The 57222-nt window shown below is 55.3% G+C and carries 54 protein-coding genes (1 of these 54 only partly in view); 19 read left to right on the forward strand and 35 right to left on the reverse strand.

The window, feature by feature from the left end; all coding sequences use genetic code 11:
* Positions 1–409 precede the first annotated feature (409 nt).
* Positions 410–727 carry a DUF4148 domain-containing protein gene (locus AB7E06_RS12390; RefSeq protein WP_094196710.1) on the reverse strand — a complete coding sequence of 106 codons (318 nt, stop codon included), beginning with the start codon at positions 725–727 and terminating at the stop codon, positions 410–412.
* A gap of 141 nt (positions 728–868) precedes the next feature.
* Here AB7E06_RS12390 and AB7E06_RS12395 point away from each other — a divergent pair, with 141 nt between their 5' ends.
* The 3 genes from AB7E06_RS12395 (at position 869) to AB7E06_RS12405 (ending at position 3873) form a co-directional block, all read left to right on the forward strand.
* Positions 869–1822: a LysR family transcriptional regulator gene (locus AB7E06_RS12395; RefSeq protein WP_094196709.1), complete on the forward strand. Its 954-nt coding sequence runs from the start codon at positions 869–871 to the stop codon at positions 1820–1822.
* Between the two features lie 102 nt (positions 1823–1924).
* Positions 1925–2599, forward strand: a complete 675-nt coding sequence (locus AB7E06_RS12400; protein ID WP_094196708.1) for an ankyrin repeat domain-containing protein — start codon at positions 1925–1927, stop codon at positions 2597–2599.
* A 56-nt stretch (positions 2600–2655) separates the two neighbouring features.
* Positions 2656–3873 carry a cyanate transporter gene (locus AB7E06_RS12405; protein WP_094196707.1) on the forward strand — a complete coding sequence of 406 codons (1218 nt, stop codon included), beginning with the start codon at positions 2656–2658 and terminating at the stop codon, positions 3871–3873.
* A 216-nt stretch (positions 3874–4089) separates the two neighbouring features.
* On the opposite strand, the gene AB7E06_RS12410 is transcribed toward AB7E06_RS12405, so the two are convergent.
* Entirely contained in the window at positions 4090–4428 is a 339-nt protein-coding gene (locus AB7E06_RS12410) for a c-type cytochrome (protein WP_094196706.1), read from the reverse strand.
* A gap of 255 nt (positions 4429–4683) precedes the next feature.
* Between AB7E06_RS12410 and AB7E06_RS12415 the strand changes: the two genes are divergently transcribed.
* The gene (locus AB7E06_RS12415) at positions 4684–5109 is read left to right on the forward strand and encodes a universal stress protein (protein WP_094196705.1); all 426 of its coding nucleotides are present in this window, start codon (positions 4684–4686) and stop codon (positions 5107–5109) included.
* A gap of 95 nt (positions 5110–5204) precedes the next feature.
* Positions 5205–5993, forward strand: a complete 789-nt coding sequence (locus AB7E06_RS12420; RefSeq protein WP_094198347.1) for a class I SAM-dependent methyltransferase — start codon at positions 5205–5207, stop codon at positions 5991–5993.
* A gap of 4 nt (positions 5994–5997) precedes the next feature.
* Here the strand turns inward: AB7E06_RS12420 and AB7E06_RS12425 are convergent, their stop codons facing one another.
* The 5 genes from AB7E06_RS12425 to AB7E06_RS12445 all read right to left on the reverse strand — a co-directional run bounded on the left by AB7E06_RS12425 (position 5998) and on the right by AB7E06_RS12445 (position 11575).
* A complete protein-coding gene (locus AB7E06_RS12425; protein WP_199827893.1) occupies positions 5998–7179 on the reverse strand; it encodes a PQQ-dependent sugar dehydrogenase in 1182 nt (393 codons plus the stop codon).
* A gap of 128 nt (positions 7180–7307) precedes the next feature.
* Entirely contained in the window at positions 7308–8705 is a 1398-nt protein-coding gene (gene fumC, locus AB7E06_RS12430) for a class II fumarate hydratase (protein WP_125276831.1), read from the reverse strand.
* 50 nt (positions 8706–8755) lie between these two features.
* Positions 8756–9799, reverse strand: coding sequence for a type I glyceraldehyde-3-phosphate dehydrogenase (locus AB7E06_RS12435; protein ID WP_427957162.1), 1044 nt, complete (start codon positions 9797–9799; stop codon positions 8756–8758).
* Positions 9800–9811: 12 nt separating this feature from the next.
* Positions 9812–10600 carry an SDR family oxidoreductase gene (locus tag AB7E06_RS12440; protein ID WP_427957164.1) on the reverse strand — a complete coding sequence of 263 codons (789 nt, stop codon included), beginning with the start codon at positions 10598–10600 and terminating at the stop codon, positions 9812–9814.
* Positions 10601–10603: 3 nt separating this feature from the next.
* Complete coding sequence (locus tag AB7E06_RS12445; RefSeq protein WP_094196703.1) at positions 10604–11575, reverse strand: D-2-hydroxyacid dehydrogenase; 972 nt, start codon at positions 11573–11575, stop codon at positions 10604–10606.
* 153 nt (positions 11576–11728) lie between these two features.
* Here AB7E06_RS12445 and AB7E06_RS12450 point away from each other — a divergent pair, with 153 nt between their 5' ends.
* The 3 genes from AB7E06_RS12450 to AB7E06_RS12460 all read left to right on the forward strand — a co-directional run bounded on the left by AB7E06_RS12450 (position 11729) and on the right by AB7E06_RS12460 (position 15041).
* Complete coding sequence (locus AB7E06_RS12450) at positions 11729–13636, forward strand: S9 family peptidase (RefSeq protein WP_395029569.1); 1908 nt, start codon at positions 11729–11731, stop codon at positions 13634–13636.
* A 64-nt stretch (positions 13637–13700) separates the two neighbouring features.
* Positions 13701–14315, forward strand: coding sequence for a glutathione S-transferase family protein (locus tag AB7E06_RS12455; RefSeq protein ID WP_094198345.1), 615 nt, complete (start codon positions 13701–13703; stop codon positions 14313–14315).
* Positions 14316–14339: 24 nt separating this feature from the next.
* Complete coding sequence (locus AB7E06_RS12460; RefSeq protein ID WP_395029567.1) at positions 14340–15041, forward strand: hypothetical protein; 702 nt, start codon at positions 14340–14342, stop codon at positions 15039–15041.
* 160 nt (positions 15042–15201) lie between these two features.
* Here AB7E06_RS12460 and AB7E06_RS12465 read toward each other — a convergent pair whose 3' ends face one another.
* The 6 genes from AB7E06_RS12465 to proC all read right to left on the reverse strand — a co-directional run bounded on the left by AB7E06_RS12465 (position 15202) and on the right by proC (position 21212).
* On the reverse strand, positions 15202–15903 hold the full coding sequence (locus AB7E06_RS12465; RefSeq protein WP_094196701.1) for an ABC transporter ATP-binding protein: 702 nt from the start codon (positions 15901–15903) through the stop codon (positions 15202–15204).
* The gene (gene livG / locus AB7E06_RS12470) at positions 15904–16668 is read right to left on the reverse strand and encodes a high-affinity branched-chain amino acid ABC transporter ATP-binding protein LivG (protein ID WP_094196700.1); all 765 of its coding nucleotides are present in this window, start codon (positions 16666–16668) and stop codon (positions 15904–15906) included.
* Entirely contained in the window at positions 16665–17888 is a 1224-nt protein-coding gene (livM, locus tag AB7E06_RS12475) for a high-affinity branched-chain amino acid ABC transporter permease LivM (protein WP_094196699.1), read from the reverse strand. The genes livG and livM overlap by 4 nt, the downstream gene beginning before the upstream one ends.
* Positions 17888–18817: a high-affinity branched-chain amino acid ABC transporter permease LivH gene (livH, locus tag AB7E06_RS12480; RefSeq protein WP_094196698.1), complete on the reverse strand. Its 930-nt coding sequence runs from the start codon at positions 18815–18817 to the stop codon at positions 17888–17890. Before livH ends, livM begins: the two co-directional genes overlap by 1 nt.
* Positions 18818–18921: 104 nt before the next feature.
* The gene (locus AB7E06_RS12485) at positions 18922–20043 is read right to left on the reverse strand and encodes a high-affinity branched-chain amino acid ABC transporter substrate-binding protein (protein WP_094196697.1); all 1122 of its coding nucleotides are present in this window, start codon (positions 20041–20043) and stop codon (positions 18922–18924) included.
* Positions 20044–20372: 329 nt separating this feature from the next.
* Entirely contained in the window at positions 20373–21212 is an 840-nt protein-coding gene (proC, locus tag AB7E06_RS12490) for a pyrroline-5-carboxylate reductase (protein ID WP_230018182.1), read from the reverse strand.
* A gap of 177 nt (positions 21213–21389) precedes the next feature.
* On the opposite strand from proC, the gene ugpB reads away from it, so the two are divergent.
* The 4 genes from ugpB (at position 21390) to AB7E06_RS12510 (ending at position 25736) form a co-directional block, all read left to right on the forward strand.
* Positions 21390–22697: a sn-glycerol-3-phosphate ABC transporter substrate-binding protein UgpB gene (ugpB, locus tag AB7E06_RS12495; protein WP_094196695.1), complete on the forward strand. Its 1308-nt coding sequence runs from the start codon at positions 21390–21392 to the stop codon at positions 22695–22697.
* A 184-nt stretch (positions 22698–22881) separates the two neighbouring features.
* Positions 22882–23766: a sn-glycerol-3-phosphate ABC transporter permease UgpA gene (gene ugpA / locus AB7E06_RS12500; protein WP_108727487.1), complete on the forward strand. Its 885-nt coding sequence runs from the start codon at positions 22882–22884 to the stop codon at positions 23764–23766.
* 21 nt (positions 23767–23787) lie between these two features.
* Positions 23788–24630, forward strand: coding sequence for a sn-glycerol-3-phosphate ABC transporter permease UgpE (ugpE, locus tag AB7E06_RS12505; protein ID WP_094196693.1), 843 nt, complete (start codon positions 23788–23790; stop codon positions 24628–24630).
* A gap of 20 nt (positions 24631–24650) precedes the next feature.
* Positions 24651–25736, forward strand: coding sequence for a sn-glycerol-3-phosphate import ATP-binding protein UgpC (locus tag AB7E06_RS12510; protein WP_094196692.1), 1086 nt, complete (start codon positions 24651–24653; stop codon positions 25734–25736).
* Positions 25737–25807: 71 nt separating this feature from the next.
* Here the strand turns inward: AB7E06_RS12510 and AB7E06_RS12515 are convergent, their stop codons facing one another.
* The 7 genes from AB7E06_RS12515 to AB7E06_RS12545 all read right to left on the reverse strand — a co-directional run bounded on the left by AB7E06_RS12515 (position 25808) and on the right by AB7E06_RS12545 (position 32671).
* Positions 25808–26932 carry a branched-chain amino acid ABC transporter substrate-binding protein gene (locus AB7E06_RS12515; RefSeq protein ID WP_094196691.1) on the reverse strand — a complete coding sequence of 375 codons (1125 nt, stop codon included), beginning with the start codon at positions 26930–26932 and terminating at the stop codon, positions 25808–25810.
* Positions 26933–27088: 156 nt separating this feature from the next.
* The gene (locus tag AB7E06_RS12520) at positions 27089–27556 is read right to left on the reverse strand and encodes a Dps family protein (protein ID WP_094198343.1); all 468 of its coding nucleotides are present in this window, start codon (positions 27554–27556) and stop codon (positions 27089–27091) included.
* A 347-nt stretch (positions 27557–27903) separates the two neighbouring features.
* Positions 27904–28869 carry a LysR substrate-binding domain-containing protein gene (locus tag AB7E06_RS12525; protein ID WP_094196690.1) on the reverse strand — a complete coding sequence of 322 codons (966 nt, stop codon included), beginning with the start codon at positions 28867–28869 and terminating at the stop codon, positions 27904–27906.
* 160 nt (positions 28870–29029) lie between these two features.
* Positions 29030–31111: an ATP-dependent DNA helicase RecG gene (recG, locus tag AB7E06_RS12530; RefSeq protein WP_125276836.1), complete on the reverse strand. Its 2082-nt coding sequence runs from the start codon at positions 31109–31111 to the stop codon at positions 29030–29032.
* Between the two features lie 12 nt (positions 31112–31123).
* On the reverse strand, positions 31124–31510 hold the full coding sequence (locus AB7E06_RS12535; RefSeq protein ID WP_042480596.1) for a Rid family detoxifying hydrolase: 387 nt from the start codon (positions 31508–31510) through the stop codon (positions 31124–31126).
* A 73-nt stretch (positions 31511–31583) separates the two neighbouring features.
* Entirely contained in the window at positions 31584–32360 is a 777-nt protein-coding gene (locus AB7E06_RS12540; protein WP_094196688.1) for a ferredoxin--NADP reductase, read from the reverse strand.
* Positions 32361–32395: 35 nt separating this feature from the next.
* Entirely contained in the window at positions 32396–32671 is a 276-nt protein-coding gene (locus AB7E06_RS12545) for a hypothetical protein (protein ID WP_159086121.1), read from the reverse strand.
* Here AB7E06_RS12545 and AB7E06_RS12550 point away from each other — a divergent pair.
* From AB7E06_RS12550 to AB7E06_RS12560, 3 genes are all read left to right on the forward strand, one after another.
* Complete coding sequence (locus AB7E06_RS12550; protein WP_108727485.1) at positions 32670–33713, forward strand: Fe(3+) ABC transporter substrate-binding protein; 1044 nt, start codon at positions 32670–32672, stop codon at positions 33711–33713. The genes AB7E06_RS12545 and AB7E06_RS12550 overlap by 2 nt on opposite strands.
* Before the next feature lie 94 nt (positions 33714–33807).
* Positions 33808–35472, forward strand: a complete 1665-nt coding sequence (locus AB7E06_RS12555) for an ABC transporter permease (RefSeq protein ID WP_108727484.1) — start codon at positions 33808–33810, stop codon at positions 35470–35472.
* Complete coding sequence (locus AB7E06_RS12560; protein WP_094196685.1) at positions 35469–36257, forward strand: ABC transporter ATP-binding protein; 789 nt, start codon at positions 35469–35471, stop codon at positions 36255–36257. Before AB7E06_RS12555 ends, AB7E06_RS12560 begins: the two co-directional genes overlap by 4 nt.
* 67 nt (positions 36258–36324) lie before the next feature.
* Here AB7E06_RS12560 and AB7E06_RS12565 read toward each other — a convergent pair whose 3' ends face one another.
* Both AB7E06_RS12565 and AB7E06_RS12570 read right to left on the reverse strand, forming a co-directional pair.
* Positions 36325–37086, reverse strand: coding sequence for a MauE/DoxX family redox-associated membrane protein (locus tag AB7E06_RS12565; RefSeq protein ID WP_199827891.1), 762 nt, complete (start codon positions 37084–37086; stop codon positions 36325–36327).
* A gap of 129 nt (positions 37087–37215) precedes the next feature.
* Positions 37216–38412, reverse strand: coding sequence for an MFS transporter (locus AB7E06_RS12570; protein WP_094196684.1), 1197 nt, complete (start codon positions 38410–38412; stop codon positions 37216–37218).
* 101 nt (positions 38413–38513) lie between these two features.
* Between AB7E06_RS12570 and AB7E06_RS12575 the strand changes: the two genes are divergently transcribed.
* Complete coding sequence (locus AB7E06_RS12575; protein ID WP_094196683.1) at positions 38514–39443, forward strand: LysR family transcriptional regulator; 930 nt, start codon at positions 38514–38516, stop codon at positions 39441–39443.
* Between the two features lie 228 nt (positions 39444–39671).
* Here the strand turns inward: AB7E06_RS12575 and AB7E06_RS12580 are convergent, their stop codons facing one another.
* The 7 genes from AB7E06_RS12580 to AB7E06_RS12610 form a co-directional block, all read right to left on the reverse strand.
* Entirely contained in the window at positions 39672–40133 is a 462-nt protein-coding gene (locus tag AB7E06_RS12580) for a GNAT family N-acetyltransferase (protein ID WP_094196682.1), read from the reverse strand.
* Positions 40134–40364: 231 nt separating this feature from the next.
* Positions 40365–41777, reverse strand: coding sequence for a type I glutamate--ammonia ligase (glnA, locus tag AB7E06_RS12585; protein ID WP_094196681.1), 1413 nt, complete (start codon positions 41775–41777; stop codon positions 40365–40367).
* Between the two features lie 226 nt (positions 41778–42003).
* A complete protein-coding gene (gene hemW, locus AB7E06_RS12590; protein ID WP_094196680.1) occupies positions 42004–43218 on the reverse strand; it encodes a radical SAM family heme chaperone HemW in 1215 nt (404 codons plus the stop codon).
* A 4-nt stretch (positions 43219–43222) separates the two neighbouring features.
* A complete protein-coding gene (gene rdgB, locus AB7E06_RS12595) occupies positions 43223–43834 on the reverse strand; it encodes an RdgB/HAM1 family non-canonical purine NTP pyrophosphatase (protein ID WP_094196679.1) in 612 nt (203 codons plus the stop codon).
* 159 nt (positions 43835–43993) lie between these two features.
* The gene (gene rph, locus AB7E06_RS12600; RefSeq protein WP_094196678.1) at positions 43994–44731 is read right to left on the reverse strand and encodes a ribonuclease PH; all 738 of its coding nucleotides are present in this window, start codon (positions 44729–44731) and stop codon (positions 43994–43996) included.
* A 29-nt stretch (positions 44732–44760) separates the two neighbouring features.
* A complete protein-coding gene (locus AB7E06_RS12605; RefSeq protein ID WP_427957174.1) occupies positions 44761–47382 on the reverse strand; it encodes an AAA family ATPase in 2622 nt (873 codons plus the stop codon).
* A complete protein-coding gene (locus tag AB7E06_RS12610) occupies positions 47372–48490 on the reverse strand; it encodes a metallophosphoesterase family protein (protein ID WP_427957175.1) in 1119 nt (372 codons plus the stop codon). The genes AB7E06_RS12605 and AB7E06_RS12610 overlap by 11 nt, the downstream gene beginning before the upstream one ends.
* Before the next feature lie 147 nt (positions 48491–48637).
* Here AB7E06_RS12610 and AB7E06_RS12615 point away from each other — a divergent pair, with 147 nt between their 5' ends.
* Together AB7E06_RS12615 and nudC are read left to right on the forward strand one after the other, a co-directional pair.
* The gene (locus AB7E06_RS12615) at positions 48638–49570 is read left to right on the forward strand and encodes a YicC/YloC family endoribonuclease (RefSeq protein ID WP_427957177.1); all 933 of its coding nucleotides are present in this window, start codon (positions 48638–48640) and stop codon (positions 49568–49570) included.
* A gap of 607 nt (positions 49571–50177) precedes the next feature.
* Positions 50178–50939: an NAD(+) diphosphatase gene (gene nudC / locus AB7E06_RS12620; protein WP_427957179.1), complete on the forward strand. Its 762-nt coding sequence runs from the start codon at positions 50178–50180 to the stop codon at positions 50937–50939.
* Between the two features lie 8 nt (positions 50940–50947).
* Here nudC and AB7E06_RS12625 read toward each other — a convergent pair whose 3' ends face one another.
* The 6 genes from AB7E06_RS12625 to AB7E06_RS12650 form a co-directional block, all read right to left on the reverse strand.
* Positions 50948–51403, reverse strand: a complete 456-nt coding sequence (locus AB7E06_RS12625) for a MarR family winged helix-turn-helix transcriptional regulator (RefSeq protein WP_094196673.1) — start codon at positions 51401–51403, stop codon at positions 50948–50950.
* A gap of 71 nt (positions 51404–51474) precedes the next feature.
* Positions 51475–52632, reverse strand: a complete 1158-nt coding sequence (locus AB7E06_RS12630; RefSeq protein WP_406611958.1) for an FAD-dependent oxidoreductase — start codon at positions 52630–52632, stop codon at positions 51475–51477.
* A gap of 10 nt (positions 52633–52642) precedes the next feature.
* Complete coding sequence (locus AB7E06_RS12635; protein WP_406611957.1) at positions 52643–53635, reverse strand: VOC family protein; 993 nt, start codon at positions 53633–53635, stop codon at positions 52643–52645.
* A complete protein-coding gene (locus AB7E06_RS12640; protein WP_395029561.1) occupies positions 53632–54495 on the reverse strand; it encodes an alpha/beta hydrolase in 864 nt (287 codons plus the stop codon). The genes AB7E06_RS12635 and AB7E06_RS12640 overlap by 4 nt, the downstream gene beginning before the upstream one ends.
* Before the next feature lie 4 nt (positions 54496–54499).
* On the reverse strand, positions 54500–55738 hold the full coding sequence (locus AB7E06_RS12645; RefSeq protein WP_395029560.1) for an MFS transporter: 1239 nt from the start codon (positions 55736–55738) through the stop codon (positions 54500–54502).
* 170 nt (positions 55739–55908) lie between these two features.
* Positions 55909–57033, reverse strand: a complete 1125-nt coding sequence (locus AB7E06_RS12650; protein WP_395029559.1) for an MFS transporter — start codon at positions 57031–57033, stop codon at positions 55909–55911.
* Positions 57034–57130: 97 nt separating this feature from the next.
* Between AB7E06_RS12650 and AB7E06_RS12655 the strand changes: the two genes are divergently transcribed.
* Positions 57131–57222 carry the 5' portion of an AraC family transcriptional regulator gene (locus tag AB7E06_RS12655; protein WP_094196667.1) on the forward strand. It continues 682 nt past the right edge of the window, so 92 of the gene's 774 nt are visible here — the first part of the coding sequence; it begins with the start codon at positions 57131–57133; its stop codon lies off the right edge, out of view.

Consider the following 57222-nt stretch of genomic DNA (forward strand, 5'->3'; position numbering starts at 1 on the left):
GCCCTCGATAACCATTGCTTCCCGACAGATACTGCTCGACCAAGTTGACTTTGAACCGTACATCGTATTTCGTCATGAAAAACACCCCAAAGGTTGGATGAGTGTCCAACTTTTGGGGTGCAGTTCAGCTTGCTGCCCCCCCGAGGGGGCGTTTTTACCTTGGGGCGGCCCGGCGGTAAAAAATGCCCCCACGCTGCGCCTTCGGCTTACGTCCCACCTCGCGGCCTGCATGCTGCTCGGATTCGTCTGGCGCACAGCAGTCCGCAATGGACTACTGTGTGTCCCGGCTCATCCCCAAGGGAGCGTTTTTATCGGGGGCACCGCGCTTTAGGGCGGCCCGGCGGTAAAAAAAACGCCTCCGAAGAGGCGTTTTAAGGGGGAAGCGACGACTAACTAGCGATTATTCAACTTAGTAAGCAACGAAGGAGCCGTTGTTGTTGTTCCAGTCGTTGGCTTGAGCTGCAACTTGATCACGGCTCAGTTCGGAGCGGGTATCAATACGTGGGTAATCGCTCATGGAACCCGCGCTAACGTAGCCTTGCTCTTGAGCGGTAGCCAGTTCCTGAACCACTTGCTGACGGCTCAAAGGAGCGTCGGTCGATTGAATCGTTGGGTAGTTCAGGTTTTCACCGGTGGCGACGTTGTTGGTGGCTGCCATGGCGGTGCCGCTCAAAGCGGTAGCACCCAGAATCAGGCTGGCGATAGTTGCGCGTGTGATGTTTTTCATTATTTACTCCAAATATCTATGGTGTGTTTTTCGGTTGTTCGCTGTGTTGTTTAGCGAATCGTTAGATGGAGTATGAGCCTTTCTAAACCTAGTAAAAACCCTTAATATTGCAAATGTATTTCCATTCATGGAACAATCCAAATGAGTACCATTATCGCCGGCCCTTTGCTCAACGACATCGCGATCTTCGTGGAAGTGGCCCGCGCTCGCCACTTTAGTCGCGCTGCCCAGGCCTTGGGAATGCCCGTCTCCACGGTGTCACGCCGTATCCGTGAACTGGAAAAAGAAGTGGGGGTGGCTTTGCTAAAACGCAGCACCCGCAATGTGGATGTGACCGATGCCGGGCAAGTGTATTTCGAGCGTTGCCTGGCCGTAGTTGAACAGGCCCGGCTGGCCCACGAGCAGTTGCTGGATGTGGCCCAAACCCCAAAAGGCCGCTTGCGCGTTTCCATGCCGGCTAGCTTCAGCATTGTGCTGATGCCGTCCATTATCCGAGGCTTCAATCAGCAGTACCCCGATATCGAGCTGGAGTTTGATTTGACGATTCGGCCTATTGATTTGCAGTCGGACAATTACGATTGCGTCATTCGCGTGGGTGCTCAGCCCGACTCCAGCGCGGTCGCCACCATGTTGGGACAGATTCGATTGGGGCTGTATGCAACCCGCAATTATCTGGATCGCAAAGGGCGGCCCAAACACCCTTCGGAGTTGGAAGGACACACGTGTATCTGCGCCCGCCCTGCTCGTGCGGATCGTATCTGGTCCCTGCGCGGCCCGAATCAAGAGCGTTATGACGCTGTTGTGGAAGGGGCTATCACTGTGAATAACGCCATCATGATGCGCAAGCTGGCTGTGCATGATTTGGGAATTACCGCCGCATCCTTGCTGGAGCGCCGTCTGGATCCGGATTGTGCGCAACTGGAGCGTGTTTTGCCTGATTGGGAGTTTGCGCCTTTCCCCATTCTGGCGCTATTGCCATCCCGCCTGATGCCACAAAAAACTCGTGTGTTTTTGAACTACTTACGCAGTGAACTGGACCGATTGATGTCGCAACCGGAGCTGGATGTCGCAGCGGCCGGTCAGGCTTATCCCTAAAAATATAAGTGCTATGGCCGTGACGCGCTATTGATCAAAACCTAACTATGCTATTTATAGACGTTTGGCCCCTTTGGCCAAAGCCATGAAGGGGGAACGTACATGAGCGCAACAATTCAAGGCTTGTTGGCAGGACTGGTGATGGGCCTGGCCTTAGGAAGTGGCAACGTGTACTCGCAAACCGTTTTGCTGGAAGCAGTCGAACAAGGCGATAGTGCCAAGGTGCGCGAAATTCTGTCAGAAAAACGAGCACGTGCCAGTGTCAGTGTCAGCGATGATCAAGGGCAAAGTCCCTTGCTGCGTGCGACCTGGTTGAACCATGTGGATATTGCTGAGCAGTTGATACGCGCGGGCGCGGATGTGAACCAGACTGACTCCATTCACGACAGCCCTTATCTGGTTGCCGGTGCACAAGGCCGTTTGGAAATTCTACGCATGACTCTGAAAAATGGGGCTGATCTGCGTAGCGTGAACCGTTATGGTGGCACCGCTTTGATCCCTGCCGCTGAACATGGCTATGTCGATATCGTACGTTTGCTGCTGGCAGCGGGCGTAGACCCTAATCACGTGAATTATCTGGGTTGGACTGCCCTGCATGAGGCCATCGTGTTGTCCGATGGGGGGCCAGATCATCAGGAAGTGCTGCGTTTGCTGATCAAGGCCGGGGCGGATGTGAACTTGCCGGATCGTCAGGGTGTGCGACCGTTAAGTTTGGCGCGCCAACGTAGCCAAACCGAGATGGCCGAAATTCTGGAGCAGGCCGGGGCGAATCCCTAAGCCTGGTCTGTTCGTCCCTCTATTTTTTTCTTCTCATCAACAACAATAACGATTTTATGTCTTTTACTCAGACTGCGCCCGCACGGTCGGGCGCGTTGGCCAGCCCAGGCTTGTGGCTGGCTTTCGTCATTTTGGTCGGGCTGAACCTGCGCCCTTTTCTGACATCCAGCGGTACTTTGGCCAGGCAGGTGGCCGAAGGCTTGGACATGCCTTTGAGCAGCTTGGCCTGGTTGACCTTGCTGCCTATGATGGTGATGGGGCTGGGGGCCTTTTGCATGCCCTCTTTGCGGCGTGTCCTGGCGCTGCGTCACGTGCTGATGACTGCTTTGCTTTTGCTGTGTCTGGGCTGCGTGTTGCGCTGGTTTGTGCCCAATGGAGCCAGCCTGATTGCCACAGCCCTGATCTGCGGTTTTGGGGTGTCTTTGTTGCAGGCTGGGATGCCCGGTTTGATCAAAGAGCAGTTTCCGCATCATATTGCTCAGGTAACCGGAATTTACTCGGCCACCCTGATGGGGGGTGGTGCTTTGGGCGCGCAGATTACGCCTTTGCTGAGTGCCTTGACGGATAGTTGGCGTATCGCCCTGGCATTCTGGGCCTTGCCCATTAGTGTGGCCTTGTGGATTGCGTGGAAAGTGGTGCCACGCCAGGAGCCGGGCGCGAATTTGTCGCCGCCCTCCTTGTCTTTGCTGGCTCGTCCCCGCACCTGGACCTTAATGGTGTGTTTTGGCCTGATCAACGGGGGTTATGCCTCCTTGGTGACTTGGCTAGCGACGTTCTACCAAGATCGAGGCTGGTCAGCGCAATCCAGCGGTAGCCTGGTGGCGGTTTTGTCGGTGGCGCAAGCGATTGCGGCGTTTGGTTTGCCCACCTTGGCGGCCAAGAACAAAGACCGCCGTATGTGGGTATGGCTGGCCCTGGCTTGCCAATGTGTTGGCTTTCTGGCCTTTACTTTTGTGCCCGATATGGCCCCATATTTATGGGCGATTATTATCGGCATCGGTCTGGGCGGTTGTTTTTCTTTGCTGCTGTTGGTGGCTCTGGACCACTTTCCGGATGCGGCTCGTGCCGGGACGTTGAGTGCCTTGATGCAAGGCGGTGGCTTTCCGATTGCGGCCCTCTTTCCCATGATCAGCGTGCAGTTGCGTGAAATGAGTAATGGCTTTCAGGCAGGCTGGCTGTTGCATGCGGCAATGGCGGCATTGGTGGCCATCATGGCCTGGAGCTTTCAGCCTGCGCAATACGCCAAAAAGATGAATCGGAACGACACTCTTTAAGTCAATCTGATCATGTAGAAAAAAGCCTGGCTATTGATGTACCCAGGCTTTTTTATCGCCTTGGGATTTTGTGGTCTAGCCGTTGACCGCAGATGCTGCGTTTGTCTTTTCTTATCTAAATGATGATCGTAAGATGGCGTGGAAAATCGCAATCCTGCGCAGCCAATAAAAACGGCCATCCTTGGATGACCGTTTCCCTGTGTGTCAACACCCTGCTTATTCTTTTGGTGCGCCCGCCATGATCCAGTCCACGACTACCTGGATGTCCGCATCGGAAATGGCCGGATTTGCAGGCATGGGTAAAGGACCATAAACCCCCTTGCTACCTTGACGAATATGCTGGGCAATCACCTCAGCATTGGCCGGATCGCTCTTGCGCATGGCAGCAATGTCTTTATAGGCAGGACCGACCACTTTCCTGTCCACCGTGTGGCAGGACAGGCAAGCGTTTCTGGTCAACACATTCTGGACCGATTCAAAACTGGCTTGGGCTGCCTGAGCACTGAAACCGGCACTGAACAAGGCTGTACAGACCAGTAGCTGCTTTACACGCATGAGGGGTATCTCCTAATTAAAAGGCTGGTGCGCCAGAACGGTGGGCGAGAAAGGTGCGTCGCACTTGTATTTTTCCGCACATAAGTGGGGCTATGTGGCATGCACATCGTGATCATACGGTTATGATAGAACAAGCTTTCATAAATTGCGGTGGGTCTTGATGCTGATCAAGCGGGTCGCTGCGCTTATTCTGTAATGTCCTAGTAGAAGTTAGTGCTTCATACTTAAACAGTTCATACACTACAAGAGGTCTTCATGCTTAATGTTCTCGTTCCTGTCGATGGCTCAGATGCTTCCACGCGCGCTTTGAAAGCAGCGGTTGACATCCTAACGGGCAAACCAGAAGCCACTTTGCACGTGCTGGCTGTTCCTACACCGATCGTGTCGGGCAACGTTAAACGCTTTTTCTCGGAAGACGTGTTGCAGGCGTACTACCAGGATGAAGGCAGCAATGCGCTTTTGCCTGCGCGCTCCGTGTTGGCTGGCTCGCCCTTGAAAGTCAAAGAGAGCATTATTGCCGGCAACGCCGCTCAAACTATCAAAGAATATGTAGAAAATAACCAAATCGATCACGTTGTGATGGGGACTCGCGGTCTGAGCGCCCTACCCGGCCTGGTGCTGGGTTCGGTTACAACCAAGGTGCTGAGCCTGGTGCATGTGCCCGTCACCTTGATCAAGTAATTGAGCTGATTGTTCAGTCTCGGCAGGCCGTCCTTGAGACGGCCTTTTTTATGACTGTGTTCAATACAGCCATCACAACTACAAACGCGCCCCTTATGCCAGATTCCAACTTACTCGAACACAATGCCCGTGCCTGGGACAAGCAGGCGCAAACCGAAAGCCCCTGGTCCTTGCCTGTCAGCAGCGAGCAGGTTGAACAGGCCCGTCGTGGGCAATGGCAAGTGCATTTGCTGCCCTCGCCTGTTCCTGCGGATTGGCTGGGTGATATTCAAGGTAAATCCGTTTTATGCCTGGCCAGTGCCGGTGGGCAGCAAGCCCCTATTTTGGCCGCAGCCGGGGCTAAGGTAACGGTGTTTGATCTGTCTGCCGGGCAACTGGACAAAGACCGTATGGTGGCCGAGCGTGACGGCTTGTCCTTGCAGATCGAACAAGGCGATATGTGCGACTTATCGCGCTTTGCGTCCGAGAGTTTTGATCTGATCTTACACCCGGTGTCTAACCAGTATGTGCCTGATATCAGCGTGGTGTGGAAAGAATGCGCCCGCGTTTTGCGTCCAGGCGGACATTTGCTGTCCAGCTTCTTCAATCCGGCTGTGTTTATTGCCGACCGGGATCCCAGTTATGCCCAGCAGGGCTTGATCCGTCCCAAGTTCACGGTCCCTTATTCGGACTTAAGCAGCCTGGATGCCGACGCACTACAAGCCAAGCAGGCTCGCATGGAGCCCTTGATTTTTGGGCATTCCCTGGCGCAGCAGATTGGTGGGCAGTTGCAGGCAGGTTTGCATCTGGTCGATTACATCGAAGAAATGCACCCCGCCCCGCGCTTTGAGATCGAGAAATACTTGCCCAGCTTTATGGCGACACGCAGTCGCAAACCGGCTTAAGGGATTAGGGCTTGGCTTGTATGCGCAGGAGCTGGCCGTTGTTTTCGTCGGTCAGCACATAGACATCGCCATCCGGCCCGACGCGTACATCCCGGATACGCTGCTTCAGGTCTTGCAACAAGCGCTCTTCTCCGACGATATGGCCGTCCTCTTCGTCAAATTGCAGACGAATCAAGGCTTGCTCTTTCAGGGCCCCAACAAACAGGCTGTGCTGCCAGTCCGGGACGCGCTCGTCGTTATAGAAAGCCATACCGCTGATAGCAGGCGACACTGACCAGTAGTGGAAGGGTTCGATCAGGCCCTCAATCAGTGTGGTACTGGCGTTGGGAATGGGTTTGCCATCATAGCCTTGACCCTTGGTACGCAAAGGCCAGCCATAATTGGCGCCCGATTGAATGCGGTTCAGCTCATCGCCGCCTTGCGGGCCATGTTCAGCGACCCAGAGTTCATTTGTCCAGGGGTTCCAGGCCATGCCCTGCGGGTTACGGTGGCCGTAGCTCCAGATCTCCGCCCTGGCACCGCGCAGACTGCGAAAGGGGTTGTCGCGTGGGACCATGCCATCCGGACGGATACGTACGACTTTGCCTTGCAGATGATCCAGTTGCTGGGAGGTTGCGGGCTGGTTGTTCTCGCCCAAGGCAATGTACAGGTCTCGTCCACCCGGATCAAAGGCCATGCGCACGCCATAGTGCTGCCCGGTGGACAAGGCGGGTTCCTGGCGGAAAATCGGACGGAAGGCATCGATACGTTTCAGGTCCGAAGACAGCACGCCATAGCCTACGGTGGTGGCCGAGTGTTGCTTGTCGCGCCGCTCTGCATAAGCCAGATAAATCCGGCGGCTGCGGAAAAAATCCGGGGCCAGAGCTACATCCAGTAAACCGCCCTGAGAGTGCGCGTGGACTTTGGGCACACCGGTAATGGGTTCAGACAAGCCGTTTTCTTTGGTCCAAATGCGCAGGCGACCTGGGCGTTCGGTAAGGAGAATTCCGGCGTTATTGGGCAAAAAAGCCATGGCCCAAGGGTGTTCCAGTCCGCTGGCCAGGATTTCAACCGAGACAGCCGGCCCGCTGATAACAGGAACAGGTTCAGATTGTGCCCGGGCCGGCGTCGGCGCAATGGCGGCAGCCATGCCCAGCACGGTGGCAGCAAACGCCGAGGACAAGCCGAGAATTTTTTTTATACGCATAGGGCAGTGAAAGGCAGCTAGGTGGGGTGAAACACTCCCCTACTCTTTCATAGAGACACAGGGCCGTCTTCTTAGGTGTTCGCTCCCTTGATGGAGCGAACACGGTCAAGCATAACCGAGGCTGAGGTTTAGCCCGGGTGAGTCATATCCAACGGCACAATCCACTGATCGTACTGTTCGTTAGTCAGGTAGCCCGATTTCAGGGCGGATTCACGTAAGGTCAGGCCCTCTTTATGGGCGGTCTTGGCAATGTAGGCGGCCTTGTCGTAACCGATGTGGCGGTTCAAGGCGGTAACCAGCATCAGGTTCTGATCCAGATTGTGCTGGATTTTCTCCATGACAGGTTCCAGACCCTGGGCGCAATGCTCATCAAAGGCTAGGCACGCATCGCTGATCAAGGCAATGCTCTCCAGGACGTTATGCACCATCACCGGTTTGTAGACGTTCAGCTGGAAGTTGCCTTGGCTGCCGGCAAAGCCGACAGCAGCGTCGTTACCGTAGACCTGCACGGCTACCATGGTCAGAGCTTCGCACTGAGTCGGGTTGACCTTGCCGGGCATGATGGAGGAACCGGGCTCGTTCTCGGGGATTTGCAGTTCGCCAATCCCGCAGCGAGGACCGCTGGCCAGCCAGCGCACGTCGTTAGCCATCTTCATCAAGGCACCGGCCAGGGTACGCAGGGAGGCGGACAGGTTCACCAGCGCATCGTGGGCCGACAGTGCGAAGAACTTGTTTTCGGCAGCCTGGAATGGCAGACCTGTGATCTTGGCAATATGGGCCGCTGTGCGCTCGCCAAACTGCGGATGGGCATTCAGACCTGTACCCACGGCAGTGCCGCCAATCGCCAGTTGGTAAATGCCGTCCAGTGCCTTGTCCACGGTTTGCAGGCCGAAATCAATCTGCGCAACCCAGGCACCGATTTCCTGACCCAGCGTGATGGGCGTGGCATCTTGCAAGTGGGTACGGCCAGTTTTCACAATATTGTTGAATTGCTTGGCTTTGGCGGCCAGGGTGTCGCGCAACTGGCCCACGTCTTTACGCAGGCGGCGCTGACATTCCAGACCCACTGCGATGTACATGGCAGTCGGGAACGTGTCGTTAGACGACTGGCCGCGATTTACGTGGTCATTCGGGTGGACGGGCTTTTTGCTGCCCTTCTCGCCACCGGCCAGCTCAATGGCGCGGTTGGAGATCACCTCGTTCACGTTCATATTGCTTTGCGTGCCAGAGCCGGTCTGGAACACTACCAACGGGAATTCGGTGTCCCACTGGCCTGCAATCACTTCATCAGCCGCTTTGACAATCAACTGGGCTAGCTCGTCGGGCAATTCGCCCAGTTCCTGGTTGGCCAGGGCCGTGGATTTTTTCAGGATGCCCAGCGACTCGATCATGCTGCGGCCCCACTGGAAGCGGTCGCGACCAATCGGGAAGTTCAGAATCGAGCGCTGTGTCTGTGCGCCCCAATAGTGGTCGGCGGGAACCTCAATGGTTCCCATGGAATCCTGTTCAATACGTGTCGTACTCATCATGGCTCCTGTAAGAATTCGGAAGACAGTTCAGTTTGGAAATGGGGTGTTCACGGCTGGCGCAAAAAGCGCGCAGCCCACACACAGGCAATATCGAGCATGCGGTTGGAAAACCCCCATTCGTTATCAAACCAGACCAGCATATTGACCAGCCCGTCCCCATTGGTTCGGGTTTGTGATCCGTCCACCACGGCAGAGTGTGGATTGTGATTGAAGTCGATCGAGGCATGGGCCTGATCGGAGTAGTCAAGAATACCAGGCCATTGCTGTGCCGCTTTCTGAAATAGCTGGTTAATTTCGTCCCGGCTGGTGTCACGCTCCAGATTGACCATCAGATCAATGGCCGACACGTTCAAGATGGGCACACGTATGGACTTGGCCTGAACCTTGCCTTTTAGCTGCGGCAAAAGACGTTCTACGCCGCTCGCCAATCCGGTAGAGACGGGAATCATGGATTGCAAGGCGGAACGGGTACGGGCCAGATCGCTGCTGTGGTAGCCGTCGATCATGGGCTGATCGTTCATCACCGAGTGCAGCGTGCTTAAAAAGGCGTGGCGTATGCCAAAGGTTTTATCCAGTTCAGCCAGAACTGGGATGATGGCATTGGTGGTGCAGGACGCATTGGAGACAATCCGCTCGTCGCCTTGCAACTGCTCATGGTTAATGCCCAGCACGGTGGTGAAATCCACATCCTGGGCGCTATTGCCAGGGTTTGATACCAGCACACGCGGGCAACCGGCGTCCAGGAACTGTTGCAGCTCGGCGCGGCTGCCAAAGGCGCCACTGCACTCGATCAGCATGTCCAGATTAAGCGCCGCCCAGTCTATGGCTTTGGGGTTGGTTTCATGCAGAACCCGTATGGCTTTGCCACCCACAATCAGTTCGTGTTCGTTGTGCTCTACCTGGGCCGGGAATACGCCATGAGTCGAATCAAAGCGCGTCAGGTAAGCCATGGTGGCTATCGTGGCGGGCTCGTTGATAACCACCACATCAAACGCCTGACGTTGTGGGGATTCGTAAATGGCGCGCAGCAAGCAACGGCCTATGCGGCCATAGCCATTGATCGCGATGCGGATGGGACGAGGTAGCGGCATGATCAGGAAAAATCAGAAAGTAATGGAGAATCCGCCGTCTACAACCACGATATGGCCATTGACATAGGAAGCAGCCGGGGAGGCCAAAAACACAGCAGCAGCGTGGATTTCATCCGGATTGGCCCAGCGTCCCAAGGGATTGCGGCCAACCACCAGAGGGCCTTTGACCGGATCCTGGGCCAGCGCCGCATTGCTTTCTGTGGCAAACGTGCCAGGGGCAATGCCGTTGCTGGTAATGCCCTGCCCGCCAAATTCTACTGCCAGCGCACGCACCATGCCGGCCAGTCCCTGCTTTGCGACGGGGTAAATAGCGTCACCCGGACGGGCCAGCGGGCCTGCAATGGAGGTCAAGGTCACAATACGACCTTGCTGGGCTTGGGCGTGCAGCATGGCCTGGGCCGCGTATTTGGACAATTTCAGCGTGGCCAGCAGGTCCACATTCAGCAAATGCTCAATATCGTCCCAATTGGCGTCCTGCAAGCGGCTGCGCAGTCGTACGCCTACATTGTTCACCAGAATATCCGGTGTGCCGGCGCGCTGGCATAGGGCCTGGTAGGAGCCCGGCAAGGAGTCCAGATCGGCCAGATCGTGCTCCCAGGTATCGACATGGGCGCCAGCGGCTTTCAGTTCCTCGGCAAGCGGCAGGAGTTTGCTGGCGTTACGACCATGCAGAATCACATGAGCGCCATGGGCGGCGTAGGCACGGGCGATTTCCAGGCCCAGACCAGCAGAAGAGCCAGTCACCAGAGCGCAGCGGCCAGTCAGGGAGAAATTGGCTTGATAGGAGCTTAAATCAGTCATTGTCTACAGCGTATGGCGTGCTTCGCCACGGTGGAAAGCCGCAATGTTTTCGATCAGCTGGTTTGCCAGGGCTTGCATGGCTTCCTGACTGGCCCAGCCTATGTGCGGCGTCAAAATGTAATTGGGCAAGTCTAACAAGCGCATCAGGATATGGTCCGCGGGTGGCGGTTCGGGCGTGCAAACATCAATGCCGGCGCCACCCAGCCAGCCTTGCCGCAAGGCGTGCTCCAGCGCCTGATTGTCAATCAGCCCGCCACGGGCGGTATTGATCAGCAAGGGGCGGCGCGGGGCCATACGCTCGAATTCGGCCATGCCCAGCATGTTCTGCGTTTCTGCTGTCAGCGGGCAATGCAAGGAGAGAATGTCCGCCTGCTCCAGAACTTGCTCGAAAGGCAGGCGGTCATCAGCATTACTGACGATGGTCTGACCACGGCGCTGGGCAAAGATGACTTTCATGCCCAAGGCGCGGCCCATGGTGGCAACGGCTTGCCCCAAGGAGCCCGAACCGATCAGCCCCAAGGTGGAGCCGGCCAGATCGCGTATGGGATAGTCGAAATAACAGAACTGTTGGGCTTCTTGCCAGCGGCCTTCTTTGACAGACTGGCGGTAAGCGCAGATATTGCGACGCAAGGCAAAGACCAGCGCAAAAACGTGCTCCGGAACACTACGTACGGCATAGTCGCGGATATTGCTGACGACAATCTGGTGTTCGCGGGCGGCATCCAGGTCGATATTGTCGCTACCGGTAGCGGCCAGCGCGATCATTTTCAAGTTGGGCGCGGCCTGCAAATGCTCGCGCCGCAGCGCCACTTTATTGCTGATGACAATGTCGGCATCAGCAATACGTTCGGCCACTTGATCGGGAGCCGTACGTCCGTACACTTGCAGTTCATGCTTAAAGGGAACCTGTGGCAGCTGTACGCTGTCTGACAGTGTCTCTCTATCCAGAAAAACGATACGAGTCAAAGAAGTCATGCCTGTCCTTGTCCTGGGTTGTCCCCGCTATTCTGGCCCTATTTTCAGAGGGCTCTTAGCTTTGCCGGGTACCATCATCCGATATAGTAATGGGATTGACGCAGGCTTGTCCTTGGTCTGATCCTCATAACCCTGTTTTATAGGTTATTGCTTATGCTCTTGTCCCTCTTGCTTTCGTTGGGCGCCCACGCCCTGATACCGGATAACGTCGCTAGCACCACTCCCCCACTGTACGACATACGGGACTTCTTTCAGAACCCCAAGCGTAGCGGTTTCCGGATTTCGGACCAGGGGCGCATGATCGGCTTTATGGAGCCCGTCAAAATTGATGGCAATCCCGCCCGTCAAAATATCTTTGTGCAAGAGTTGAAAGGCAGTGAACCGGTCGGTGAGCCTCGTCGAGTCACCGCTGAACATCAGCGCGATATTGCCGAATACTTCTGGAAAGGCGACGAGACCGTTATTTACGCCAAGGACGTCAATGGCGACGAGAACTATCACGTACTGGCCGTGAACGTGATCACGGGCAAAGTCACTGATCTGACACCGCTGGAAGGTGTGCGCGCCGGTGTACAGGATGACTTGCCCGACGATCCAGAGCATATCCTGGTGTCACACAATGGCCGCAACCCGGAAGTGTTTGATGTCTACAAGGTGAATGTCCTGACCGGCGAAAGCACCCTGGCCGCTGAGAACCCAGGCGATGTACTGGGCTGGAGCACGGACCATCAAGGTCGTGTGCGTTTGGCGATCTCGATCTCGGGCGTAGATTCCGAACTGCGTTACCGTGACAGCGAATCCGAGCCCTTCCGCAGCATTTTGCAAACGGACTTCCGTACCGAAGTCAGCCCCCTCTTCTTTCACGCGGATAACCAGCGTTTTTACGCGCTGAGCAATCGTGGCCGTGACACTTCGGCCTTAGTCCTGATTGATCCTGCCAAGCCGCACGAGGAAGAGAAAATTTACGAATTGCCTGATTACGATTTGATGGGGGCCGGTTATTCCCGTCTTCGCCAGGTGCTGACCTCGGTGGATTACTACACCGACAAACCGGGTCAGCATTTCTTTGACGAGCACAGCGAGAAAATCCACGCGGCAATTGCGCGCCAGCTGCCCGGCTACGAGATCAGCGTTCAGTCCATCACCCGTGATGAAAAGAAAATGATTGTGGCCAGCTACAGCGACCGCAATCCAGGCTCACGCTACCTCTATGACGTGGATAGCAACAGCCTACATAAGCTGGCTGTCATCAATAGTGCGCTGCCTGAAAGCGATATGGCGACCATGCATCCCATCGAATTTACGGCACGCGATGGCATGAAAATCCACGGCTACCTGAGTCTGCCGCTGGGTGTACCCAGCCGTAATTTGCCGGTGGTAATCAACCCGCACGGTGGCCCTTGGGCGCGCGACTATTGGGGCTTTAACCCCGAGGTGCAGTTCCTGGCCAACCGTGGCTACGCCGTCTTGCAAATCAACTTCCGTAGTTCGACCGGTTATGGCCGCAAGTTCTGGGAAGCGGGCTTCAAGCAATGGGGCCTGAGCATGCAGGACGATATTACCGATGGCGTGCAGTGGCTGATTGATCAAAAGATTGCTGATCCCAAGCGTATTGCCATTTACGGTGCCAGCTACGGTGGTTATGCGACCTTGGCCGGTATCGTCAAAACCCCGGACTTGTACGCGGCTGCAGTGGACTATGTAGGCGTGTCCAACTTGCTGACTTTCATGAACACCATCCCGCCGTACTGGAAACCGCTGCTGGTGAAAATGCACGCCATGGTGGGCGATCCGGAGAAGGATAAAGAGCTGCTGGAAGCCAACTCTCCGGTTCTGCACGCCGACAAAATCCGTACTCCGCTATTTATTGCTCAGGGCGCACATGATCCTCGGGTGAACAAGGCGGAAAGCGATCAAATGGTCGAGGCTTTAAAAGCACGTGGTGTAGACGTGGAGTATATGGTCAAGGACAACGAAGGCCACGGCTTTCACAACGACGAGAACAAGTTCGAGTTTTACGAGCGCATGGAACGCTTTCTAGCGCGACATTTGCAGCCTTGATTGTTTTGGAGTGGCGCGACAAGCTCGCGCCATTTTGTTTATCGCAATTTTGGAAGGGGAACGTATGAAACTGTATTACATGACCGGTGCTTGTCCTTTGGTAATCCGCATTGCATTGGAGTGGCTAGGCAAGCCATTTGAATCCCAGCGCGTTAGCCGCGACGAACTGCAACAAGAAGCCTTCCTGAAACTGAACCCGAGCGGCGCTGTGCCGGTTCTGGTGGACGGTGATCTGGTCTTGACGCAAAGTATCGCTATTCTGGAATACTTGAACGAAAAGAACCCGCAAGCCAATTTGATTGGCAGCACGATCGAACAGCGCTTTGAAGCGCGCCGCTGGCTGGCTTTCCTGAACGCTGAAATCCACCGTAACGTGGGCGTGGTGTTCGGTGTGCATCGCTACGCTGATCAGGAAGCGACCCAGGCCGAAATCAAAGCCAAGACCGCTGCTTTGCTGACCAAACAACTGGGCGTGATTGACAAGCACCTGGAAGGCAAAGAAACCCTGTCGGGCTCCTTGTCTGTGGCCGATGCTTACCTGTACGTGGTGCTGCGCTGGGCTGGCCTGATGAAGCTGGACCTGTCGGGCATGAAGAACCTGAACGCGTTCTTTGCTCGTATGGAGCAGAACGAGGGCGTGAAAGCGGCCTTGCGTGGTGAAGGTCTATTGAAGGATTAAGCTTGTGTGCAAAGCGAATAGTGAGTGATTGATCCTTCAGATAGCACGAAACGAATCACACACTTATCTGGCGAGCCACACAGCATCATGCTCTGGGACAGGTTGATAGTGAGTAAAAACAAACTGTTCAGTTTTTATCGGCAAAGACACGATGGGCCTGCTCCCAGAAACCTCGGCTATTATGCGGCAAGCTGGCTTGCCGCATTGGCCGTCTTGGCCTTGTTTGCCTTCATTAATTTTCATGTATTAAAACCCACGGATGTCAGCGGAACGCTATTGGGCGGTATGTTTGGCGCCCTATTCAATCTTAGCTACTGGGTTTTTGGCGTATCAGGCCTATGCGCTCTAGCGTTGTTCCGGCTCTCGGGATGGCATATTACCTGGGTATTAGCGGGGCTACTGCAAGTGGGTATCAGTGCGCTGTGGCGGATTCAATATTGGCAGGCGTATGAACGACATGAGCAGATGTTGTCACCTGGGCTTGGCGAGCTCTATGTATCCATGCTGGTAGGGGCGGGCCTCGCGGCGATCGGCATCGTGAAATATCGACAGGCCGGACTTTACCCGATAGCATCCCGACCAAGCAAGGTTAAAACAGTCGTTGCGTTATTGTTGGTCGTGCTTTACTTGGTGCTGCCGCTGCATTTCAATTTACGTACCCCTCTTCCTGATTGCGCCTTTGGCCCCAACGGGCAGCAGCTCACACTCTGTTTGGAAAACGAGTAGAAGTGAACGGTGGCCCAGCCTCTTTTTGTCTTGCGCCACTTTTTGTTGAAACGGATACTTATTTGAGACTGAGCAGGGGTAAATAAAAAAAACCAGAGATTGGCATATACGCCATCTCTGGTTTTTTTGGTGTTCAGCTTTTTTCTGGGGTGCAAATACGTCAAGCCCCCAAATACGCCTTCCGAATATCCGGATTGGCCAACAAATTGGCCCCGGTATCCTGCATCACCACTTTCCCGGTTTCCAGCACATAACCACGGTCTGCAACTTGCAGAGCCTTATTGGCGTTTTGTTCCACCAGGAACACCGTCACACCTTCTTCCCGAATCATGCGGATGATGTCGAAAATCTGGGCGATGATCAGTGGGGCCAGGCCTAGCGTAGGTTCGTCCAGTAGCAGCAAGGAAGGCTTACTCATGAGCGCACGCCCGATGGCCAGCATTTGCTGCTCACCACCTGACATGGTTCCGGCACGTTGGGCTGCGCGCTCTTTCAGGCGGGGAAACAGTTTGTAGACGTGCTCCTCCCCTTCTTCGATCTCGCTGCGGCTCAGAAAGAAGCCGCCCATCTTCAGATTTTCCGATACGGTCAAGTCTGGAAAGACGCGGCGGCCTTCGGGAGAGATAGCGATGCCTTTGCGCATGATGCGGTGCGTATCGGCTTGGGTAATGTCCTCGCCCATGAAGCTGATGCTGCCCGAGCTGGCTCGGGGCGAGCCACATACGGTCATGAGCAAGGTGGTTTTGCCAGCGCCGTTCGCGCCAATCAGGGTGACGATTTCGCCCTGATTCACGTCCACGCTAACTTGATCCAGCGCCTGAATAGCGCCGTAATGGGTAGATACGGAATCCAGCTTCAGCACTTATTCTTCCCCCAGATAGGCTTTGATGACGCGCGGATCATTGCGCACTTCTTCAGGTAGGCCGGTGGCAATGGGTTTGCCATACTCCATAACCAGGATCCGGTCTGACACGCCCATAACCAGGCTCATATCGTGCTCGATCAGCAAGACGGCCACGCCAAACTCCCGGCGTAGCTGGTCGATCAGGGCCTGTAGATCGCGTTTCTCTTGGGGGTTCAGGCCCGCTGCAGGCTCGTCCAACATCAGCAAGCGAGGCTTGGTAATCATGCAACGTGCAATTTCCAGGCGGCGCTGGTGGCCGTAGGCCAGGTTGCCCGCTTCACGGTTGGCCAGATCGGTCAGACCCATGAAGTCCAGCCATGTCACGGCTCGTTCTTTGGCCTGTTTTTCTGCCAGCTTGTAGCGTGACAGGTTTAACAGGCCAGACAGAAAGCCGGCCTTGAGCTGACTGTGCTGGGCAACCAGCAGGTTTTCCAGTACGGTCAGTTTCTTGAACAGGCGTACGTTCTGGAAGGTACGCACCAAGCCTTTTTGTGCCACTTTATGGCTGGACAAGCCATGGATGGGCTGGTCTTCCAGGGTGACCGAGCCGGAGGTGGGTTTGTAAAAACCACCGACACAGTTAAATACGGTGGTTTTCCCAGCGCCGTTAGGGCCAATAATGGCAAAGACTTCGTCTTTCTTTACATCGAAGCTGACGGAATCGACTGCCAGCAAGCCACCAAAACGCATCGACAGGTTTGATACTTGGAGTAATGGGCTCATGTACGCAACTCCACATGAGGGCGTTGTACAGGTAACAAGCCCTGTGGACGCCAAACCATCATGGCAACCATGACCAAACCAAAAATCAACATCCTATACTCCGCGAACTCTCGGGCCAATTCAGGAACCACTGTCAGCACAATGGCAGCCAGAATGACGCCAATTTGTGAACCCATACCACCTAGCACGACGATGGCCAGGATTAAGGCTGATTCAATAAAAGTGAAGGACTCTGGGTTGACCAGCCCCTGACGGGCAGCAAAGAAAGCACCGCCAAAACCGGCAAACATGGCGCCCATGGTAAAGGCGGACAGTTTGATGGTGGTGGGGTTCAGACCCAGCGATCGACAAGCAATCTCGTCCTCGCGCAAGGCTTCCCAGGCACGGCCAATAGGCATGCGCACCACACGGCTGGAGACTAACAAGGTAATCAGGGCCAGAGCCAAGGCCATCAAATACAGATACACCACGACGTCCTGATTGCTGAAGGTCCAGCCCATCAGATCGTGGAACGTGGTCTGCCCTTCTGGTGCACGGCGGGCCATGGGGAAACCGAATACGGTTGGCTTGGGAATACCGGAGATGCCGTCTGGGCCACCCGTCAGGTTATACATATTAATGAGCAAGAGGCGGATGATTTCACCAAAGCCCAGGGTAACAATGGCTAGGTAGTCGCCGCGCAAGCGCAGTACGGGGAAACCCAGCAGGAAGCCAAACAGGGCCGCCATACCACCCGCCAGCGGCAGCGCTTCCCAGAAGCCCCAGCCTGCGTAGTGATAGAGCAAGGCGTAGGTATAGGCACCTACGGCATAAAAACCCACAAAGCCCAGGTCCAGCAGGCCGGCAAAGCCGACCACAATGTTCAGCCCCAGGCCCAGCATGATGTAGATCAGCACCAGGGTGGCAATGTCCACTTGGGCACGACCACCAAAAAAGGGCCAGACCACGGCACAAGCGATCACGATGTACAGCAGGATCTTCTTGTGCTGCATGCTCAGTTTGGGCAAGGTCCAGCGGCTTTCACGCACCTTGGTGCGATTGACGTTAGGGCGGATCAACTGGACGACAAAGACCAGTGCCATGCCGATAAGGATGATCTGCCAATCGCTTTCCAGGTGGGTGGTCATCCCGGTGCGTATAATTTGCAGGCCAAAGACGGGAGCCACAATAATGCCTGCCAGGACAGCGGCGATAAATGCATTGCTAAAGCGGTTCATCATTAGACTTTCTCCACCTCGGGTTTACCCAGCAGGCCCGTTGGGCGGAACAGCAGGATAAAGACCAACAGTAAAAAGGCCACGATGTCCTTGTACTGCGACGAAATAAAGGCAGCGGCAAAGGTTTCTGCCAAACCTAGCAAGACTCCGCCCAGCATGGCGCCGGGGATGCTGCCGATACCGCCCAGCACGGCGGCTGTAAAGGCTTTGATGCCGGCAATAAAGCCGATAAAGGGGTTCAGTTTGCCAATGGCGGTGGCAATCAGCACGCCGCCCACGGCAGCCAGCATGGCACCGATGATAAAGGTGAAGGAGATGATTTTATTGGTGTCGATCCCCAGCAGATTGGCCATGCGCAAGTCTTGTGAACAAGCACGCGAGGCACGACCCAGACGCGAGTATTTGATGTAGAGGCTCAGCATGATCATCAGCACTACGGTGACGACAATAATCATGACGCGCGAGTAAGGCGCGGTAACCGTAAAGCCGTCCGAGCCCAGGCTGAACTGGAAAGAACCCGTCAGCAAGGCGGGTACAGCCATATCACGTGCGCCTTGACCCAGGGCAACCCAGTTCTGCAAGAAAATGGACATACCAATGGCTGAAATCAGCGGGACCAGCCGAGGGCTGCCACGCAATGGCGCATAGGCAACTTTTTCAATTGCGTAGCCGTAAACGGCAGTTACCAGCATGGCAACCAGCAACATGATAAGAATGATCAGCCAGATGGGCAGACCCGAGCCTACGCCAATCGCAGTCAGGGTCACCAGCCCGACATAAGCGCCGATCATGTAGATCTCGCCGTGGGCAAAGTTAATCATTCCGATAATGCCATAGACCATTGTGTAGCCGATGGCGATCAGTGCATAAATAGCGCCCAAGGATAAACCATTGAACAGCTGCTGCACGATCTGAGGGAGTAAATCAGACATGCTTGTTTTTTTCCGTTGAGTCCGTCGTTTTGTTTTGAGGCTTTGTGGGCATCTAAAAGCAATGCTCCCGTTCTTCGTAGAGAGCGGGGGCACATCATCCAGTCTTATTTCTCAACCAGATCAAAGTTACCTTCTTTATCCCACTTGAAAACGGCAAATTCGAAATGCTTCAAATCACCCTTGGCGTCGTATTCTACCTTGCCAATGGCAGTATCGAACGCATTTGCGTGCATGTAGTCGGCTCCCTTGGCGGAATCTTCGCCTACGGCATTGATCGTGTCGGCAATAATTTGCACGGCCGCGTAAGCCGGGAAGGTAAAGGCCCCGTTAGGATTGCGCTTGTATTTGCTGAAGTTCTCCATCACATCCTTGTTGGCCGGCATCTTGGTGAAGTCGGTTGGCAAGGTCACTAGCAAACCTTCCACGGCCGGGCCGGCAATGGCGACCAGATCGCGGTTGGCAACGCCTTCCGGGCCCATGAAGGTGTTGGTCATGCCTTGCTCGCGAGCTTGACGCAACAGCAGGCCCAGCTCGGCGTGGTAACCGCCGAAATAAATCAGATCGGGGTTCACGCCCTTGAGTTTGGTGATCACGGCCGAGTAATCGCTGTCGCCAACGTTAATACCCTCGTACATGACAATATTCATGTTCTTTTTCTTGAGCGCGTCACGCACTTGCGTGGCAACACCGGAGCCGTAAGTCTGCTTGTCGTGTAGGACGGCAATGCTCTTGGGTTTCAGAACATCGGCAATGTAATCGGCCGCGAACGGACCTTGCTGGTCGTCACGCCCAATGGTGCGGAAAAAGTAATGAGGCTTGATGGTGTCGGTCACCAAGGGCGAGGTGGCTCCGGGAGTAATCGCGACAATGCCTTCTTGTTCGTAAATATTGACCGCAGGCACCGTTGTACCCGAGCAGGCGTGAGCAACAGCGAATTTTGCGCCAGAGTTGAGCACGCGGTTGGCCGCCGGCACAGCCTGCTTGGGTTCGCATGCGTCATCAATCAGAACGGCTTCCAGCTGTTTGCCTTTGACACCCCCAGCGGCATTAATCGCGTCAATCGCGGTCAAGGCACCGGCCTGGATCTGGTCACCGTATTGGGTGGACGGGCCGGTCATGGGCTGAGGAATACCAATTTTGATGGTGTCCGCCGCGTAGCTTGTGCCCATGGCCATTACGGTGGCCAAAGCGGTCAGAGCGGGGGTGAAGCGTCGAGTAAAGGTCATAGCAACTGTCTCCCGAGGCCGGGGTCTACCGGCATTACTTTTAGAAAGTGCTTGTTCTGGTGCTTGCATTCACATTGTTCTGCACCAGGGGAACCCATTTTGGGGGAGCCGCCTAAAACTTGTCACTTCGTATAAGCCCTAGCGCCCTACTTATTTATTTTTGCAATAAGGAGGCACTGTTAATGGGTAGGCTAAAATCCGCCTGCTTACTAAACGCCTTCTCTATAAAAAAGAAAAGAGGAGATCCTTTCGGAGCCCCTCTACTCTTTGACTGCTTTTTTATTGCGCTATATCAATTCCTGGCAACGTGCTAGGGAGTTATCCGAGTGTCAGGAAAACTCTGCAGCCAATTCACCGGCCCGCACTTTGGCGGCATTGACGGCTTTTTGCACCAGTGGCGTAAAACCGCCCTCATTAAAAACCGTCAAGGCCGCTGCCGTTGTCCCCCCTTTGGAAGTAACCCGTTCGCGCAAGACCGAAGGCTCCTCCGGCGACAGAGTGGCCAGTTGGGTTGCGCCGTGCAAGGTGGCCAGGGACAACTGACGAGCCTGCTCAGGGGACAAACCTTGTTCAATTCCGGCTTTGATCAAGGCTTCGATAAACAAAAACACATAAGCTGGACCACTGCCCGATACTGCGGTGACAGCATCAATGGCGGCATCGTTTTCAACCCAGACGACTTCCCCGACGGATTTCAACAGTTGTTGTGCAATGGCTTTATCGCTTTCATCGACTTGTTCCAGAGCCATCAGGCCGGTAATGCCACAACCAATAAAGGCTGGGGTATTGGGCATGCAGCGGATCACGCGCTGGTATGGCTTACCGGGTTCGCCCAGCCAGTCGGCCAGAGCGGTTGCCGGGATGCCAGCGGCGACGCTGATAACCAGAGTGTCCTCTTGCAGATAGGGTTTGCAGGCCAGCACGGTTTCCTTCATGACCTGGGGCTTGACGGCAAACACCCAGATACGTTGCTTGGACAAGGCCGGGCCGGGTTCATGGGTGGTCTGTACACCCTGCTGAGCCCACGACTCCAGTGCTGGGGGGTAAATATCAATGGCCAGAACGTCCGAGCCGCCGCAGCGTTTCCCGATTAAACCAGCGGCCAAGGCACTGGCCATATTGCCCGCGCCAATAAACGCCAGCTTAAAAGAGGTATCGTGTGGATTCATCATCGCTCCCATTAGAAATCTGTCCTTTGACGCGTTTTTCAGCAGTCGAGGGTAATTAGTCATTGCTTATATAACGTTCCCATGGCTACATTCATGAGAGCGTCATAAACAAGTAATAAGCTTGAGTTTTAAACCTGCTACACCATTAGCGGCACCTTTTATACAGGAGAAAGCCTGATGCGAACAAAACTATTTGCTCTGTCTCTAGCCGGTCTGATTGCTTCTATCGGCACTGCGCAAGCGGCCACGGAAATTCAGTTCTGGCACTCAATGGAAGGGGCCTTGGGCGAACGGGTTAATGCATTAGTCAAAGACTTTAACGCATCTCAGTCGGACTACCAGGTTAAAGCTTCGTATAAAGGCAACTATGGCGAGTCCATGAACGCTGGCGTCGCCGCTTTCCGTGCTGGTAATGCCCCCGATATTTTGCAGGTATTCGAGGTGGGTACTGCCACCATGATGGCGGCCAAGGGCGCCATTGAGCCGGTGCAGGAAATGTCGGAAAAAGTAGGCAAGCCTATTAATCCAGCGGAGTTCCTGGGTGCCGTTGCCGGTTACTACTCGTCTAATGAAGGCAAGCTGATTTCCATGCCCTTTAACAGCTCCACGCCGGTGCTGTACTACAACAAGGATGCCTTCAAGAAAGCCGGCCTGGATGCTGAGAAACCACCCAAGACCTGGCAAGAATTGCACGCAGCAGCCAAGAAACTGCGTGAATCTGGCCAAGAGTGCGGCTACACCTCCTCCTGGCCCTCGTGGATATTGCTGGAGAACTTTGCCGCTTGGCACAACATTCCCTTTGCCAGCGAGAATAACGGCTTTGGTGGCCCCGGTGCCCGTCTGCAACTGGATAACCCGCTGTTTCTCAAGCACATTAGCTTTCTGGCGGACATGTCCAAGGACGGCACGTTCTCCTACGGTGGTCGCGGCGATACCGCTAATGCCCTGTTTACCAGTGGCAAATGCGGCATGTTTACCGGTTCCAGTGGTAACCGCGCCAACATTATCAAAACCGGCGAATTTGAGTTTGGCACCAGCAGCCTGCCCTACTACAGCGATGTCCAGGGCGCGCCCCAGAACTCCATCATTGGTGGTGCCTCCCTGTGGGTCTTTGCCAAAAAATCGGATGATGTCTACAAAGGCGTGACCGAATTCTTCCACTTCATCTCCAGCCCGGAACAAGCTGCGGCCTGGCACCAGGACACCGGCTATGTGCCTGTGACCAAAGCCGGCTTTGAAATGACCAAGGACTCCGATTTCTATGCCAAGAACGTGGGTGCAGACGTTGCCGTCAAACAGCTCGATGCCAGCACCACCGAGAACTCGCGTGGTATCCGTCTGGGTTACCTGCCCCAGATTCGTGATATCGAAGACGGTGTCATGGAGCAGATTTTTGCGGGTAAGGTCACGCCTGAAGAGGGTTTGAAAGCCATGCAAAGTCGTGGTAATGAACTGCTGGAGCGCTTTGAAAAGAGCGTGAAGTAAGCCCGACCCGCCTTGCGCGGGTGGTTTACAATCGAGCGTATGAGCGCAGTTGCTGATGACTTGCTGTTCTGGCGCCAAGCCAGCATCGTGTCGTGATGCAGTCCAAGCCGCTCATACGCTTTTCGTTTCACTTGAAGTCTGTCCACCCTGATGGTGGCGCTCCCTTCCCACTGCGCGCAAACCTATGGAAAAACGAGTCGTCTTTCGTCATAAGACACTGCCCTATTTGCTGCTGGCCCCGCAGCTAGCCATTACCCTGATCTTCTTTTTTCTGCCTGCCGGTCAAGCGCTGTGGCAGGCTTTTCATTTGGAAGATCCTTTTGGTCTGTCTTCGCAGTTTGTGGGCCTGGACAATTTTGCCGAGCTGTTCAGTAGTGCGGAATATAGGGCCTCGTTCAAGACAACGGCCGTATTTTCGCTTGCCGTGTCGGTGCTGGGCTTGGTGGTGGCACTGATTTTGGCCGTGATGGCAAATCGGGTAATACGAGGAGCACTGCTGTATCGCAGCCTGCTGATCTGGCCTTATGCGGTGGCAACCGCGGTGGCCGGGGTATTGTGGTTGTTCCTGTTTTCTCCATCAGTGGGGATCGTGGCCGTGTTCCTGCTGGAGCATGGTATTGAGTGGAATCCGCGTTTAAATGGCAATGACGCCATGTTGCTGGTGGTGATTGCGTCGGTCTGGAAGCAGATCTCCTACAACTTCCTGTTTTTTCTGGCCGGCTTGCAAGCCATCCCGCGTTCGCTAATCGAAGCCGCGGCGATGGATGGGGCTGGTCCCATGCGCCGCTTCTGGGGCATTGTGTTTCCTTTGCTGGCCCCTACAACCTTCTTCCTGCTGGTCGTGAACATTATTTATGCCTTCTTTGACACCTTCGCCATTATTGATGTGGTCAGCCAGGGCGGCCCAGGCGAGGCGACCTCGATTCTGGTTTACCGGGTTTACAACACGGGTTTCCGTGGTTTGGATATTGGCTCCTCGGCGGCTCAGTCTGTGGTGCTGATGGCCGTGGTTGTGGCGCTGACAGTGATTCAGTTCCGCTATATTGATCGCAAAGTGACGTACAGCTGATGCGCAGCAAGGAACACAGTCATGGTTGAACGACGCCCTATTCTTGATTTTTTCACGCATCTGACCCTGATTCTGGGTGTGATCGTGATTGCCCTGCCCTTGTATATCACCTTTGTGGCTTCCACCCAGACCAGTGCGGAAGTGGCCCGTGCGCCCATGTCGCTCTGGCCGGGCTCGCACATGGTGGAGAACTACATTACTGCCTTGCAGGGTACGGCTACCAACTCCCCTCCAGTCGGACGCATGTTGCTGGTCAGCATGGTCATGGCCTTGGGCATTGCGGTGGGCAAAATCATTATTTCCATGCTCTCGGCCTTTGCCGTGGTGTATTTCCGCTTCCCTTTTCGCATGCTGTGTTTCTGGATGATTTTCATCACCCTGATGCTGCCGGTGGAAGTGCGCATCATGCCTACGTATGAGGTCGTTGCGGACTTGCATTTACTTGATAGCTACGGGGGCCTGATCCTGCCCCTGATCGCCTCTGCAACCGCTACCTTTCTATTTCGTCAGTTCTTTCTGACGGTGCCTGATGAACTGATCGAGGCCGCTCGCATTGACGGTGCTGGCCCCATGCGGTTTTTTAAAGATGTTCTGCTGCCTTTGTCCAAGACCAGCATTGCCGCTTTATTTGTGATTCAGTTTATTTACGGCTGGAACCAGTATTTGTGGCCGCTGATTATTACCACCAAAGAGGATATGTACCCGATCGTGGTCGGGATTCGACGCATGATCTCCGGTGGTGACAGCGTGACCGAGTGGAACGTGGTGATGGCAACGGCCCTTTTGGCCATGATCCCACCTGCTTTGGTGGTGATGCTGATGCAAAAGTGGTTCGTCAAAGGTCTCATCGACTCTGAAAAGTAATTCTCTACAGGCTTTATTGAATGGCTAGCTTACGATTTGAAGGCGTCAAGAAAACCTACCCGAACGGGACGGTCGTAATTCACGGTATTGATGTGGACGTGAAAGATGGCGAGTTCGTGGTGATTGTGGGCCCCTCTGGATGCGGTAAATCAACCTTGATGCGTATGGTGGCGGGCCTGGAGTCTGTCACGGGGGGCCAAGTACTGATCGACGGTAAAGTCGTCAATGATATGGAACCGGCAGAACGCGACATCGCCATGGTGTTCCAGAACTACGCGCTCTACCCGCATATGTCGGTCTTTGACAATATGGCCTACGGCTTGAAGATCCGTAAGTTTTCCAAGGACGAAATCAAGCAAAGGGTCAATGCCGCTGCGGCGATTCTGGAGTTGGGCGCCTTGTTGGAACGCCGCCCTGGGCAACTGTCGGGTGGCCAGCGTCAGCGTGTTGCCATGGGCCGTGCGATTGTGCGTGAACCTAAGGTGTTCTTGTTTGACGAGCCCCTGTCCAATCTGGACGCCAAGCTGCGGGTACAGATGCGGCTGGAAATTCAGAAGCTGCATCGTCGTCTGAAAACCACCAGCTTGTATGTGACTCATGATCAGATCGAGGCCATGACCTTGGCCGAGCGCATGATTGTGATGAATCAGGGCATGCCCGAGCAAATTGGCACTCCAGCCGAGGTGTTCGAGAAACCTGCTTCCGTTTTTGTAGCCACGTTTATCGGTTCACCCCCCATGAACTTGTTGCCCGTGCAGGTGAACGAGCAAGGCGCAATCATGCAGGATAACGGTCAGCCCGTACAGTTTGGCCCGGAGATGGTGCCCGCTGCAGTACGTGGTCGTAAGGTGTTCTTGGGTATACGCCCCGAGCACATCAAGCTGCATGTGCCCGGTGTGACAACGCAAGTGGAAATGGTGGAAGTCTTGGGTTCTGAGCAGTTGTTGCACTTGGGTTGTGGCGACTATCGCATTATCGTGCGCTGCCCGATTGAGCAGACCCGCAAATACCCGATTCAAATTGGTGAGGCCATTCAGATTGGCTATATGCCACCCCACCCTCTACATTGGTTTGACCGCGATACGGGCTTGCGTATTGAGGCCTGAGCAAGCTCCAAGGCAAGGCACAATAAAAAACCGGCCCGCAGGCCGGTTTTTTTACGAGCAAGAATCAGGGATTACTTGCCGTAGACGGTTTTAGTACCGTCAGCGTGCCAGCTAAAGACGTCAAATTTGAAGTCGTTCAGGTCGCCCTGCTTGTTCCAGCTGATTTGTCCGATGGGCGTTTTCACACTATTGGCGTGCAGATAGTCGGCAACTTTGATGGGATCATCAGCGCCAGCGCCCTTGATGCCTTCGGCAATCGCGAGAGTGGCGGCATAGGCGGACAGTTGGAACGCGCCGCTAGGGTCACGCTTCTTGTCCTTGAAGGCTTGGACGATAGCCTGGTTATCCGGATCTTGCGAGAAGTCCGCAGGCAAGGTCAGCAGCATGCCTTCAACAGCTTTGCCAGCAATCGCATTAATGTCGGGATTACCCACGCCTTCTGGGCCCATGAAGTGAACTTTCACGCCTTGCTCAGCGGCTTGGCGCAACAGTAGGCCCATTTCCGGGTGGTAGCCACCAAAATAGACGAAGTCCACGCCGGTGGATTTCAGCTTGGTGATGACGGCAGAATAATCGCTGTCGCCTGCGTTAATGCCTTCAAACAGAGCAACTTCGGTGCCCGCTTTTTGCAGTTCGGAGCGAACCGAAGCGGCAATACCTTGACCATAGGACTGTTTGTCGTGCAGGACGGCGACCTTAGTCGGTTTGATCTGTTCCAGAATAAACTTGGCCGCTGCCGGGCCCTGCTGGTCGTCACGACCAATGGTGCGCAGGATCATGTCGTAACCTTTGCCGTCGGTAACAGCGGGTGCTGTTGCCGAAGGGGTCACCATTAACACGCCTTCGTTGTTGTAGATGTCAGTGGCCGCAATGGTCGCGCCCGAACACACGTGACCGACAACATAGTGGATCTTGTCATTCACGATGCGGTTGGCTGCGACGGGACCTTGCTTGGGTTCGCAGGCATCGTCAACAGTGACTAGTTCGAGCTGTTTGCCCAACACGCCACCAGCCGCGTTGATCTGTTCGATGGCCGTATCGACGCCTTGTTTGACCATATCACCGTATTGAGTCACCGAGCCGGTGAAAGGACCAGCCAGCGCGATACGGATATTGTCAGCGTGAGCAGCACCGGACAAGAGCAGACCCGTTGCCAGGCTCATGGCCGCTGCAACAGGAGTGAAACGAATTTTCATAGAAAACACCTCCGTGAATATGCAGGAAAGCATACACCGATAACAGGGCTTTATGCCTGCCTTGCAGGCGAATTCAGGGTTTTCTATAAGGGGAATAGGAAAGGCCACCGTATGGTGGCCTTTTTTTATCGCTATTTGAGGGCGATAAGCAGGTAATTACTGCAGCAGGCTACGCAGCATCCATGCATTTTTCTCGTGTACGTCCAGGCGCTGGGTCAACAAGTCAGCCGTAGGCTGGTCGTCGGCAGAGTCAGCACGATTAAATGCGGCGCGAGCAGTACGAGCCAAGGCTTCGTTACCTTTGACCAGCAGTTCGATCATGGTGGTGGCGTTTGGAACGGACGTAGGCTGCGAGATGGACGACAGCTTCTGGAATTCGGCGTAAGTACCTGGGGCGTAGTGACCCAGGGCACGGATACGCTCGGCGATATCATCCAGGGCTTGCCACAGTTCGGTGTACTGCGTCATGAACAGCTCATGCAGTGTCTTGAACATGGGGCCGGTGACGTTCCAGTGGAAGTTATGCGTCATCAGGTACACGGTGTAGGAGTCGGCCAGTACCTTGGACAGCTCGTTGACTACCGCAGCACGGTCTGCTGTCGAAATACCGATATCGATCTTCAGGGCGCTGCTGGCGGCTCCAGCAGGAGCGGTGGGTTTGGCAGCGACAGGCTTGCGGGCAGAGGCCGGCTTCGCCGCAGGTTTAGTTGCTGTCGCGGGCGCTTTGGCAGTCGTGGCAGGCTTTTTGGCGACGGGCTTTTTAGCGGTCACTTTCTTGGCGGCTACCGGTTTTGATTCAGCCTTTGTTTCAGCTGCAACTGCAACCTTGGTATCAGTGTTTGGGGCTGCTTCGGCCTTGCTGGCCTTGGCGGTTTTACTCACTGCTTTCACGGCTTTTGCCATAGTGGACTCCTGTTAAACAGAGGGCTAAATAGGTACTGAAGCAGAATAACACGCAGTAATGATGCGACTTACGCTAGTTCAGGATACGGGAAATTGCTGTTGTATTCGACTTTTAAGTAGTTGACCCCACCTAAGCCACTTTCCATGATCCCACGGGTCAACGCATCAATGGCTGAAATACGTGGAAAACTTTTGCGCCAAACCAAGGCAATGCGTCGATCTGGAATGGGTTTTTTGAAGGGAACGTAAGCGAGCAACTCGTTGGCTTGGCCTGGGGCACTTAAGGAGCTTGCAGGCAGGACCGTCAGACCGATGCCGGTAGCAACCATATGTCGAATGGTTTCCAGTGAAGAGCCTTCAAAGGTGCGCTGTATACCTTCACTGGATGCTGAAAAGCGCGACAGTTCCGGACACACATCCAGCACCTGATCCCGAAAGCAATGCCCGGCACCGAGCAGCAACATGGTTTGATCTTTCAGTTGTTCAGGATCGATTTCCTTGCGCTTGGCCCAGGCATGTTCATGGGGCATGGCCACCACAAAAGGCTCGTCGTACAGCTCGCGGATAACCAGGCCGGTTTCGGGCAAAGGCAGGGCCACAATGGCGCAATCAATTTCCCCTTGGCGCAGCAGTTCCAACAGGCGTACGGTAAAGTTTTCTTGCAATAAAAGTGGCATTTGTGGGGTCAGCTCGATCTGCTTGGGAACGAGCTTGGGCAGCAGATACGGTGCCACGGTGTAAATAATGCCCACGCGCAAAGGGCCCGCCAAGGGGTCGTGGCCTTGGCGGGCAATCTCCCGCAGATTGGCCCCCTCTTCCAGCACTTTCTGTGCCTGGGTGACAATGCGCAGCCCAATCGGGGTAATAGCCACTTCGGGCCCGCCACGCTCGAAGATGACCACGCCTAATTCGTCTTCCAACTTCTTGATGGCCACCGACAGGGTTGGTTGGCTCACAAAGCAGGCTTCGGCAGCACGTCCGAAATGACGCTCGCGTGCTACGGCAACGATGTACTTCAGCTCGGTCAATGTCATGACAATTCCTTGTGCAAAACAGCATTAAGACCTTGGGTGAAGAACTCCGGCCTGACAGCCAGAGCCTCTCCGCCCCAATACGGGGGCGCCTGCGGCGCCATATCCATCATGCCTCGCGTAAGCACGCCGTAAATGGTCAGGCTTGCATGCAGGCTAGTGGTCAACTACGGAGTAATTCTTCTCGGCCCTTCATCCAACGCTGTAAATGGTGGTGTGCGTGGTCTGGATAATCACGGCGAAAGGTGCTGGCCAAGGTTTGGGCCTGCTCGATCAAGTCTTCATCGGACTCCAGACTGGCAAAACGCAAGCCTGCCTGTCCGGATTGGCGCATGCCCATGAACTCGCCCGGGCCGCGTTGTTCCAAGTCGCGCCGGGCAATTTCAAAACCATCAGTCGTTTCATACATGGCGCGTAAACGCAGGCGGGCAATAGCCGAAAGTGGCGCTTGGTACAGCAACACGCAAACAGACTGAATCTGCCCCCGCCCTACCCGACCCCGCAACTGATGCAGTTGCGCCAGACCAAAGCGCTCGGCATGTTCAATGATCATTAAAGAAGCATTGGGCACGTCTACACCGACTTCAATCACGGTGGTCGCAACCAGCACGTCCAGGTTGCCGCTGCGAAACGCCTCCATCACCTCAGCTTTTTCCGTGGAGGCCAAGCGGCCATGAATCAGGCCTACTCGCAAGGGAGCTAAGGCTTGCTCCAGAGCCGCATGGGTGTCTACAGCGGTTTGCAATTGCAGCGCTTCGCTTTCTTCAACCAGGGGGCAGACCCAATAGGCTTGTCGACCTTGAGCGACTTCGGCCCGAACGCGCGCCATGATTTCATCGCGGCGATTATCGGCGGCCAGTTTCGTAATGATGGGGCTGCGGCCCGGCGGCAGTTCGTCAATGGCGGAGACATCCAGATCGGCAAAGAAGGCCATGGCCAAGGTACGCGGGATGGGCGTGGCACTCATATTCAGTTGATGCGGCAAGTAGGCTTGCCCTTTCTTGTCCTGCGCATCCCCTTTGCGGTTCAGTTCCAGGCGCTGGCCAACACCAAAGCGGTGCTGCTCATCCAGAATCACCAAGCCCAATTGCTGGAACTGGACATTGTCCTGAATCAGAGCCTGAGTGCCGACGGCCAGTCTGGCTTGTCCGGAGCTGATGGCTTCATAAGCCAGACGTTTGGCCTTGACGCCCAAACTGCCGCTTAGCCAGGCCAGCTCTACACCCAAAGGCTCCAGCCAGGCGCGCATTTTCAGGTAGTGCTGCTCGGCCAAGATTTCAGTGGGCGCCATCAGGGCCACTTGAAAACCGCTGGCAATCGCTTGCACGGCGGCAATGGCTGACACAATGGTTTTGCCGCTACCCACGTCACCCTGCAACAAGCGGTGCATCGGGTAAGCGCGTTTCATGTCCGCACTGATTTCCTTGACACAGCGTTGTTGAGCCGCCGTTAGCTGGAAGGGCAAAGAAGCCAGCAAGGCTTTGGCCAGATCACTATTGCCTGCACGCATGGGCTTGGCGCGCTGAGCCTGACGGGCAGCGCGGGCCTGCGCCAGGGATAGTTGCTGAGCCAGCAACTCATCAAATTTGATGCGGCTCCAAGCTGGATGGCCATGCTCGAACAAATCGTCGTAGCTGAGCTCTGGTGGTGGGTAATGCAAAAGCCGGATGGCCTCGTTAAAAGGCATCAGACCGTATTCGTTACGCACTGCTTCAGGTAGCGTGTCGCGCAGGTCTGCGTTATTGAGCGCATCGGCAATGGCTTTGCGCAACTGCACCTGACTCAAGCCATCAGTCGTGGGATACACAGGGGTCAAGGCGCGGGCCAGGGGCTGACCGGCTTTGGTGACTTTGGGATGCACCATTTCCAGGCCATGAAAGCCCTGGCGCACTTCGCCGCGCACTCGCAGCGGCAAATCCCCTTGCAACTGCTTGAGCTGGCTGGGGTAAAAGTGCAGCCAGCGCAAGGCCAGCTCGCCACTTTCATCGGCAATACGTGCATGCAACTGCGCACGGGGACGAGCCTGGACGTCTGTACTCAGGATACGTCCTTCAATTTGCGCCATCTTGCCAGGGTAAAGATGGGCGATAGGCTCAACCTGAGTCTCGTCCTCGTAGCGCAAAGGAAGATGGACCACGAAGTCGGCAGGCTCTCGTAGGCCGAGCTTTTCAAACTTCTGATCCAGGCTGAGCGCTTTGCGTGGCGCAGCCCGTTTGGCCTGAGGCGCAGGCCGACCTGCGGTCATGGCAATACGTCTTTAGAAATTGAGGATAGCCTCGACCTCGAACTGAGCGCCTTTGGGCAGGCTGGCCACACCGATGGTGGAGCGTGCAGGGAAAGGCTGGGGAATCAGTTCGGCCATGATGGCGTTCGCGCTGGCAAAGCGGGACAGATCGGTCAAAAACAAAGTCAGTTTAACGATGTCACCCAGATTAGCGCCAGCTTCTTTGACCACAGCTTCCAGGTTGGCAAATGCCTGGCGTACCTGACCTTCAAAATTTTCAGATACCAGTTCGCCAGTGGCAGGCTCCAGACCGATTTGGCCAGACAGGAATACTGTCTTGCCGCCCGAAGCGATAATGGCCTGAGAGTATGGGCCTACAGCTGCCGGAGCGGCATCGGTGAAGACAACTTGCTTAGTCATAAGAAACCTCTGATGAGTGTTGTACTATCAGAGTTTAAGCGCCTATAGCTAAAATTAACAGATCTTGGCGGGATTATTTTTCCACGAAGGCGCGTTCAATTACGTAGTCACCGGGCTGACCAACACCGGGCGACACTTCAAAACCGCGTTTATCGAGCATGGCGCTGATGTCGGCCAACATAGCTGGGCTACCGCACAGCATGGCGCGATCCTGAGCGGGATCCAGTTGCGGAATGCCCAGGTCTTCACACAGCTTGCCCGTTTCGATCAGATCGGTAATTCGGCCGGTATTGCGAAACGCTTCGCGGGTAACGGTGGGGTAATACAGCAGTTTTTCGCGTACCACTTCACCAAAGTATTCGTTCTGTGGCAATTCGTTCTGGATGAAATCGGAGTAGGCCAATTCGCTGACGAAACGTACGCCGTGAACCAGTACGACTTTTTCAAAACGCTCGTAGGTGTCGGGGTCCTTGATGATGCTCATGAAGGGAGCCAGACCGGTGCCGGTACCAAACAAGAACAGATTGCGACCTGCGCGCAGGTCGTCAATAACCAGAGTGCCAACGGGTTTGCGGCTGACCAGAATGGTATCGCCTTCCTTCAAGTGCTGCAGGCGCGAGGTCAAGGGGCCGTCCTGTACCTTGATGCTGAGAAACTCCAGGTTTTCTTCGTAGTTGGCGCTGGCAATACTGTAAGCGCGCATCAGCGGCTTGCCATCAACTTCCAGACCGATCATTACAAAGTGCCCATTATGAAAACGCAGGGCGGCGTCGCGGGTGGTGGTAAATGAGAACAGGGTGTCATTCCAGTGGTGGACGCTGAGCACTTGTTCGGTATTGAAAGCTGCCATGGTAGGTATCGTCTAAAGGGGCAATATCGCCCGGATCAGTAAGCAAATATTTGTCCATTGTACCGAGTTCCCTCGGTAAATCCATGCTCATTCACCGATACGATTTGATCGCAATCAGGACTTACCATTAAGTTCTGGGATCTGCTTTTTTCTGCTTTGGCGTGGATGACACGGCGATTTTTAGCTGGTGAGTGGGCTTGTATGTCAAATAGCTCTTGCCTAGTTTCTGCATACGTTTGATAATCATTCACATTTTCCGGCCTCGTATCGGTTTTAACGTTATTTCCGTCTGTTTTTGGAGTGTTGATCATGCGCTTTACTCTTCGTAGTCGTGCCCTGACCCAAGCCTTGCTTCTGTCCGCGATGGGCACCATGTCGATGGCCGCTTTTGCCTCTGGCGAAGTCAACCTCTACACCACACGTGAACCCGGCTTGATCACTCCCCTGCTGGAAACCTTCAGCAAGGACACGGGCGTGAAGGTCAATACCGTGTTTGTCAAAGACGGTTTGATCGAGCGCGTGAAAACCGAAGGCGACAAATCCCCTGCTGATATTTTGATGACGGTAGATATTGGTAATCTGCTCGATCTGGTCGAGGCTGGTATTACCCAGCCTGTTGAGTCCGCCACCTTGGACAGTGCGATTCCTGCCAATTTGCGTGGTGCAGATAAGCAGTGGTATTCCCTGTCTCTGCGCGATCGTGTGGCGTATGTGGCCAAGGATGTGGATGTAAAAAGCATTCACTACGAGGATTTCGCCGATCCTAAATGGAAAGGCAAAGTGTGTATCCGTTCCGGTCAGCACCCTTACAACACGGCTTTGGTCGCTGCCATGATTGCCCATAACGGTGCACCAGCAACCGAGCAGTGGCTGCGCGGTGTGAAAGACAATCTGGGCCGCAAGGCAGCCGGTGGTGACCGCGATGTAGCCCGCGATATTTTGGGCGGCATTTGTGATATCGGTATCGCTAATGCTTACTACGTGGGCCGCATGAAAAATGCTGAACCCGGTAGCGACTCCTACAAATGGGGTGAAGCAATCAATGTGGTCCGCCCAACTTTTGCCGATACCAAAGGCGGTGGCACACACGTGAACATCTCCGGTGCCGCCGTGGCCAAGCATTCTCCTAATAAAGACAATGCCGTCAAACTGCTGGAGTACCTGGTTTCCGAAAAAGCCCAGAGCCTGTACGCCAAGGCCAATTACGAATACCCGGTACGCGCTGGCGTTGAGCTGGATCCTGTTGTTGCAAGCTTCGGCCCCATGACGATTGATCCTTTGCCTCTGACTGAAATTGCCAAACACCGCAAGCAAGCCAGCGAGTTGGTGGATAAAGTTGGCTTCGACAATTAAAATCGCCCTACTCTTTTTCTACGACCGCCAGCTTTGAGAAATCAGAGCGGCGGTCGTCGCGCATTTAAGCGCCTGTAATACCTAGCCTTTCATAATGCCTTTTTTTCGTCGTCTGCCCCTTTGGTCCCTGGCTGCCGCTGTGATTGCCCTGATTGTGGCAGCGCCCGTGATTACTTTGCTGACCCACGCCTTAGGCGGCTCGACCGAGCACTGGTCACACCTGTTCCAGTTTGTTCTCCCCCATGCAATGAGTAATACCTTGCTGCTGCTGTTGGGCGTGGGGGTAGTAGTGAGCTGTTTGGGAGTGGGATCCGCCTGGCTGATTACCGCCTACGAGTTTCCCGGACGGCGGATTTTGCAATGGGCATTATTGCTGCCTCTGGCGGTGCCAACCTATATCGTGGCCTTTGCTTACCTGGATTTGTTACATCCGATCGGTCCGATTCAATCGGCCATTCGTTATGTTTTGGGCTATAGCAGCCCGCGTGAGTTTCGTTTGCCGGATTTGCGCTCTTTGGGTGGTGCGATTTTCCTGTTGGGTTCGGTACTTTATCCCTACGTCTATCTAAGTACACGGGCTATGTTTGCCACCCAATCGGCCAGTTTGCTGGAGGCGGCACGCATTATGGGGGAGTCGGGCCGCAGTGTGTTTTTCCGTGTTGTTTTGCCCATGGCTCGACCGGCCATCGCAGTGGGCGTCAGTCTGGCCTTGCTGGAAACGCTGAATGATATCGGTGCTTCCGAGTTCCTGGGCGTACAGACCTTGACGGTGTCTATCTACACCACGTGGGTGACACGTTCTGATTTGGCAGGTGCGGCACAAATTGCTGTTTCCATGCTCTGTCTGGTTGCGGCGCTGATCAGCATCGAGCGCTATGGTCGCCGTCGCCAGGCTTACTCCAGTAATCAGCGCTCTGAACCTATCCGACCCACCAGGCTGAAAGGTTCGGCAGCGTGTATCGCTATTGCTTTGGGGTTGGCGCCTGTGTTGGTGGGTTTTATTGCCCCGTCCCTGTATTTGTTAAATGAGACGATCAAGCATGTGGCTTTGGCAGGTGGCGTGTCGGCGCAATTACTGAGCAGTGCCTGGAACACCTTGTATATCGCCGCGCTGGCAACCGTGGCGACTTTGACCTGTGGTCTGGTCGTCGCCTGGGCAGCTCGTGCGGTACGTTCGGGACGCAAACCACGTCTGGCCCGTTTTCTGGCCGGTGTCAGCAGCCTAGGTTACGCCATTCCAGGGACTGTACTGGCAATTGGACTGTTGACTCCCTTGGTCCTGTTTGACTCTTTCTACAATCAAATCATGTCCTGGTTTGGCGTCTCCGCCACAGGCTTATTGTTGATGGGCTCGACCCTGGCTTTGGTCTTGGCCTATACCTTGCGCTTTCTGGCAATTTCGATTGGCGGTATTGAAGCCGGACTGGCTCGTATTCCAGCTTCCCTGGAACAGGCTTCCCGTTTATTGGGGGAGTCTCCGGCAGGTACGTTAAAACGCGTACATTTGCCCTTGCTGCGCCCCGCGATGGGCGCCGCTGCCCTGCTTATTTTTGTTGATGCCATGAAGGAGCTACCCGCTACCTTGTTGCTGCGCCCGATGAATTTCGAGACATTGGCAACCTGGCTGTATGCGGAAGCGGCTCGTGGGACTTACGAGGAAGGCGCCGTTGCCGCCTTGGCCATTGTTTTGGCTGGTTTGATCCCCGTTATTTTATTGGCACGTACTCAATTGATGGCCTCTGGCCCACGCGCATCATGAATGATTTTCTGGATTTGCAGGCAATTACCCTGTCTTATGAAACGTCTGAAGGCTTTCGACCGGTTGTTGATCAGCTCAGCCTGCACCTGCCCCAAGGGGAGATTGGCTGTCTGCTAGGTGCATCGGGCTGCGGCAAGACCACGGTCTTGCGAGCCATTGCCGGTTTCGAGCCTTTGCGTGCCGGACATATTCTGTTAAATGGCCATGTCTTGTCGGCTGTTTCTCATCAAGTGCCACCAGAAGATCGCCATGTGGGCATGATGTTCCAGGATTACGCCCTTTTTCCTCACTTGACGGTAGAAAAGAACGTGGCCTTTGGCCTGCGTAAATGGGATAAAGCTCAGCGTCAGGCCCGAGTGCTGGAGATGCTGGAACTGGTGGATCTGGCCCGCTTGGCGCAGCGCTATCCGCATGAGTTGTCGGGGGGGCAGCAGCAGCGCGTGGCTTTGGCACGGGCCTTGGCCCCCAAGCCTTCCCTGCTATTGCTCGATGAACCTTTTTCTAATCTGGATGTAGATACTCGCGAGCGTCTTGCGTTCGAGGTGCGCGACATTCTGAAAGGCGCAGGTATGACTGCGATTTTAGTGACCCATAATCAGGCTGAAGCGTTTGCGATTGCTGATCGTATTGGCGTGATGCAGGCTGGCAAAATTGTCCAGTGGGATTCCCCTTACAGCTTGCACCACCACCCCGTGAATGACTTTGTGGCGGATTTTGTTCGCCGTGAAGCCATCATGGCGCAGCGGGCCCAGGCCTTTTTGCGTGGGGAACCTGCGGAGCTGTAAAAACCACAGTACCGTCGTAGCCCGCTAGACGCCGTTTTCTGCTGCGGGGCGATGAGGCGCCGGTTGTTTACGTGCCCAGCAAGAATGGCTTGATCATCATCCATACCGCCATCGCAACCATCATCAGGTTTTCAGTCAGGGATACAAAGCCCAGAGGAACCTTGCTGTCGCCACCTACGCAGGCGCATTTCAGTTCACGTTTGTCGATATAAACGGCCTTGAACACAGACCAGGCCCCAATGCTGCCAATCACTAATGCAATGGGCACCGACAGCCACATCATGGCACCAGCCAACATCAACACGCCTGCCAAGGCTTCGCCAAAGGGATACAGGTAGGCGTAGCGCACCCATCGCTGGGCGAGCAAGTCGTAGTTAAGAAACATGGTGGCAAAGCCATCCACATCTTTGAGTTTTTGCACGGCCAACAAACACATGGCAATGGCAATAAACCACTCTAGTGTCTGAAGGCGCACGATTTGCTCAAAGGTCGCCCAGGAAACGGCCAGAGCCATCAAGGCAGCCATCATCAATAAGGCGATTACAGGTGTGTAGCTGACAGCATCCTTGTCTTTGACTGTCCCGCCGAAGTGCTCGACCAGTTCGTCGTAGCCCCCTATCCGCTTTGCATCGATAAAAGTTTGCGGTGTGGTGCGGACGTGATGTTGGGCCTTGAAAGCATCGATCTCTTCCCGATTTTCAAGCCAGTGATCTTCCACTTCGTAGCCTTTACGTTTGAGCAGTGCGCGTGCTTTCAGCCCGAAGGGGCAGATATGTTCTGCCGTCACCATGCGGTAAAGCTTGGCGCGTTTGGCGGTGTGCGTAGCCATATGCGACTCTCCTTTGACGTGATGCCGTTCGGTAATTGACCTCCCTTAGACGCTTATGCAAGCGTTAATCTGCCACCCTAAACCAGGTGCTTTTGGGGATCAGTAAGCAGATGTAGAGCGTTAGGCGTGTTAGTGATCCACCGCCTGTGTCTGATCGTGATGGGGATTCAGTCTGGCGACAGTGCTGCGCAGGAAAATAGGCAAGGCTACAGCAACAAGTGCCATCAGACACAGCAAGGTATAGAGCGCTGATAGAGACAGGTCCTGACCATTCAAGATCGTGGATGGAAGGGCCAAGGCAATAAAGCTGCCAAGATGGTTCGTTGTAGTTTGTAGCGCCATGAAACGACCTCGCTGCACGTGATTGGGATAGCTCGCACTGCAAGCGCTGGCACACACAAGACGGATGTAGCTGCCTGCCATGAACAGAATCATGAATCCTTGGGCTGTGCCCCATTTCAAGGCCAGCATGATCAAGGACAGGATCAGAAGCAGTGTGCCCAGCTCAGATGTTCGGACCTGCCCCCATTTCTTGATAGCTATGGCGGACAGACGTGAGGCCAGCCAAGCCGCAACGCCACTCAGAATGAACGTCGCTGGCATGTGTTTGAGCTCAGAGCCGTAGCACAAGGTTAAAACAGGGATCAGAACCGGGATGAGCAGCAGTGACCCTGCTTGTGCAACAGCCGGCAAGCATAACCAGCGCCACGCCTCTTTTCCCAAACACAGTTGAGGTACTTGCTGGGCGGATGTGGGAGTGCGTGAAGGCAGGTAGCGATAGGCCAGCGCGGCAGCCAGCAAGCAAAGTCCGGCCAGAACCAGCAAGGCGATACGCCAACCCAGCTCCACAGCGATGAGCAAGGTGGCGGGCATTCCGACAATGCTGACCAGGGCAAATGCGCTGACGACAATCGCAATCGCGTCGGTCCGTTGCTCGGCATTCAGGTCAGTCAGCAGCAAAGCCATGGCTGCACTCATCAGAAAACCGCCGAGCAAACCGGCGCCCAGGCGCAGTATCAGAAATAGTCCAAATGCAGAACTGTTCGCGCCCCAGGCTGTGAGCACGGCCAACAGAACCAGGGCCAGTAGCAACAAGGGCTTTAAAGCCACTCGATGCATCCAGCGTGCCGCCAATATGCCAGACAAGGCGGCAGCCCCCATGTAGATGGAGGCGACATAACCGGCGTAGGTCGCAGGGACATCAAAATCCACTGCCATCCAGACAAACAAAGGCGTTAAGGCCATAAACTCCAGGGCATGAACAAACTGGATGAACGACACAGCATGGGCACAAAGCCGGGGGTGACATACGTCAGAATCAGACATGGTGATAGATACCAACAAGAAAGGCTTTAGCCTAACTGCTCTCGGTTTTGATATGCAGTCTCTATAATTTGAATGTTTATTTATCAAAACCGGGATAATCCATGAGTTCCCAACTGAATCTAAATGCCTTGCGGGTTTTTGTACAAGTTGCTGAGAGCGGTAGTTTTACCGCTGCAGCACAGGCCTTGGATTTACCAACCTCGAATGTCAGCCGCTATGTAGCGCAACTGGAGCGGCAGATTGGGCAGCGTTTGCTGGAGCGCAGTTCCCGGCAACTGCGTCTCACCAGCGTTGGCCAAGGCCTGTTTGACACGCTCCAGCCTTGGTGGGGAGCCTTGAGGCAGGCTGAGCAGGATTTGCTGGATCAACGTACCCGTTTGTCAGGCCGCTTAAGAATTTGTATTCCATCGGAGGTGGGGCCGGTTTTATTCGCCGGTGCTCTGGCCGATTTCGCGTCCCAGCACCCTGATCTGGAGCTACATTGTCAGACCAATTTGGAAGGCCCTGGCGTGCTGATGCAGGATTTTGATCTGGCTTTGTTGATGTGCCGGGGTGCTCTGCCAGACAGCAGTCTCGTGGTGCAGCCGCTATGTTCTTTCGATTGCCAGGTTGTGGCTGCGCCTGCGTTGATCGAGCAATACGGCATGCCGAGCAGCCTGGAAGAATTGGAGCATTTACCCTGCATTACGACCGATACAGCCTTGGATGGTCAGGCCTGGCAGTTTGTTTTGCCTGATGGTCGTTTTCACGTTCTGAATGTTTCCAGCCGTTTTCGCGTCAATAGCGGTTTGCTGGCTGGGGCTGGTGCCGTCAAAGGTTTGGGTTTTGCGATGTTGGCACGCCAAGGATGTGAAACCGACATTGCTCAAGGACGTTTGGTTCCAGTCCCCCTACCCTTGTCGCCTGCTCCTTTGCGTTTGGTGCTGGCTTATACGCATCGACGGCACCTGTCGAACTCGGCGCGGGCCTTGATTGAGTATCTAAAGGAGCAAGGCGAGAGCGGTACTTTGCCTGGATTAGACACGAACTAGATTTGGAGGCTGACGCTTATTATTTATCGCTTGTTGCCGGGTATCGAATGCTTTGATACTTGTCCTTGCAAGTCAAATTTTTGGGGCTGGTTGAGGATTCTCTCCGGCCTTTGTCATGTCTGGCGTGCCAAGAGCCAGGATCTGAGCTTTATACGGAGCAAAACCGGGCAGAGGCAGTTGTTACCGTCGTGCAACGTTGCGTTTCTATCGCCACGCTACTTAATGAGGCTATCGAGCAAGGACACTCGGTTTGAGCATATCAATATGAGGAATGCCGTCTTCGTCGTAGACCTCGCCCACAGGTTCAAACCCTAAAGAACCGTAGAACTTTTGCAAATGCGCCTGTGCGCCAATGCGTATGCCTGCGCCAGGATAATGGGCTTCGGTAAAGCGGATGGCTTCGGCCACCAGTGCATAGCCAATTTTCAGGCTGCGAAACTGGGCCAAGGTCAGGACGCGGCCAATCGAAGGCTCGGCATATTTCAAACCGGGCGCGACGACACGGGCATAGGCAACCAGCTCATTAGCTTTGAGCACGGACAAATGCCAGGAATGCAAATCCAGGCCGTCCACGTCCTGGTAGGCGCACTGTTGCTCGACCACAAACACGGCTTCGCGCGCCTGGATGATCGCGTACATTTCTCGCGTGGACAGATCGTCCAGCCGTTTCCATTGGAAAATCAAATCCATCTCTACTTCCATACCGATCGTGATTTATAGACTGTGTCTGGTTGATTGTCTAAGCATGAATTGCAGGTGCAAGCCGGCAATGTCCTTGCGGCTACAGAGAAATAACATACCGTGAAGGTCTGGCTCCTGGATTGCTACGTATAGGCACGACGACGGTTGGTAAGCCTATAAAAAGAGCGGCCCGAAAGCCGCTCTTTTTGTTTGTACTGGCCAAAGCCAGTGCCTTTCATCTTACAGGCCGTAGTACATGTCGAACTCAACCGGATGCGGCACCATGCGCAAACGAGTGATTTCGGCTTGTTTCAGCTCAATGTAGGCGTCCAGCATTTCATTGCTGAACACACCGCCACGGGTCAGGAATTCGCGATCTTTGTCCAGGGACTCGATAGCCTGTTCCAGCGACACACAAACGGTTGGGATTTTTGCATCCTCTTCGGGTGGCAGATCGTACAAGTTCTTGTCGGCGGCATCGCCGGGGTGAATCTTGTTTTGCACACCGTCCAGGCCGGCCATCATCAAGGCCGAGAAAGCCAGGTAAGGGTTGGCCATTGGATCGGGGAAGCGGGCTTCAACACGACGTGCCTTGGGGTTGCTGACGTAAGGAATGCGGATCGAGGCCGAACGGTTACGGGCGGAGTACGCCAGCTTGACCGGGGCTTCAAAGTGCGGAACCAGACGCTTGTAGGAGTTGGTTGAGGGGTTGGTGATGGCGTTCAGAGCACGGGCGTGCTTGATGATGCCGCCAATGTAGAACAAGGCGAACTCGGACAGACCGGCGTATTCGTTACCGGCAAACAAGTTCTGGCCGTCTTTCCAGATAGACTGGTGTACGTGCATGCCAGAGCCGTTATCACCAACGACAGGCTTGGGCATGAAAGTGGCTGTTTTGCCATAAACATGCGCCACGTTGTGGACGGTGTATTTCAGGATCTGGTTCCAGTCAGCACGCTCGACCAGAGTCGAGAAGCGAGTGCCGATTTCCAGTTGACCGGGGGCCGCCACTTCGTGGTGATGGATTTCAACAGGAACGCCCTGCTGTTCCAGCAACAAACACATTTCGGAGCGCAAGTCGGCAAACGAATCCGTGGGTGAAACAGGAACGTAACCGCCTTTGACACCAGGACGGTGCCCCAGGTTGTTGCCATTGAGTTCCAGACCGCGCGACCAAGGGGCTTCTTCGGAACGAATCTTCACGAAGCTGCCCGACATGTCGTCGTTCCAGGTAATACCGTCGAACACGAAGAATTCCGGCTCGGGACCAAAGTACGCGGTATCGCCCAAACCACTGGAGCGCAGATAGGCTTCAGCACGTTTGGCCAGCGAACGAGGGTCGCGGTCGTAGCCTTTCAAATCGGAAGGCTCGACCACATCGCAGGTCAGAATCAAGGTGGGCTCTTCACGGAACGGGTCCATACGGGCGGTTTTGGCGTCCGGGATGAGCAACATGTCCGAGGCTTCAATTCCTTTCCAGCCAGGCAAGGAAGAGCCGTCAAAAGCGACACCAGACTCAAAGCGATCCTCGTCCACCGCGTGTGCGGGGGTGGTCAAGTGGTGCTCGCGGCCCAGAGTATCGGTAAAGCGGAAATCGACAAACGTGATTTCGCGTTCGGCAATGATCTTCAGAACATCTTCGGGGGAGGACATGATTACTCCAGCGTCAATGACGTTAACAAAAAGTGAGGAGGAGTGGCGCGGATCATTGTGTAACCCACTAAGGCAGGTCTTCAACACGCTTATCAAAATCGGGGCTGAATTGATGCAAACAGACCGGCATCGATAAATTCGTTATGGCATAGGACTTACCAGAAATTAATTGTAGAGCAATTGTGCGGATGCACAATAAAAAATGTCTTAAATAAACAATTAAATGTCAGGAGCCTTCATCTGGCAGGAATGATTCCTGTAAATCATTTAAGAATCGCCAGCCTAAATCGGTGGTACGAACGCGAACCGGGTCGGCAGCCAGCAAACCTTTCTCGATATTGCGCTTGATGACGGGAAGGATCTGCGCAAGTGGTATGCCTGTACGCTCCTGGAAGTACTGGGCAGGTACACCCTCTTTCAGACGCAGCACGTTCAGCATGAACTCGAAAGGCAGTTCTTTGGGCATGACGCGGGCGTTATGCGCATAGTGGCTGCCGTCGCGCTTGATGGCGTTCTGCATCCACTGCGCCGGGCTGCGGGTGGTCGCCGTACGGATAATACGGTCGTGAAAGGACAGCTTGCCGTGGGCCCCTGGGCCGATGCCGATATAGTCGCCAAATTCCCAGTAATTCAGATTGTGGCGGCTATGGCCACCCCGCTTGCTGTAGGCTGAAATCTCGTACTGGTTCCATCCACGGCTGGCAGTTAACTCGATCAACCTGTCCTGCATGGCGGCGCTATCGTCGTCATCGGGCAAGGCGGGCGGGTATTTGGCAAAGACGGTATTGGGTTCCAGCGTCAAATGGTAAAGCGACAAATGCTCGGTCTCATACGACATGGCTTGCACAATGTCCTGCTCGGATTGCGTTGGGGTCTGGCCCGGCAAGGCGTACATGATGTCCAGATTGACGCGCTCCACAGCCTTCATGGCGGCTTCAATGGCCTGCCGTGCTTGCTGGCTGTCATGAATACGACCCAGTGCCTTCAGGGCTTGATCGTTAAAGCTCTGAATACCCAAAGAAATCCGGTTTACACCGCTTTGCGCAAAGTCCATGAAGCGCGAGGCTTCCGAGGCACCGGGATTGGCTTCCAGGGTGATTTCTGCATCCGGCAGCAGGTTCAGATGGGAACGCAGCAAGGCCAACATGCGGTCCAGCGCCTGGGCCGACAGCAGGCTGGGCGTGCCGCCACCGATAAACACGGAAATCACCTGTCTGCCCCAGACCAGTGGCAAGGTTTGCTCCAGATCGGCTTGCAAGGCGTCCAGATACTCGTTTTCGGGTAGCTCAGCCGGTGCTTCGTGTGAGTTGAAGTCACAGTACGGGCATTTGCGCACGCACCAGGGCACGTGAACGTACACAGACAAGGGAGGCAGACTGGGAAGCAAAGTGGCAGGGCCGGAGCCAGGCCGAATGCGCACTTCGGGAGAAAAAACAGTCATGTTTTTACTCGGCGGCCAGACGGGCCAGCAGTGCTTGCATGGCTTGCGCCCGGTGGCTGTATTGGTTCTTCACTTCCGGCGAGAGCTGCGCCGCGGTTTGCTTGAATTCAGGCAGGTAAAAATGCGGATCGTAGCCAAAGCCATTCTCGCCAACGGGCTGATCCTGAATCTCCCCTTCCCAGACGCCTTCAATCACGATAGGCCGTGGGTCCTGGGCATGGCGCACATACACCAGAACGGCCACATAACAGGCGCGGCGGTCGCGTTGTCCTTGCAGACGTTGGACCAGCAAAGCGTTATTGGCAGCATCGGACTTTTCACCACCCAGTTCGCGGGCGGCAAAACGAGCGGAGTACACGCCGGGAGCTTGGTCCAGGGCGCGCACACACAGGCCGGAGTCGTCGGCCAAGGCGGGTAAGCCGCTTAACTGGCTGGCATGGCGAGCCTTGGCCAGCGCATTCTCGATAAAAGTAGCAAAGGGTTCCTCGGCCTCAGGAATGTCCAATTGGCCTTGCGGGACCATGCTGATACCGGCCTGGGCCAGGATGGCGGAAAACTCCTTGAGCTTGCCGGCATTGTTGGAGGCCAGGACAACACGCTTGGATTCAGTGTTCATAAGTCGCTGCAGGCGGCAAAGCGCCCTGTTCAGTAAAAATGGCAAGGCGCCGTGCCAGGCAGTGGATGCTGCGCGGAACGGCACGGCGTCCCAATAGCAGGTTTGTCCCGTCGCCTAGCCGTGTGGCGTAGGTGGCAGGACAAACCCAATTCATAACAATCAGCCCTGCAAAGCTTGTTTCTGGGCTTGCATCAGTTCGGCAATGCCCTGCTCGGCCAGATCCAGCAAGCTGTTCAAGGTGGGTCGTGCAAAGGTCTGGCCTTCGGCAGTGCCCTGCACTTCCACCAGATTGCCGCTGCCTGTCATGACGATATTCATGTCCACGCCGCAGGCGGAGTCTTCCAGATAGTCCAGATCCAGTACGGGATTGGATTCGAAGACACCGACCGAGACGGCCGCCAACTGATCCTGAATGGGCGAGGCTTGCAGCTTGCCCTGCTCTTGCAGACCGCGTACGGCCAGACTGGCAGCCACCCAGGCGCCGGTAATGCTGGCGCAGCGGGTGCCGCCGTCGGCTTGCAAAACGTCGCAGTCAATGTGAATGGTGCGCTCGCCCAGGGCTTTTAGATCGAAGACGGCGCGCAGGCTGCGGCCGATCAGACGCTGGATTTCCTGGGTGCGGCCATTTTGCTTGCCACGGGCGGCTTCACGGTCCGAGCGGGTGTGTGTAGAGCGAGGCAGCATGCCGTATTCTGCCGTTACCCAGCCCTGCTCCTTGCCTTTCAGAAAGGGAGGGACTTTGTCGAGCACGCTGGCATTGCACAAAACATGGGTTTCACCCAGACGGATCAGTACCGAGCCTTCGGCGTGACGGGTAAAACCGGTCACCAGTTCGATAGGACGGCATTGTGCAGCAGATCGACCCGAGGGGCGTGCAATCGTAGCGTTTTCAGACAAGGCTAGGCTCCGGATAACATTCAAAACGCTTATTGTACGCCTTGCGGGACAGGCCGTAGCGCCACACCCATGTCCATCCACTTATCGGCCTGACAGGTGAAAAGCAGGATCTGATGGCGTTGGGCGGCATCGTGAATAATGCGCTTCATGGCACCCAGCCGATCGTTGTCGCTGTGGACCAGCACGTCATCCAGAATTAGCAAGGTAGGACGTCCGGCTTGCTGCAATAGATCCGCATAGGCCAGGCGCGCAATCAGACCAATTTGCTCGCGTGCGCCAAAGCTCAAACCGTCGATATCGTCCGCCAGCCCTTGCCCACTGTCGCGTTGCAACCAGCGTGGGGCCAGATGCTCGTCCAGCTCCACCTGAGCCTTGCCCAAAAGCAGGCGCAGATAGTGGTTGATGTGCTTTTGCAAAGGTTCGTGTAATTGTTGGGTCAAGGCGTTGCGCTGTTCTCGCAGGACAGACAACAAAAGGCGCAGGGCTGCGACACGGCGCTCGTAAGTGGCACAACGGCGCTGGCAGTCGTGCAGACGTAGCGAGGTCTGGTCGATTTGCTCTTCCAGGCCTTGCGCACCGTGGGTTTCCAGCTTGGTTTGCACCAGTTGGGCGGCCAGACGGGCCTCGTTATAGCTTTGCTCCTGCTGCTGGGCGCTGCGCTCCAGACGTTCCAGGTCCTGCTCGAGAACCGAGACGGGCAAGGCGGCCAGTTCGGCTTCCAACGCCTTTTGATCGGCCAGTTGCTGCTCGCGTTGCAGGCGCAGTTGTCCCCATTGCTGCTCGCGCTCCTGCTGTGCTTGCTGGCGTTGTGGGTCAGCCCATTGTTGTTCAAGGCTATTGGCTTCAGCCTGGGCCTGTTCCAGACGGGCCTGGGTGCGGGCGACGGCTTCGCGGGCATCATGCCAGCCGCTTTCCAGCGCACGGTACTGCTGCTCGGCCATGGTGGCGGCCTGGGCGATACGGCCCAGCTCCGAGGCCTCGATGGCCTCGCCTTGTGGGCGTTGCGGGGCTACGCGTTGTTGAGCGGCCTGAACCAGACCTTGCAAATGCGCTTTGCCTTGTGGAGCCAGTGCTTTCATGGAGCTGCGTAACAGCCGATCTTGCTGCTCTTGTTCCCGATATTGCTCGCGGCGGCGCTCCAGCTCTTCCAGGCTTTTCCCGCCCAGTTGGTCAAGCGTCTGTACGTATTCTTGCTGGGTTTGCGCCAATTGTTGCTGTACTTTACCCAGATCGCGACCACCGGGAATGATGCGTAGCTGGCCCATTCCGGGTAGCTCAATCAAGGTGCTGCCGCTAAGGTGGGCGCGATGCTGACCTTGAATGGATTCGCCGTCCAGCAACAGGCTGGCTCCGTCTTGCAGTTCGATCTGCAATTCGGTGGAAATGGTCTCCAGCTGGTGCTGCAAGCGCTGAATAAGCTGGTGTTGCTGGCGTAACTGATCCAGTGCCTCGTCACTGATTTTCAACTGCACCAAAGCGGCACCGCATTGCGCCAGCTGGATTTCCAGCTTGCCCAGCTCTTCCAACTGCCCTTGCACTTGCTGCAATTGCTGTTGCGTGCCGTCAAAGCTGGCTTGATCTTGAAACCATTGTTGCCAGGTACGGGCGCGTTCCTGTTCCTGCAGGCTGGCGTCTCTATGGCTGCGGGCCTGCTCCAGACGTTGATTCAGGCTATTGAGTGTGCTCTGCTCTTGCTCCAGCTTGGCGACCAAGGATTTCACCTGCGCTGCGCGTTGGCTGCGTTGGCTGGCCCATTCCTGGTCGCGTTCCCCAGCCTGCTGATAGAGCTTTTCACGCTCTGCCAGCATGGTCAACGCTTGTTGCAGCTCCTTGGCCCGTTCCTGCAATTGGCGGGCTTGAAGCAACTGCACCTGAACTTTTTTGGCCTGCTCGCGCAACTGTTCCCAAGGGCGGTTAGCTTCGGCGTGGGCAATTTGCTTACGGGCCTGCGCCAGTTCGTCCACCCATTGCTGATACTGCTGCAAGGCAGACTGCTGGCTCTGTAACTGCTCTTCCAGCTCCTTGGTTTCTTTCTGCGCTGCCAGCCAGACGCCGCGCGGCTGTCCTTGAGCTTGAGTCACATATTGGTCCAGCTGTTGCTGGGCCTGTTCGATCAGATAATCTCCGTCTGCACTGGTCAGATCTGCAATTTCACTACCCAATGCCTGCTGCAAGGTGCCGCTGGCGTGTTCGACCGAGCTGCGCAGGTCCTGGCCCTGCCCTTGCTCAATCCACAACAGGCCCGGCACGCCCCAGTTACGGGCCTGGCTGCTGCCTTTGACGGCGTACTCAAAACCCATTTGCTGGGCCAGATATTGCTCGGCCTCGTCATTGTCCAGGTGCTGAGTGCCTATATACAGATCGCAGCGTTTGCGCTTCAGGAAACGCTTGCTCAGGCGCATGTCCTGGCCGTTCAGGCTGAAATCCAGCTCGATTTCCGGCGCGGCCGAGGAATCGCCCCAAGGCAGGATTTTTGTCAGGCTGCCCGTGCCATAGCGCTCGAAAAACACCGTGCGCAAGGCTTCGGCCAAGGTACTTTTACCGGCCTCGTTAGGGGCGCTGATGATATTCAGGCCCGGTTCCAGCTTGTCCAGTGAGACGGGCTGGCGAAAGCGCTTGAATTGCTCTACGCGCAGGGACTTAATGTGCATGACCACCTTCCTTATCGCGCAGCAAACCGGCCAGAATCAACAAGGCATCTTCAGCGGCTTGCTGCTGGCTGCCGTGACGCAGCTCCTGCAGTTGTTTCAGGGCAGCTTGCAGATAACCATCAGCGTGCAAGGCGTCCAGATCTTCTTCAGAAGGCGCCAGACGCAAGGCCTCGCGCTGGCAATCCCAGGCGCGGCAACGGCCTTGGGCCTGTCCCAGAATGCTCTCCAGACGCTCAAAACCGCTCAGGCTCAGTTGGCCAGACAGCTCCAGCTCCACCACGCTTTGATCGGTCAAGGCATTCAATTCCCGCTCCAGCAGGTCCAGCTCCGTGTCGTCATTCAACTGGTGTTGGATGCTGCGCCAAGGGTGCTGGGCAACCGGCAAGGCTTGAACCACGGGCGTTGCGCCCGGTTCGCTGATTTCCACCAGCAAGGCCTGGCCGGAGTCGTTATCCCGAAAGCGGTCCGGCTCGGGTGTGCCGCTGTAGTAACAGCGGTCGTTGATTTTGACGGTGCCGTGCCAGTCGCCCAGCGCCAGATAGTCCAGTTTGGCGCGCTGTACGCGGTTCTGATCAATCAGGTTATGGCTATCCAGATGCTCCAGCAGTCCGCTGACGCTGCCGTGTGCCAAACCCAAACGCCAGTAGCCCGCCGGGCTTTCGGCCTGATCGAACCAGTCGCTCAAGTCCTGATAGGTCTGGCGTTGCGTCAAAGGCGCAGGCAGGACCGCAAGTTTCAGGCTATCCAGCAGAAAAAGCTCCGGTGTATCAAGCACATGCACGTAATCGGGAATGCAGTTCAAGCGACGCGCGCGTGTCCAGACGCTTTCGCTCAACGCCGCGTCATGGTTGCCAGGCAGGAGCAGCCAGGGTCCGGTAAAACCCGCCATGGCATTGAAACTGCGGCGCAGATTGCGATCGCTCAGGGTCTGCGAATCAAAGACGTCGCCTGCTATTACCAACAAATCGGCACGATGCTCTGTAGCCAGCGCGGCCAGCTTCTCGATAGCCTTGAAACGCGCCTCAGCCAGGGCGGCCGCGTCCTCCAGCTCGAAACGCGAGTACTGGCGACCTATTTGCCAATCGGCTGTATGCAGGATTCGTAGCATGACTGCCCTTAGTGATGATAAAAAAATCGGCCCTTGGAGGCCTTGAATACCTGAAGTATAGAGCTTTGTCGCGGCAAGAGGAGCGGCCAAAGCCGGGACCTGAGAGTACAATTGGCGGCTTTATTCCATTCTTAAAGTGACCCACCCATGATCCGTAGCATGACCGCGTTTGGCAGCGCCAAGGCCGAGTCCGAAGCAGGCACCATCAATATCGAGATGCGCAGCGTCAACAACCGCTTTCTGGACCTGAATCTGCGTCTGCCCGAAGAGCTGCGTTTTGCAGAGAATCTGCTGCGTGAGCTGGCTGCAAAGGGCGTGCAGCGCGGCAAGCTGGAATTGCGGGTCAACTTTGCCCGTAGTGGCACGGATCAGCAACGAAACCTGGACATGGAAGCGGTCGAGCGCACGGCGCAGATGCTGCAAGTAGCACGTGTTGCCATTCCGGACCTGCCTGCGCCCGAGTTGCATACCTTGTTGAGCAATCAAAGCGGCAATAATTCGGGCATGGACCCGCAAGTCTGGCTACCCATGGTCAGTGAGGCGTTTGAGGCTGCCTTGCTGGATTTTCAGGCCACCCGAGAACGTGAAGGCCAGCGTCTGGCACAAGCTATGCTGGCTATTCGTCAAGACATAAGCGCCATTGTGGACGAGGTCGAGCAGCACCTGCCCGCAATCCTGACAGAGCAAAAGAACAAGATTGCTACTCGCCTGCATGACGCCTTGCTGCAAGCCAGCCCAGACGGCTTTGCCCTGATTTCGGGCCAAGAGCTGTCTGCCCGCGTTGCCCAGGAAGCGGCTGTCTTCTCTCTGCGTATTGATGTGGCCGAGGAAATCGCCCGCCTGCGTTCGCATTTGACCGAGCTGGAGCTGATTCTGAACGGCGATACCAGTGTGGCGTCCAACAAGAAAAGTACCCGCCAAGGCAGCACCGGTAAGCGTTTGGACTTCTTGTTCCAGGAGATGAACCGTGAGGCCAATACCTTGGGCTCCAAGGCTGGCAGCATGGATGTGACACGTGCCTCTATCGACCTGAAGCTGTGTATTGAGCAACTGCGCGAACAAACCCAAAACATCGAGTAAAACCAAGTCAGCCTCTTTTTTTTCCCTTCCCACAGTTTTTTTTGCAGGTGCTGTCTGCTTAAACCGCATTAACCCCCAAGGTTTATGCGGTTTTTTTCAGAAAACCGTCTGGTTCAGATCTGGCGGTTTTTTTGTGGGCCTTTCCGGATGAGCACCAAACTCCCGGCAGTATTTTTTTAAAAGTGGTCTGGTTGAATGAGTAAAAAACATCAACACTTTATAAGCCGCCTTAATATATAAAAATAAAACAGAAATTTTTAAAATAAAAAAATAAAACAAAAATAAGAAATGATTTTTATAAATAATGAATTCGCTTTTAAAAATTTAAAAACAAGTCATTAAGTTTAAATAAATACATGCTTAATTATCTGCCTGCTAATTAGTTGGCTTGCACGTTTTGTCCTGGGGTATGGCAAATAAAGTCATGACAAACGTCATCTCTTTGACAACTGTGTTTCTGGTTTTAAAACAGCCGTTTTCTCTGTCCCTGACCTTGATACCTTGCTTGGCCTGCTGTATTTTTTCCGCCTTTTTTCACCTTTGGCCTTCCCGTACAATAGCCAGCGTTGCGCTGCACTTAGGCGGCTTATTAAAGGACAGGAAACACATGAATTTCATTTTTCGTGGAAATGAAATATTGGTCAGCAGCCAGGAAGGGCAAACCTTAATTCCCGCCAAACCCGCTCTGGATTTAGCTCCGGCGCAATGGCATGCTCTTTTTCCGGGCGAGGATTGTCAGGATTTTGCCTGCCACGTCGCCGTCCAGACCCCGGCTCCAGATGGCTTTATCTTTCGTCCCTTGCGCGGCGTGCTCTCGCAGTTGGGCGATCAAGCCAGTCTGGTGAACCGGGCTTTTCAAGTCTCAGAATGGGCACGTAGTCATCGTTACTGTGGGGTGTGCGGCTCCGCCATGGAACGCGTCAAGCATGAGCTGTGTTTTCGCTGCACTTCCTGTGGCTTCTCGGCCTACCCCCGAATCTCCCCGGCCATGATGGTGCTGATCCGCGACAAGGACCGTATCTTGTTGGCCTGCCACTCTACGTATGCCACGGCGCGTTACACCGCCTTGGCCGGTTTCGTGGAAGCTGGTGAGAATCTGGAAGAAGCCATTCACCGCGAGGTGATGGAGGAGGTGGGACTGCGCGTGGACCGTATCCAGTATTTCGGCAGTCAGTCCTGGCCTTTTCCACATTCTTTGATGGTGGCTTATACCGCCGAATATGCGGGCGGTGATTTGCATATCCAGGCTGACGAGATCAATGACGCGCGCTGGTTTGGCCCGGGTGATGCCTTGCCGGATCTGCCCCATACCGATTCCATTGCGGGTCGTTTGATTCGGGCCAATCTACCGGGCCAGACCCAGCGTTAACCCTTGCCTCAGGTCGCCAGATGCGCGGCGACATGGCGCAGCATGCGGCCAAAGTCTTCGCGCTCATCAGGACTGAGCACGGACAGGGCGTTATCAATCATTGCCTTGGCGGCGGGCCAGACTTGCGCATAGCGTTCGCGGCCCGTTTCGCTCAGGTACACACGCATATAGCGACTGTCGTTTTCGTCTGCGCGACGCTGCACCAATTCACGCTCTTGCATTTGATCAATCACCCGGCTCAAGACCGGTTGATGCACGACAATGGCCTTGGCAATTTCACCGATGCTGCGCCCGTCTTCATCCCACAGATATTGCAAGACCCGAAAATGCACATAAGTCATATTGTGCTCACGCAAGGTGGTCGATCTTAGCGTTTGGTCCAACTTGTAGATAATGCTTGCCATCTGGAAGGCCAGATTGGTTTCTACACAGCTATCAGGGATGGAAACGGAAGTTTTGCTCATGGTGCCTTGGAGGAGTCAGTCCTGCGCTTGACGCCCCATGAAACCGGAGCGACAAGCGGACCGTCAGTATACTAGCAGCGCTCTGCTTGGACAGTGCCCGTCGGCGTATGACTGGCAGCGCGGAAAATCTGCGCGTAGCTCCAGGGATTGGCCATGGCAGAACGCACAACTTGCGTACGCACGGCATCGGGCAAGGCACTGATCTCGCCATATAAACAGGACCACTTCTGGCAGTGCTCAACAATCTCGCGCTCATTGTTCTCCCAGGCCTCCAAGGCGTCGGGTATATCGCGCACATCCTGGACCTTTTCCAGGAAGGTGGCCAGAGCCAGACCATTTTGCATGGCCATGCCCCCGCCCTGCCCCAGATTCGGAGGTTGAGCATGAGCCGCGTCACCTAAAATCGCCGTACGGCCGCTGGACCAGGTTTTGCAGCGTGTCACACTGTAACGTCCCCAACTGACTGGGCCATCGGCACGCGCAATCAGGTGTGCCCAATGCGGGAACAAAGCGGACCAGTATTCCTTGTCGATCTGGGTATTGCTGGCGCGCACATCGTCGTGTGGACAAGTCAGGGCCAGATAGGTTTGGGTTTCACTGACTGGCGTAATCAACAAACGATGCAGGCCGTTCCAGTTCTCGATGTATTTTTGAGCATCTTGCTCTTGGGTGTCGCCCGGCCTGCGCTCGATCATGGTGCGTAAGGCCCCTTCGCGAGTTTGCTCGTGTACCAGCTCCAGCCCCAGAGCCTGGCGGATACGTGACCAGATGCCATCGGCGCCTACCACCAGATCAGCACGCAAGCGCTCGCCCGAGGCCAATTGAACTTCCCCGCGTGCGTTAGCGGCGATGACTTCTACATTCGTGCGAACCTTCACGCCGGCGCGCTTGCCTGCTTGCTCCAGGGATTTCAGCAGTTGCGAGCGCATGACGGTAATCAGCCGACGGTCGGCTGGTGTGGGGCCGCAATCGATGACTTCGTTATTCAGGTCACGCTGTTCAAAATGGCTACCGTAAAAGGCACCTTCAATGGCTTGCTCGTAAGCCCCTAAGGCCTTCAGAACGCGCAGGCCATTTTCCCAGATATAAATACCGGAGCCATTGGCGCGCAATTCAGACTGGCGCTCCAGCACGGTGACATCCCAGCCGCGCTGAGCCAAGGCGGCAGCGGTTGCCAAGCCACCCAGGCCACCGCCTACGACCAAGGCACTTCGTTTTTTATCGGACATGCTGGTTTCCTTAAACTTGCGCCCACAAAGGCAAAGAGTGATGGCGATCCAGAGCGCGCTCGCCTGCCTGCGTCACATACCACTCGCTGAGCAGACCGTCCGGATCACGCAAGAAGAAAGCGCGCTTCCAGGGCAGGTTCACATCGTAAACGGGGATGATGTTCTGGGCTTTCAGGCGCTCCAGCGTTTGTTCCAGATCCTGAACGCTGGCCAGCTCGAAACTACAATGAGAGAAGGAAGCTTGTTTGTCACGTACCAGAATCAGGCTGTAATCATAATTGGCCAGGCCGGCACGTAAATAGACGACTCGATCGTTTTCATAGACCACGTCCAGACCAGCGACGTCGGTATAGAAGTGGCGCATGGCGTCCAACTGAGCGGTACGCAGCACGGCGTGGGTGACACGACGGGGTTGGACCGGGGCGTCAGGCACTGTTTCCAGAACCGGGTCAGCATCGTAGCGGCCTTCGGAAAATGGCTCCTGCCCTTCGGGGTCCCAGCGGCTGGTCAGCAATTCCATGGGGCCACCTAGCACGCTGCGCCAGTCTTTAATGGTGTCGCAGTAGAACTCGTTGTAGTTGCCATCGGGGTCAAACATATAGACGCTATGAGCGACCTGGTGGTCCACCGTCATGTCAATGTCGCACCCCTGTTCTTTTGCACGCCTCCAGCCAGCCACCAGTTCAGCCTCGTTCTCCAATTCCCAGGCCAGGTGATTCAGGCCGGGATTCAGGCCGATCGTGCCGGGCAGTTGCAGCAGACCGTCACGGCCATAGCGATTCACGCCTTTGGTCGTTTCCATCATGCCCAGGTCATGGGGAGTGTGGCCGGTGCCCAAAAAGGTGGCCACCAGATCAGGTTCGGTAAATTCCACTTTCAGGCCGCAGACCTGGCTGTAAAAATCTTCACCGCGTTGCAGCTCATCAACCCACAGGTTGACGTGGCCCAGACGGCGGGGCTCAAAGCACGCGGTTAGGGTGGAGTGGGAAGTTGCTTGTGTCATAGTCTCTCCTCCTGGGTATGACGATTCATGGTCTGCAACACGGCCAGCGTCAATGCGCTGTCGCTCTGCTCCAGATCCATCAAGACGTTGAAATGATTACGGTTTGGCACGGACATGCTCTGCACCAGGCAGCCCGCCAGCTCGCATTGCCGGGCGTAGTGACGGCTTTGTTCGTGCATGACGGCCGGTTCCAGTGCGCCCCAGGCCACGAGCACGGGGGTTCCTTGCGCTGGTGGGTGCAAAGCCGGGCTATAGCGTTGGGCTTGTTCGTCGTCCAACTGCAGCCAGTCATTCACGGCGGTCTGCAAGATGGGATGCAAATCCATCACGCCGCTGAGAATGCTGGCGCTGTGGATCAGGCGCTGTTCGCGTTGGGCATCGGCCGCCAGCAACATGCCGCTTAAGTGCCCTCCTGCCGAGCTGCCACTAATATGAATACGCTGTGGGTCGCCATTGAATTGCCTGGCATGCGCGTGAACCCACTGCAAAGCGCGTTCGCATTGCGCCACGATCTGCGGCAGGCGGTAAGCGGGAGCCAGGCCGTAGTCCAGGCAAATCACTGTGGCACCGGCGGCATGCAGGCTTTGCGCCATCATGGCCGAGTCGTCCTTGGACAACATGCGCCAGTAGCCACCATGAATGAACAAATAAACCGGGGCACCGGCGTGGCGGGCTGCATAGACATCCAGTTTTTCTGCCGGGTCATCGCCATAGGCGTGCGTGCTGAAACAAGTGCTCAAGGCAGCGCGGGCCTGTTCACTGGCGTGCTTGTAGGCGGCCATTTCAGCGTCAAAATCAGCCACCGAGGCCTGGAGCCGGTATTGCGCCAGGTCTGCCGGATCAAAAATAAGTTTGTTCATTTCTTTAGTCCGGCTGTGCTGACGGCAAGCGGTTCAATAGGAGGAAACCGATAAAAACCAGCACTTCTACCGCCAGGAAACTGCCAAAGGCCCAGACGTAGGAGCCGCTCAGACTCAGCAGCAGGCCCAGCAAGGACGGCGCGACAAAGGTGGCAAACACACCGCCCATCTCGGCGTAGCCAGCAGCACAGGGGCCCAAGTTCACGCCATAACGTTCACCCACGTAACTGAAAATAGAGCCACCATGAAAGACTCCTACGCCACAAAGAATGGCCACGATCAGCAAGCCGCTGTAGGGCAATGCTTGCCAGGCAACCAGAACACAGGCGCTGGCCGCCAGAATGGTGAGCCACATGCCCACACGCATCACGCCAACACGGGTGAAGCGGTCGCTGACGTAACCGCCCAAAATCAGGAAAAAGACTTGGGACAAACCCATAATGGTGCCGAACAAGGGGGCTTGTTCGGGGGCCATTTTCTGCACATCAATCAAGGCAGGAATCAGCCAGGTCGCCGTTGCGGCAACCGAGAACAAGGCACCAAAAATGGCCAGAATGCCCACCCAGATCCAGGGGCGTGCGGCAATGGAGCGCAATACACCGGCGTCGGTTTTGATCTTGTCGTGAGGATCCTGATAAGGGCCGGCGCGTACCACCAATTGTGTGATCAAGCAGGCGCTTAATGTCAGCCCGCCCAGGACCAGAAAGAAAGCACGCCAGCCATGCGCCATGGCGTAAGGCAGACCCAAGGCAAAATCCAGGGTAATGGCCAGCGAATAGGCGGCCAGAATAATGCCCAGTACCAGACCCTGGCGGCGTGGCGCAAACCATTGCATGACGATTTTCATGGACCCGACCCAGACGGCGGAGTCAAAAAAGCCCACCACCAGACGCAGCAGAAAGAGCTGCGTGAAATCCTGCGCCTGGGTCTGCAGCAGCATGAGCAAGCCGCTGCCACCCAAGCCAATCAGGTACAAACGGGCCGAGCTCATGGAACGACCACGTGGTGCCCAGAACAACATGCCCAGCGCGAACGAAACACCGAAAGCGCCCTGCACCAAGCCAGCTTGTGCGGGGCTGAGTGACAGGTCTGCCGACACAATTTTGATAACGGCTGCAAAGCCATAAAAGTCGGCTGCCAGGCACATCTCACCCAGCACAGCCATTAACAGCATGAGCAAGGCCACTGCGCCGCGTGGCTTGGCCTTGTCGAGCGGATTTCCGATAACCCCCTGTTCCACCATGTCATCCTCTCCTTTTGGATAAATGTTCAAGCTGAGTGTTTGTCAGACACACTCTTCAATTGCTTTAAACATGAAGGATTATGGTGATTCGACTTAATCTATGTCAATACATATGTATTAGAATATACCCTATAGTGAGGTGCCTTACGAAGGGCATGTCAGGGTTTTTCTCAAGTCCTATTCAGGGGTAAAGCCAGGCAAATAGCGGCCAGAACGGCACAAATAAGGGTCACATCAGCCAGATCCCCCCACCAGGCTGACAAGGCCAAGCCCAGACCCAGCAGCAAGCTGTACATCAGGCCAAAGACCGCACCTGCCATACCCGCTACCGAGCGATAGTGCTGCAAGGCGCCGGACAAAAGGTTAGGAATCGCCACCGCATAGGCCAGCGCAAGCAGCATGGCAGGGAGCAGAAAAATCAGGTGTTTGCCTGCAAATTCCAGACCAGTAGCCGATACCGCCAACAGCGCAATGCCCCGCCAAATCAGCCTACGGGACGACTGCCCCGCAGCCAGCCAGCGGCGGTTTAAAAATGCCCCCATGAACGTGCCCCCAGCCAGCAAGACACCGGCAATCATCATGAGTTGCGTGTCCGAACCCAAGCCTTGCAGCAAGAAAGGGGCCCACTGATAAAACGCAAAAATCGTGGTGTTGAACAAAGCTACCAGCAAGGCGGACTGCCAGATTGCGGGATCTTTCAGCAGGCGAATCAGAACTTGCAGCAAGCTGCTGTGCGGGTTTTGAACGGGGCGGGTTTCAGGCAGGTACAACAGACAAGCAGCCAACAGAAGTAAGGCCAGAACCAATAAGCCGATAAAAACCGGCATTACTTGAGCACCCGAGGACAAAGCCACACCCAGGGCTAAACCCAGCAAAGGACTCAGCGCCAGAGCAGCTCCGATGGTGCCGAAAATCTTGGCCAGTTCTTCGGCTTGATAACGATCACGCAGCATGGTTTGTACGCCAATGGAGCCGACCGCCGCACCAAATGCGCTCATCATGCGAGCCAGCAAGAGCACTATGAAGTTCGGGCTGAACAGGGCGAGCAGACAACCCAGGCCATACACCGTCAAACCCGCCAAAACAGCCGGTCTGCGCCCAGCCCGGTCGCACAGCCAGCCCCAGAACAGCACACCGAGCGCAAAGGCAATAAAGTAGACGGACAAGGTTTGGCCCGCTTCACTGGCCGATACTGCGTAGGTATGAGCGATAAGGGGTAAAGCGGGGCTATAGGCGGTCTCGACCACCTGCGGAAACATGATCAAGACGATCATTAATAGAAGAAAACGAGTCATGCCCATTCACACATCAATTTGAAAAGAATGAGCGTAGCGCTGGTCAATTTTTTCTATTACATCTATTCTGATCAAAAACCCATAAAATCAGACAATCATGCCTTGCCTACACGCGAATGACCCATTCCCCGACCTGAGAGGCCGCCATGCGCTGGGGATTGCAGCCCGTTTGGCACAACATGATTCCGG

This window comes from Alcaligenes sp., from assembly GCF_050255915.1.
Taxonomy (GTDB): Bacteria; Pseudomonadota; Gammaproteobacteria; order Burkholderiales; family Burkholderiaceae_B; genus Alcaligenes; species Alcaligenes aquatilis.

Bases quoted from the DNA above. Each gene is read 5' to 3' on its own strand.
- AB7E06_RS12630 (WP_406611958.1), bottom strand. From the start codon at position 52,632: ATGTCCGATAAAAAACGAAGTGCCTTGGTCGTAGGCGGTGGCCTGGGT.
- AB7E06_RS12650 (WP_395029559.1), bottom strand. From the start codon at position 57,033: ATGACTCGTTTTCTTCTATTAATGATCGTCTTGATCATGTTTCCGCAG.
- glnA (WP_094196681.1), bottom strand. From the start codon at position 41,777: ATGTCCTCCCCCGAAGATGTTCTGAAGATCATTGCCGAACGCGAAATC.
- AB7E06_RS12560 (WP_094196685.1), top strand. From the start codon at position 35,469: ATGAATGATTTTCTGGATTTGCAGGCAATTACCCTGTCTTATGAAACG.
- AB7E06_RS12635 (WP_406611957.1), bottom strand. From the start codon at position 53,635: ATGACACAAGCAACTTCCCACTCCACCCTAACCGCGTGCTTTGAGCCC.
- AB7E06_RS12510 (WP_094196692.1), top strand. From the start codon at position 24,651: ATGGCTAGCTTACGATTTGAAGGCGTCAAGAAAACCTACCCGAACGGG.
- AB7E06_RS12435 (WP_427957162.1), bottom strand. From the start codon at position 9,799: ATGCCGCTACCTCGTCCCATCCGCATCGCGATCAATGGCTATGGCCGC.
- nudC (WP_427957179.1), top strand. From the start codon at position 50,178: ATGAATTTCATTTTTCGTGGAAATGAAATATTGGTCAGCAGCCAGGAA.
- AB7E06_RS12420 (WP_094198347.1), top strand. From the start codon at position 5,205: ATGCCAGATTCCAACTTACTCGAACACAATGCCCGTGCCTGGGACAAG.
- AB7E06_RS12440 (WP_427957164.1), bottom strand. From the start codon at position 10,600: ATGACTGATTTAAGCTCCTATCAAGCCAATTTCTCCCTGACTGGCCGC.
- livM (WP_094196699.1), bottom strand. From the start codon at position 17,888: ATGATGAACCGCTTTAGCAATGCATTTATCGCCGCTGTCCTGGCAGGC.
- AB7E06_RS12570 (WP_094196684.1), bottom strand. From the start codon at position 38,412: ATGTCTGATTCTGACGTATGTCACCCCCGGCTTTGTGCCCATGCTGTG.
- livG (WP_094196700.1), bottom strand. From the start codon at position 16,668: ATGAGCCCATTACTCCAAGTATCAAACCTGTCGATGCGTTTTGGTGGC.
- AB7E06_RS12450 (WP_395029569.1), top strand. From the start codon at position 11,729: ATGCTCTTGTCCCTCTTGCTTTCGTTGGGCGCCCACGCCCTGATACCG.
- AB7E06_RS12485 (WP_094196697.1), bottom strand. From the start codon at position 20,043: ATGACCTTTACTCGACGCTTCACCCCCGCTCTGACCGCTTTGGCCACC.
- AB7E06_RS12645 (WP_395029560.1), bottom strand. From the start codon at position 55,738: ATGGTGGAACAGGGGGTTATCGGAAATCCGCTCGACAAGGCCAAGCCA.
- AB7E06_RS12395 (WP_094196709.1), top strand. From the start codon at position 869: ATGAGTACCATTATCGCCGGCCCTTTGCTCAACGACATCGCGATCTTC.
- AB7E06_RS12540 (WP_094196688.1), bottom strand. From the start codon at position 32,360: ATGGCAGCTTTCAATACCGAACAAGTGCTCAGCGTCCACCACTGGAAT.
- AB7E06_RS12515 (WP_094196691.1), bottom strand. From the start codon at position 26,932: ATGAAAATTCGTTTCACTCCTGTTGCAGCGGCCATGAGCCTGGCAACG.
- rdgB (WP_094196679.1), bottom strand. From the start codon at position 43,834: ATGAACACTGAATCCAAGCGTGTTGTCCTGGCCTCCAACAATGCCGGC.
- hemW (WP_094196680.1), bottom strand. From the start codon at position 43,218: ATGACTGTTTTTTCTCCCGAAGTGCGCATTCGGCCTGGCTCCGGCCCT.
- ugpA (WP_108727487.1), top strand. From the start codon at position 22,882: ATGGAAAAACGAGTCGTCTTTCGTCATAAGACACTGCCCTATTTGCTG.
- AB7E06_RS12425 (WP_199827893.1), bottom strand. From the start codon at position 7,179: ATGCGTATAAAAAAAATTCTCGGCTTGTCCTCGGCGTTTGCTGCCACC.
- ugpB (WP_094196695.1), top strand. From the start codon at position 21,390: ATGCGAACAAAACTATTTGCTCTGTCTCTAGCCGGTCTGATTGCTTCT.
- AB7E06_RS12405 (WP_094196707.1), top strand. From the start codon at position 2,656: ATGTCTTTTACTCAGACTGCGCCCGCACGGTCGGGCGCGTTGGCCAGC.
- AB7E06_RS12555 (WP_108727484.1), top strand. From the start codon at position 33,808: ATGCCTTTTTTTCGTCGTCTGCCCCTTTGGTCCCTGGCTGCCGCTGTG.
- AB7E06_RS12410 (WP_094196706.1), bottom strand. From the start codon at position 4,428: ATGCGTGTAAAGCAGCTACTGGTCTGTACAGCCTTGTTCAGTGCCGGT.
- AB7E06_RS12640 (WP_395029561.1), bottom strand. From the start codon at position 54,495: ATGAACAAACTTATTTTTGATCCGGCAGACCTGGCGCAATACCGGCTC.
- AB7E06_RS12610 (WP_427957175.1), bottom strand. From the start codon at position 48,490: ATGCTACGAATCCTGCATACAGCCGATTGGCAAATAGGTCGCCAGTAC.
- AB7E06_RS12575 (WP_094196683.1), top strand. From the start codon at position 38,514: ATGAGTTCCCAACTGAATCTAAATGCCTTGCGGGTTTTTGTACAAGTT.
- recG (WP_125276836.1), bottom strand. From the start codon at position 31,111: ATGACCGCAGGTCGGCCTGCGCCTCAGGCCAAACGGGCTGCGCCACGC.
- proC (WP_230018182.1), bottom strand. From the start codon at position 21,212: ATGAATCCACACGATACCTCTTTTAAGCTGGCGTTTATTGGCGCGGGC.
- AB7E06_RS12400 (WP_094196708.1), top strand. From the start codon at position 1,925: ATGAGCGCAACAATTCAAGGCTTGTTGGCAGGACTGGTGATGGGCCTG.
- AB7E06_RS12415 (WP_094196705.1), top strand. From the start codon at position 4,684: ATGCTTAATGTTCTCGTTCCTGTCGATGGCTCAGATGCTTCCACGCGC.
- fumC (WP_125276831.1), bottom strand. From the start codon at position 8,705: ATGAGTACGACACGTATTGAACAGGATTCCATGGGAACCATTGAGGTT.
- AB7E06_RS12525 (WP_094196690.1), bottom strand. From the start codon at position 28,869: ATGACATTGACCGAGCTGAAGTACATCGTTGCCGTAGCACGCGAGCGT.
- ugpE (WP_094196693.1), top strand. From the start codon at position 23,788: ATGGTTGAACGACGCCCTATTCTTGATTTTTTCACGCATCTGACCCTG.
- AB7E06_RS12535 (WP_042480596.1), bottom strand. From the start codon at position 31,510: ATGACTAAGCAAGTTGTCTTCACCGATGCCGCTCCGGCAGCTGTAGGC.
- AB7E06_RS12390 (WP_094196710.1), bottom strand. From the start codon at position 727: ATGAAAAACATCACACGCGCAACTATCGCCAGCCTGATTCTGGGTGCT.
- livH (WP_094196698.1), bottom strand. From the start codon at position 18,817: ATGTCTGATTTACTCCCTCAGATCGTGCAGCAGCTGTTCAATGGTTTA.
- AB7E06_RS12445 (WP_094196703.1), bottom strand. From the start codon at position 11,575: ATGACTTCTTTGACTCGTATCGTTTTTCTGGATAGAGAGACACTGTCA.
- AB7E06_RS12565 (WP_199827891.1), bottom strand. From the start codon at position 37,086: ATGGCTACGCACACCGCCAAACGCGCCAAGCTTTACCGCATGGTGACG.
- AB7E06_RS12625 (WP_094196673.1), bottom strand. From the start codon at position 51,403: ATGAGCAAAACTTCCGTTTCCATCCCTGATAGCTGTGTAGAAACCAAT.
- AB7E06_RS12455 (WP_094198345.1), top strand. From the start codon at position 13,701: ATGAAACTGTATTACATGACCGGTGCTTGTCCTTTGGTAATCCGCATT.
- AB7E06_RS12580 (WP_094196682.1), bottom strand. From the start codon at position 40,133: ATGGATTTGATTTTCCAATGGAAACGGCTGGACGATCTGTCCACGCGA.
- AB7E06_RS12615 (WP_427957177.1), top strand. From the start codon at position 48,638: ATGATCCGTAGCATGACCGCGTTTGGCAGCGCCAAGGCCGAGTCCGAA.
- AB7E06_RS12550 (WP_108727485.1), top strand. From the start codon at position 32,670: ATGCGCTTTACTCTTCGTAGTCGTGCCCTGACCCAAGCCTTGCTTCTG.
- AB7E06_RS12545 (WP_159086121.1), bottom strand. From the start codon at position 32,671: ATGATCAACACTCCAAAAACAGACGGAAATAACGTTAAAACCGATACG.
- AB7E06_RS12605 (WP_427957174.1), bottom strand. From the start codon at position 47,382: ATGCACATTAAGTCCCTGCGCGTAGAGCAATTCAAGCGCTTTCGCCAG.